At 71.6% G+C, this 41,043-nt stretch carries 40 protein-coding genes and 2 pseudogenes; 22 read left to right on the top strand and 20 right to left on the bottom strand.

All coding sequences use genetic code 11. From position 1 onward, the window contains the following. Positions 1–155: 155 nt before the first annotated feature. Entirely contained in the window at positions 156–1,382 is a 1,227-nt protein-coding gene (locus tag ACWGJM_RS37070) for a 4-hydroxybenzoate 3-monooxygenase (protein WP_453416151.1), read from the top strand. A 213-nt stretch (positions 1,383–1,595) separates the two neighbouring features. Further along, the gene (locus tag ACWGJM_RS37075; RefSeq protein ID WP_453416152.1) at positions 1,596–2,477 is read left to right on the top strand and encodes a Bax inhibitor-1/YccA family protein; all 882 of its coding nucleotides are present in this window, start codon (positions 1,596–1,598) and stop codon (positions 2,475–2,477) included. A gap of 118 nt (positions 2,478–2,595) precedes the next feature. Here ACWGJM_RS37075 and ACWGJM_RS37080 read toward each other — a convergent pair whose 3' ends face one another. Continuing rightward, positions 2,596–2,826: a DUF4287 domain-containing protein gene (locus ACWGJM_RS37080; RefSeq protein WP_355929187.1), complete on the bottom strand. Its 231-nt coding sequence runs from the start codon at positions 2,824–2,826 to the stop codon at positions 2,596–2,598. 105 nt (positions 2,827–2,931) lie between these two features. Here ACWGJM_RS37080 and ACWGJM_RS37085 point away from each other — a divergent pair, with 105 nt between their 5' ends. After that, positions 2,932–3,243 (top strand): hypothetical protein, encoded by a 312-nt coding sequence (locus ACWGJM_RS37085; protein WP_453416153.1) that lies wholly within the window; start codon positions 2,932–2,934, stop codon positions 3,241–3,243. 12 nt (positions 3,244–3,255) lie between these two features. On the opposite strand, the gene ACWGJM_RS37090 is transcribed toward ACWGJM_RS37085, so the two are convergent. The 3 genes from ACWGJM_RS37090 to ACWGJM_RS37100 form a co-directional block, all read right to left on the bottom strand. After that, complete coding sequence (locus ACWGJM_RS37090) at positions 3,256–4,044, bottom strand: hypothetical protein (RefSeq protein WP_453416154.1); 789 nt, start codon at positions 4,042–4,044, stop codon at positions 3,256–3,258. A 274-nt stretch (positions 4,045–4,318) separates the two neighbouring features. Then, positions 4,319–5,539 carry an acetyl-CoA C-acetyltransferase gene (locus tag ACWGJM_RS37095; RefSeq protein WP_453416155.1) on the bottom strand — a complete coding sequence of 407 codons (1,221 nt, stop codon included), beginning with the start codon at positions 5,537–5,539 and terminating at the stop codon, positions 4,319–4,321. Between the two features lie 160 nt (positions 5,540–5,699). Beyond that, positions 5,700–6,761 (bottom strand): SGNH/GDSL hydrolase family protein, encoded by a 1,062-nt coding sequence (locus tag ACWGJM_RS37100; protein ID WP_453416156.1) that lies wholly within the window; start codon positions 6,759–6,761, stop codon positions 5,700–5,702. A 160-nt stretch (positions 6,762–6,921) separates the two neighbouring features. Between ACWGJM_RS37100 and ACWGJM_RS37105 the strand changes: the two genes are divergently transcribed. Further along, positions 6,922–8,313: a cystathionine beta-synthase gene (locus tag ACWGJM_RS37105; protein ID WP_453416157.1), complete on the top strand. Its 1,392-nt coding sequence runs from the start codon at positions 6,922–6,924 to the stop codon at positions 8,311–8,313. Between the two features lie 344 nt (positions 8,314–8,657). Here the strand turns inward: ACWGJM_RS37105 and ACWGJM_RS37110 are convergent, their stop codons facing one another. Next, a complete protein-coding gene (locus ACWGJM_RS37110; RefSeq protein WP_453416158.1) occupies positions 8,658–9,491 on the bottom strand; it encodes a helix-turn-helix transcriptional regulator in 834 nt (277 codons plus the stop codon). Between the two features lie 146 nt (positions 9,492–9,637). Here ACWGJM_RS37110 and ACWGJM_RS37115 point away from each other — a divergent pair, with 146 nt between their 5' ends. Next, on the top strand, positions 9,638–10,399 hold the full coding sequence (locus ACWGJM_RS37115; RefSeq protein ID WP_453416159.1) for an SDR family oxidoreductase: 762 nt from the start codon (positions 9,638–9,640) through the stop codon (positions 10,397–10,399). A 13-nt stretch (positions 10,400–10,412) separates the two neighbouring features. On the opposite strand, the gene ACWGJM_RS37120 is transcribed toward ACWGJM_RS37115, so the two are convergent. From ACWGJM_RS37120 to ACWGJM_RS37140, 5 genes are read right to left on the bottom strand one after another with little or no spacing between them, the layout of a single operon-like run. Then, on the bottom strand, positions 10,413–10,841 hold the full coding sequence (locus ACWGJM_RS37120) for a hypothetical protein (RefSeq protein WP_453416227.1): 429 nt from the start codon (positions 10,839–10,841) through the stop codon (positions 10,413–10,415). Between the two features lie 58 nt (positions 10,842–10,899). After that, complete coding sequence (locus ACWGJM_RS37125; RefSeq protein WP_453416160.1) at positions 10,900–11,832, bottom strand: ABC transporter substrate-binding protein; 933 nt, start codon at positions 11,830–11,832, stop codon at positions 10,900–10,902. Positions 11,833–11,843: 11 nt separating this feature from the next. Next, positions 11,844–12,506: an ABC transporter permease gene (locus ACWGJM_RS37130; protein ID WP_453416161.1), complete on the bottom strand. Its 663-nt coding sequence runs from the start codon at positions 12,504–12,506 to the stop codon at positions 11,844–11,846. A 1-nt stretch (position 12,507) separates the two neighbouring features. After that, positions 12,508–13,149 (bottom strand): ABC transporter permease, encoded by a 642-nt coding sequence (locus ACWGJM_RS37135; RefSeq protein WP_453416162.1) that lies wholly within the window; start codon positions 13,147–13,149, stop codon positions 12,508–12,510. Beyond that, complete coding sequence (locus ACWGJM_RS37140) at positions 13,146–14,183, bottom strand: ABC transporter ATP-binding protein (RefSeq protein ID WP_453416163.1); 1,038 nt, start codon at positions 14,181–14,183, stop codon at positions 13,146–13,148. The genes ACWGJM_RS37135 and ACWGJM_RS37140 overlap by 4 nt, the downstream gene beginning before the upstream one ends. Before the next feature lie 141 nt (positions 14,184–14,324). Between ACWGJM_RS37140 and ACWGJM_RS37145 the strand changes: the two genes are divergently transcribed. From ACWGJM_RS37145 to ACWGJM_RS37155, 3 genes are all read left to right on the top strand, one after another. Next, positions 14,325–15,869, top strand: coding sequence for an aromatic amino acid ammonia-lyase (locus ACWGJM_RS37145; RefSeq protein WP_453416164.1), 1,545 nt, complete (start codon positions 14,325–14,327; stop codon positions 15,867–15,869). Then, a complete protein-coding gene (locus tag ACWGJM_RS37150; RefSeq protein WP_453416165.1) occupies positions 15,866–16,708 on the top strand; it encodes a MurR/RpiR family transcriptional regulator in 843 nt (280 codons plus the stop codon). The genes ACWGJM_RS37145 and ACWGJM_RS37150 overlap by 4 nt, the downstream gene beginning before the upstream one ends. A gap of 169 nt (positions 16,709–16,877) precedes the next feature. Beyond that, on the top strand, positions 16,878–17,462 hold the full coding sequence (locus ACWGJM_RS37155) for a hypothetical protein (RefSeq protein ID WP_453416166.1): 585 nt from the start codon (positions 16,878–16,880) through the stop codon (positions 17,460–17,462). A gap of 29 nt (positions 17,463–17,491) precedes the next feature. Here ACWGJM_RS37155 and ACWGJM_RS37160 read toward each other — a convergent pair whose 3' ends face one another. From ACWGJM_RS37160 to ACWGJM_RS37180, 5 genes are all read right to left on the bottom strand, one after another. Then, positions 17,492–17,866 carry a hypothetical protein gene (locus ACWGJM_RS37160; RefSeq protein WP_453416167.1) on the bottom strand — a complete coding sequence of 125 codons (375 nt, stop codon included), beginning with the start codon at positions 17,864–17,866 and terminating at the stop codon, positions 17,492–17,494. 16 nt (positions 17,867–17,882) lie between these two features. After that, positions 17,883–18,395 carry a roadblock/LC7 domain-containing protein gene (locus ACWGJM_RS37165; protein WP_453416168.1) on the bottom strand — a complete coding sequence of 171 codons (513 nt, stop codon included), beginning with the start codon at positions 18,393–18,395 and terminating at the stop codon, positions 17,883–17,885. Between the two features lie 31 nt (positions 18,396–18,426). Then, complete coding sequence (locus tag ACWGJM_RS37170; protein ID WP_453416169.1) at positions 18,427–19,254, bottom strand: transcriptional regulator; 828 nt, start codon at positions 19,252–19,254, stop codon at positions 18,427–18,429. Continuing rightward, entirely contained in the window at positions 19,251–19,643 is a 393-nt protein-coding gene (locus ACWGJM_RS37175; RefSeq protein WP_453416170.1) for a hypothetical protein, read from the bottom strand. Before ACWGJM_RS37175 ends, ACWGJM_RS37170 begins: the two co-directional genes overlap by 4 nt. 172 nt (positions 19,644–19,815) lie before the next feature. Then, the gene (locus tag ACWGJM_RS37180) at positions 19,816–21,189 is read right to left on the bottom strand and encodes a diaminopimelate decarboxylase (RefSeq protein ID WP_453416171.1); all 1,374 of its coding nucleotides are present in this window, start codon (positions 21,187–21,189) and stop codon (positions 19,816–19,818) included. Positions 21,190–21,341: 152 nt separating this feature from the next. Here ACWGJM_RS37180 and hutU point away from each other — a divergent pair, with 152 nt between their 5' ends. The 5 genes from hutU (at position 21,342) to ACWGJM_RS37205 (ending at position 27,472) form a co-directional block, all read left to right on the top strand. Continuing rightward, positions 21,342–23,006 carry a urocanate hydratase gene (gene hutU / locus ACWGJM_RS37185; RefSeq protein ID WP_453416172.1) on the top strand — a complete coding sequence of 555 codons (1,665 nt, stop codon included), beginning with the start codon at positions 21,342–21,344 and terminating at the stop codon, positions 23,004–23,006. Positions 23,007–23,230: 224 nt separating this feature from the next. Then, positions 23,231–24,433, top strand: a complete 1,203-nt coding sequence (locus ACWGJM_RS37190; RefSeq protein ID WP_453416173.1) for an allantoate amidohydrolase — start codon at positions 23,231–23,233, stop codon at positions 24,431–24,433. Further along, positions 24,430–25,794: a formimidoylglutamate deiminase gene (locus ACWGJM_RS37195; RefSeq protein ID WP_453416174.1), complete on the top strand. Its 1,365-nt coding sequence runs from the start codon at positions 24,430–24,432 to the stop codon at positions 25,792–25,794. The genes ACWGJM_RS37190 and ACWGJM_RS37195 overlap by 4 nt, the downstream gene beginning before the upstream one ends. A 41-nt stretch (positions 25,795–25,835) precedes the next feature. Beyond that, a complete protein-coding gene (gene hutI / locus ACWGJM_RS37200) occupies positions 25,836–27,008 on the top strand; it encodes an imidazolonepropionase (RefSeq protein ID WP_453416175.1) in 1,173 nt (390 codons plus the stop codon). A 251-nt stretch (positions 27,009–27,259) separates the two neighbouring features. After that, the gene (locus tag ACWGJM_RS37205; protein ID WP_453416176.1) at positions 27,260–27,472 is read left to right on the top strand and encodes a DUF4287 domain-containing protein; all 213 of its coding nucleotides are present in this window, start codon (positions 27,260–27,262) and stop codon (positions 27,470–27,472) included. Positions 27,473–27,486: 14 nt separating this feature from the next. On the opposite strand, the gene ACWGJM_RS37210 is transcribed toward ACWGJM_RS37205, so the two are convergent. Together ACWGJM_RS37210 and ACWGJM_RS37215 are read right to left on the bottom strand one after the other, a co-directional pair. Continuing rightward, complete coding sequence (locus ACWGJM_RS37210; protein ID WP_453416177.1) at positions 27,487–27,684, bottom strand: DUF397 domain-containing protein; 198 nt, start codon at positions 27,682–27,684, stop codon at positions 27,487–27,489. 8 nt (positions 27,685–27,692) lie between these two features. Further along, positions 27,693–28,076: pseudogene (locus tag ACWGJM_RS37215) on the bottom strand (Scr1 family TA system antitoxin-like transcriptional regulator); the annotation flags it as partial. On the opposite strand from ACWGJM_RS37215, the pseudogene ACWGJM_RS37220 reads away from it, so the two are divergent. Then, positions 28,072–28,500, top strand: a pseudogene (locus tag ACWGJM_RS37220) (hypothetical protein); the annotation flags it as partial. The pseudogenes ACWGJM_RS37215 and ACWGJM_RS37220 sit on opposite strands and share 5 nt — an antisense overlap. Positions 28,501–28,504: 4 nt before the next feature. Here ACWGJM_RS37220 and ACWGJM_RS37225 read toward each other — a convergent pair. Both ACWGJM_RS37225 and ACWGJM_RS37230 read right to left on the bottom strand, forming a co-directional pair. Continuing rightward, positions 28,505–30,040, bottom strand: coding sequence for a ricin-type beta-trefoil lectin domain protein (locus ACWGJM_RS37225; RefSeq protein ID WP_453416178.1), 1,536 nt, complete (start codon positions 30,038–30,040; stop codon positions 28,505–28,507). 170 nt (positions 30,041–30,210) lie between these two features. Continuing rightward, positions 30,211–31,113, bottom strand: coding sequence for an RNA polymerase sigma factor SigF (locus ACWGJM_RS37230; RefSeq protein ID WP_453416179.1), 903 nt, complete (start codon positions 31,111–31,113; stop codon positions 30,211–30,213). Positions 31,114–31,394: 281 nt separating this feature from the next. On the opposite strand from ACWGJM_RS37230, the gene ACWGJM_RS37235 reads away from it, so the two are divergent. From ACWGJM_RS37235 to ACWGJM_RS37260, 6 genes are all read left to right on the top strand, one after another. Beyond that, positions 31,395–31,772, top strand: a complete 378-nt coding sequence (locus ACWGJM_RS37235) for an STAS domain-containing protein (protein ID WP_453416180.1) — start codon at positions 31,395–31,397, stop codon at positions 31,770–31,772. 371 nt (positions 31,773–32,143) lie between these two features. After that, positions 32,144–32,701 (top strand): ATP-binding protein, encoded by a 558-nt coding sequence (locus tag ACWGJM_RS37240; protein WP_453416181.1) that lies wholly within the window; start codon positions 32,144–32,146, stop codon positions 32,699–32,701. Positions 32,702–32,922: 221 nt separating this feature from the next. After that, on the top strand, positions 32,923–33,648 hold the full coding sequence (locus ACWGJM_RS37245; RefSeq protein WP_453416182.1) for an LPXTG cell wall anchor domain-containing protein: 726 nt from the start codon (positions 32,923–32,925) through the stop codon (positions 33,646–33,648). A gap of 28 nt (positions 33,649–33,676) precedes the next feature. Next, positions 33,677–34,594 (top strand): COG1470 family protein, encoded by a 918-nt coding sequence (locus ACWGJM_RS37250; RefSeq protein WP_453416183.1) that lies wholly within the window; start codon positions 33,677–33,679, stop codon positions 34,592–34,594. Continuing rightward, on the top strand, positions 34,591–35,685 hold the full coding sequence (locus tag ACWGJM_RS37255; protein WP_453416184.1) for a hypothetical protein: 1,095 nt from the start codon (positions 34,591–34,593) through the stop codon (positions 35,683–35,685). The genes ACWGJM_RS37250 and ACWGJM_RS37255 overlap by 4 nt, the downstream gene beginning before the upstream one ends. 71 nt (positions 35,686–35,756) lie before the next feature. Continuing rightward, on the top strand, positions 35,757–36,983 hold the full coding sequence (locus ACWGJM_RS37260; RefSeq protein ID WP_453416228.1) for a hypothetical protein: 1,227 nt from the start codon (positions 35,757–35,759) through the stop codon (positions 36,981–36,983). An 86-nt stretch (positions 36,984–37,069) separates the two neighbouring features. Here ACWGJM_RS37260 and ACWGJM_RS37265 read toward each other — a convergent pair whose 3' ends face one another. Further along, positions 37,070–38,566 carry an oligopeptide:H+ symporter gene (locus ACWGJM_RS37265; RefSeq protein ID WP_453416185.1) on the bottom strand — a complete coding sequence of 499 codons (1,497 nt, stop codon included), beginning with the start codon at positions 38,564–38,566 and terminating at the stop codon, positions 37,070–37,072. A 495-nt stretch (positions 38,567–39,061) separates the two neighbouring features. On the opposite strand from ACWGJM_RS37265, the gene ACWGJM_RS37270 reads away from it, so the two are divergent. Together ACWGJM_RS37270 and ACWGJM_RS37275 are read left to right on the top strand one after the other, a co-directional pair. Beyond that, complete coding sequence (locus ACWGJM_RS37270; RefSeq protein ID WP_235457590.1) at positions 39,062–39,739, top strand: response regulator transcription factor; 678 nt, start codon at positions 39,062–39,064, stop codon at positions 39,737–39,739. Between the two features lie 36 nt (positions 39,740–39,775). After that, a partial coding sequence (locus ACWGJM_RS37275; protein WP_453416186.1) for an ATP-binding protein occupies positions 39,776–41,043 on the top strand: 1,268 nt, incomplete at its 3' end.

Raw genomic sequence — 41,043 nt, forward strand, 5'->3', positions numbered from 1 at the left:
GCGGACGGCTGTGCGGACGGCTGTGCGTACGGCCGTCGACATCACCATTGACATCACCGGTGGGCGAGCGGAGACTCGACCGCGAAAAGTGAAGGAAATTTCACCAGGCGAACTTCAGCACCCGGCGAACATCAGGGAACCGAAGGGAACGACCGATGCGCACCACCGTCGGCATCATCGGAGCCGGCCCCGCCGGACTCCTCCTCGCGCGGCTGCTGCACACCGCGGGTATCGACTCGGTCGTCCTGGAGAGCCGCGACCGTGACTACGTCGAGCACCGGCAGCGCGCCGGGATCCTGGAGCAGGGCACGGTGGACGTGCTCCGGGCGGTCGGCGCCGGGGAGCGCATGGACCGCGAGGGCCTGCGCCACGACGGGATCGAGCTGCGGTTCGCCAAGCAGCGCCATCGCGTGGACTTCCCCGCCCTCACCGGCGGCCGGTCCGTCATGGTCTACGCCCAGACCGAGGTCTGCAAGGACCTCATCGCCCTCCAGTCGAAGGAGGGCGGCCCGCTGCTGTTCGAGGCGGAGGCCCTGGCCGTCGAGGACGCCGATACCGACCGACCCCGCGTCCCCTTCCGGTACGCGGGGCGTGAGGACGTGCTGGAGTGCGAGTACGTCGTCGGCTGCGACGGCTTCTGGGGGGTGTCCAGGAAGGCCGTCCCCGCCGCACTCTCCCAAGTCTTCGAACGGACGTACCCTTTCGGCTGGCTCGGCATCCTCGCCGACGTCGCCCCCTCGCACGACGAGCTGGTCTACGCCCGCCACGACCGAGGCTTCGCCCTGCTGTCCATGCGCCCGCCCGTCACCCGCCACCACCCTTCCAAGGAAGTCGCTTCGCTCCCTGTTGACTCCTTCGTCTCCCGCCTCTATCTCCAGGTGCCCGCGGGCACGGAGGCGGAGCGCTGGGCCGACGGCGAGATCTGGGACGAGCTGGAGCGCCGGGTCGAGACCGCCGACGGCTGGCGGCTGGAACGCGGGCCCGTCACCCAGAAGTCGGTGACCCCGATGCGTTCCTTCGTCCACGAGCCCATGCGGCACGGCTGCCTCTTCCTCGCCGGCGACGCCGCCCACATCGTGCCGCCGACCGGCGCCAAGGGGCTGAACCTCGCCGTCGGGGACGTCGTCACCTTCGCGCGGGCGCTGACCCACCGCCGTGACACCGGTTCGGCGGAACTGCTCGACGCCTACTCCGCGACCTGTCTGCGCCGGGTCTGGCAGGCGGAACGGTTCTCCTACGACATGACGACCCTGCTCCACCGCGCCCCGGACGCCACCCCGTTCGAGGACCGCCTCCAGCTCGCCCGTCTGGCACGGATCGCCTCCTCGCGGGCTGCCGAGACCGACCTGGCCGAGGCGTACACGGGCATCCCCTTCGGCTGAGCGCGCGACGGCGCGCGGCCGTCATCCCTGTCCGGTTCCGGCTGTGTACCAGTTCGGTGAGGAATGGATCGCTCCGTGGCCGGGAATCACGCATCCGCGTAGCGTGTTGGCCAGCACGGACAGGGAAAGATCCTCCTCAAGTATTAGGATCATTCCTTTGCCAATCTATTACTCTTGAGCCAAGGCCACGAAGGGTGGCCATGGAGGAGTGAAATGAGGAGCAGCAACCCGGTCTTCTCGCGACGGGGGTTCAGCCGCGACAACGGCTACGCGGGCTTCAACACCGCGCCGCAGGCCGGGTACGCGCAGGGCAACCCATATGCGCAGCAGGGCAACCCGTATGCGCAGAACCCCTACGCGACCAACCCGTACGCCCAGACGGACCAGCAGTACGGCGCTCCGCCGCAGGCCCCGGTCTCCACCGGCCGGATGACGATGGACGACGTCGTCATGCGCTCGGCCATGACGCTCGGCACCGTCGCCGTCGGCGCGGTCCTCGCCTGGGCCCTGCTTCCCGTCTCGGCCGGCAGCTACGGCCTGGCGGTCGGATCCGCGCTGGTAGCGATGGTCCTGGCGCTCGTCCAGAGCTTCAAGCGCACCCCCTCGCCCGCGCTGATCCTGGGATACGCCGCCTTCGAGGGCGTCTTCCTCGGCGTGATCAGCGAGATGTACAACAGCCGGTGGAGCGGCGCCCCGTTCCAGGCGGTGCTCGGCACGATGGCGGTCTCGGCGGCCACCCTCCTGATCTACAAGGCGGGCTGGATCCGCGTCACCGCCCGGTACGCCCGTATCGGTCTGGCCATTGCCATGGCGTTCATTCTGGTCATGGCGGTCAACCTGCTGCTGGTCGTGTTCGGCGTCGCCGAGGACGGCGGTCTGCGCAGCTTCGGCCCGCTGGGCGCGGCCGTGGGCATTCTGGCGGTGCTCCTCGGCGCGTTCTTCCTGACCCTCGACTTCAAGCAGATCGAGGACGGCATCGCCTACGGCGCCCCGCGCCAGGAGGCCTGGCTGGCCGCGTTCGGCCTCACCCTGACCCTGGTGTGGATCTACGTGGAGATGCTGCGGCTCGCGGCCATCTTCAGCAGCAGCGACTAGCCACCGCCCGGCGGTAGCGAGAAGGGCCCTGGGTGCTCCCCGGGGCCCTTCGTCGTGTGCGGGCTAGTCGTATGCGGTTCGTCGTGTGGGTGCGCGGCCAGGGCCCGGCCGAGTACACCTAGCGCAGCTTGCGCGCGGCCCTCCTCAGGTCGTACTCGTGGACGATCGCCTTGGCGTGGCCGTACGCGAGGTTGTGCTCGTGCCGGAGCCAGCTGACTTTTTCCTCGAAGCGGAAGAGAGCGGGTCCGTCTTCGACGGTGCGCAACCAGTCGGAGACTTCACGACCGGTGCACTGGGGGATGCGGGCGAGCAGGTTGCGGTGGGTCTCCTCGGAGAAGAGTTGGGACATCGGCACCTCCGAACGCAAAGGGGATGTAAGCCGGTCCTTCAGGTCACCGTGCCCTAGCGTTGGCGTGTTGGCAACAGTCCCGCTGAGACGCGTTACGCTCACGGCGTGGTTGATACGACGCCCCTGACCCGTGCCGTGGATCACTTCGCCGATCGTTTGCGGGCGGCGCCGCAGTCCCGACTCCAACGGGGCGCTGCCGCTGAGGCTCTGCGGCTGGGCCGGGAGTTGGCCGTGTGGGCCCAGCGGCTCGAGGACCCTTCGGGGGAACCCCGACAGATGCCGGACGCGGGAATGTTCGCGGCGGCCGACCAAATCACCGTGGCCGGGCATGACTTGGCGATCGTGCTGTCGAGTGACGCCGAGGTCGACGAAGCGGTGAGGCTGGTGGCGGAGGCGCAGAAGAGGGCGGGGGTCTGAGGACCCGGTGCCTCAGAGCGAGGCGATGACCCTGTCCGCCAGGATGTAGACGCTCTCCTCGCCGCACGCGAACGTCAGCGTGTACGCGCCCGAGATGCCGGAGCCGCCCAGCAGGTGCGGCTTCTCGCCGGTGCGCAGGGCCGCTGCCAGGCGTTCGGCGGTCTCGCGGTGGCCGGGGGTCATGCACAGGGTCGTGCCGTCGGCGAAGACGTAGACGTCGAGGGTGCCGAGGGGGCCGGGGCGCACGTCGGTCAGTTCCGTGCGGGACTCGGCGAGCCCTTCGAGGACGGTGACCGTGCGCTCGTGGTCGCCCACGACCGGCGACTGGACCGGAACGAAGTCGGGGTGGGAGGGGTGGCGGCGGCGGGCCGCGGCCAGCTCCGGGGACTCCCCGGCGAACTCGTCGTTGTCCGGGCCGGGCTCCGTCACCGGCTCCAGGCCGGCGAAGTCGGCCGTGCGGGGCAGGAACAGCTCGCTGTCGGGGAGGCCGAGCAGGGTGGGCGTGTCGGAGGTCTCGCGGGCCTCCTGGGCGGCCCAGAACGCCCGCGCCTCGGCCAGCTCCCGCTCCCGCTCCTCGGCGAGTGCCTCGGCCACGGCCGCGCGTATCTCTTCGGCCTCGGCGGTCCGGGCGGCGGGCAGCAGGGCGCGCGTCGCGGCGCCGTTGCTCTCGGCGTTCTCGGCGAGCTGCGTGCGCAGGGCCGCGAGCTGCCGACGCAAGCCCAGAAGGGTGCGCAGGACGGCGGCGCCCACGGCGCCGGTGGCGGCCGTGGTGACCAGCAGGGCGATCGGCATGGCGCTCACTGACGTACTCCCGGTTAAAAGTCGACCCCCCGACTTCCTACATCAGCTTGAAGGGCGGACTAACCAGCTGTCAGTGCGTAACGTCACGAAACGGACAGATCTCTGTCTTGGGCTTCCTGCGTACAGCCGCTCTGACCTGCCTTGACATCTCCCGGGCGGGAGATAGGTCACATCCTGGGGGAGATTGGATCACAAACCGGCCCGGCGTTCGAGTTTTTCTCGAAGGCCGGGCCGGAGCGTCACTTTGGGTCCAGTGACCGCTACTTTACGGCGCTCAGCTGAGGCGCTCGATGACCATCGCCATGCCCTGGCCGCCGCCGACGCACATCGTCTCCAGGCCGAACTGCTTGTCGTGGAACTGGAGCGAGTTGATGAGCGTGCCGGTGATGCGGGCACCGGTCATGCCGAACGGGTGGCCGACGGCGATGGCGCCGCCGTTGACGTTCAGCTTGTCGAGGTCGATGCCGAGGTCGCGGTAGGAGGGGATCACCTGGGCGGCGAAGGCCTCGTTGATCTCGACCAGGTCGATGTCGTCGATGGTCAGGCCGGCGCGCCGGAGGGCCTGCTTGCTGGCCTCGACCGGGCCGAGGCCCATGATCTCGGGGGACAGGCCGGAGACGCCGGTCGACACGATGCGGGCGAGCGGGGTCAGGCCCAGCTCGCGGGCCTTGGTGTCGGACATGATGACGAGCGCGGCGGCGCCGTCGTTGAGCGGGCAGCAGTTGGCGGCGGTGACCATGCCGTCCGGGCGGAAGACCGGCTTGAGGCCCTGGACGCCCTCCAGGGTGACGCCGGCGCGCGGGCCGTCGTCCTTGCTGACGACCGTGCCGTCGGGGAGGGTGACCGGGGTGATCTCGCGCTCCCAGAAGCCGTTCTTGATGGCTTCCTCGGCGAGGTTCTGGGAGCGGACGCCGAACTCGTCCATGTCCTGGCGGGTGATGCCCTTCAGGCGGGCGAGGTTCTCCGCGGTCTGGCCCATCGCGATGTAGGCGTCCGGGACCAGGCCGTCCTCGCGGGGGTCGTGCCAGGTCGTGCCCTCCTGCTCCGCGACGGCGGCGGTACGGGCCTCGGCCTCGGCGAAGAAGGGGTTGTGCGTGTCCGGCACGCTGTCGGAGTTGCCCTTGACGAACCGGGAGACCGTCTCGACGCCGGCCGAGATGAAGACGTCGCCCTCGCCGGCCTTGATGGCGTGCAGGGCCATGCGGCTGGTCTGGAGCGAGGAGGAACAGTAACGGGTGATCGTGCAGCCCGGCAGGTGGTCCATGCCCATCTGCACGGCGACGATCCGGCCGAGGTTGTTGCCCTGCTCGCCGCCCGGGAGACCGCAGCCGAGCATCAGGTCGTCGATGTCCTTGGGGTCCAGCTCGGGGACCTTGGCCAGGGCGGCCTGGATGATCGTGGCGGTGAGGTCGTCCGGGCGCAGGTCCTTGAGAGAGCCCTTGAAGGCGCGGCCGATCGGCGAGCGGGCGGTCGAGACGATGACGGCTTCGGGCATCACGGCTCCAGTTCAAAAAGGGCAGCGCGTAGCGCTTCGATGAGGGGTGGCGGTCGGGCGGCGGGTGGGCGTACGGGGAGTTGGCTGGGGGCTTCCTGTGAAGTTACCCGTACGTATGGCCGAGGTCACGTGTGTCACGGTGTGACCCTGACCGCAGTTTCTAAGCGCTTGCTTTCCCTCCGGACCCCGCACGCGGCACGGAGGGCGCGGGCTCGGGAGCCGGCTCCGGTTCCAGCACCTGGCGCCTGCGACGCCGCTTGAGGAGGGCCCAGGGGCCGCGGGGGCCGGTCGGCATCGCCGCCGTGACCTCCGTGCCGGCCTCGTCCGCGGCTTCGGCGGCCGCACGGGCCACCGGGAGGAAGCCCTCGCGGCGGCTGACGTCCGGGCGGTCCTCCTCCGCCGGCCAGAGGCCGAGAGCGGCGCAGACGGTCGGGAGGACCGCCATCGCCGCCGTGGCGTAGCCCTCGGCAGAGGGGTGGTAGTTGTCGGGGCCGAACAGCTCACGCGGGTTCGCGGCGAACTCGGGGCCCAGCAGGTCGCCCAGCGACACCGTGCGGCCGCCCTGCCCGACCACCCCGATCGTCTGGGCCGCCGCCAGCTGCCGGGAGGCGCGGCGGGCCAGCCAGCGCAGTGGCTGCTGCACCGGCTCGATGGTGCCCAGATCAGGGCACGTGCCGACCACCACCTCGGCACCGGCCGTGCGCAGCCGCCGTACCGCCGTCGCCAGATGACGGACCGAGCGGGTCGGGGGCATCCGGTGCGTGACGTCGTTCGCACCGATCATGATCACGCAGATGTCGGGGACGGGGGAGGGATCGGAGAGGACCAGTCCCACCTGGCGGTCCAGGTCGTCCGACTGGGCGCCGGGCTGGGCGACGTTGCGCAGCTCCACCGAGCGTTCCGCCACCGCCGACAGTCCCGAGGCCAGCAGCGCGCCCGGTGTCTGGCCCGCCCGGTGCACCCCCTGGCCCGCGGCCGTGGAGTCGCCCAGCATGGTCAGGCGCAGGGGCGGTTCGCCGGGGATGTCGTACTCGGCGCCGTACACGCCGTCCGCCACCGGTAACCGGCCTTTCGAGCCGTTGCCCACGTGCCGCTTGGCCAGCCGCAGCTCCGCCAGCACCACACCGACGGTGGCCGCGCCGACCAGCCCGACCCCGCCACCGCCGTACGCCGCACCGGCCGCGATCCGCCGGGCCACTCTCGCCCTCGACATGCTCGTCATGCCTCGCCGCCACCTCCTGGAAGCCGTACACCCACTCCTTGCCCCGTACAGCCCGTGCGCCAATCTCAACGCCGAGTGAAGGCCTTCGCGGTGCCGTCGAGGGCCGTAGGCTGGCGGGACCAATCACGACCATCACTTTTTGCAGCAACCGGAGACAACGGTGCGATTCCACGACTCGATGATCAGCCTCGTCGGCAACACCCCGCTGGTGAGGCTCAACAGTGTGACCAAGGGGATCCAGGCGACCGTCCTGGCCAAGGTGGAGTACTTCAACCCGGGCGGTTCCGTGAAGGACCGCATCGCCCTGCGCATGATCGAGGCCGCCGAGCAGAGCGGAGAGCTCAAGCCGGGCGGCACCATCGTCGAGCCGACCAGCGGAAACACCGGCGTGGGCCTGGCCATCGTGGCCCAGCAGAAGGGGTACAAGTGCATCTTCGTGTGCCCCGACAAGGTGAGCACCGACAAGATCAACGTGCTGCGGGCGTACGGCGCCGAGGTGGTCGTGTGCCCGACCGCCGTGGATCCGGAGCACCCGGACTCGTACTACAACGTCTCCGACCGGCTGGTGCGCGAGACGCCCGGCGCCTGGAAGCCCGACCAGTACTCCAACCCCAACAACCCGCTCTCGCACTATCACTCGACCGGCCCCGAGCTGTGGGAGCAGACCGAGGGGAAGATCACCCACTTCGTGGCGGGCGTCGGCACCGGCGGCACCATCTCCGGCACCGGCCGCTACCTGAAGGACGCCAGCGACGGCAAGGTCCAGGTCGTCGGCGCCGACCCCGAGGGCTCGGTGTACTCCGGCGGCTCCGGACGGCCGTACCTCGTCGAGGGCGTCGGTGAGGACTTCTGGCCGACCGCCTACGACCGGACGGTGGCGGACGAGATCGTCGCCGTGTCCGACAAGGACTCCTTCCAGATGACCCGGCGGCTGGCGAAGGAGGAGGGGCTGCTGGTCGGCGGGTCCTGCGGCATGGCCGTCGTGGCCGCGCTGCGCGTCGCCGAGCGCCTCGGCCCGGACGACGTCGTCGTGGTCCTGCTCCCCGACAGCGGCCGCGGCTACCTCAGCAAGATCTTCAACGACGAGTGGATGGCCGACTACGGCTTCCTCGAGGACGAGGGCCCCAGCGCCCGGGTCGCGGACGTCCTCCAGGACAAGGTGGCCGGCTCCATCCCGTCCCTGGTCCACATGCACCCGGACGAGACCGTCGGCCAGGCCATCGAGGTGCTGCGCGAGTACGGCGTCTCGCAGATGCCGGTGGTCAAGCCGGGCGCCGGTCACCCGGACGTGATGGCCGCCGAGGTCGTCGGGTCGGTCGTGGAGCGGGAGTTGCTCGACGCGCTGTTCAACAAGCGGGCCTCGCTGGAGGATCCGCTGGAGAAGCACATGGGCGCCCCGCTGCCCCAGGTCGGCTCCGGCGAACCGGTCGGGGACCTGATGACGGTGCTCGGTTCGGCGGACGCCGCGATCGTCCTCGTCGAGGGCAAGCCGACCGGCGTGGTCAGCCGGCAGGACCTGCTGTCCTTCCTCGCCAAGGGCGGAAAGCAGTAGCGAACGTCCGGTGGACCACCGGTGTCCCAGCGGAACTTGCGGTGTCCTACCGAAGTGGTGGACTTCGCGGAAGTGGTACGAGCGCGTCACGTGCACGCAGCACCCGCTTAACACGGGTCCGGCACATTAGTGGGTGTCGGCAGGGCGGGAGCGGCTCCCCGCCCCGGCCGGCACCGAACGGCGCCAAGGACCTCCGGAGCGGCTCCCGGACCTCCACGGACGCCACGGACGCGCAAGCCCGGCCCTGACCCGGCCCGCGTCCCTCGCGGGGACCGCCGTCGTCCCGCCCCCCGGCAACGGGGGTGCGGCGGTCCCCGCGTATATCTCTTCCCCGCACAGCTCTTTCAGCGGGCGGGACTCGACTCCCAACTGCCCAGCAGCGCCAGCCGTTCCGCCGTCTCCGAGCCCGGCTCCGGGGTGTACGCCACGATCGTCTGCTCCTGGTCCCCCGGGACGGTCAGCGTCTCGTACGGGAGGGTCAGCACGCCCACCACCGGGTGCCGGATCTTCTTCACGCCGTACGCGCACTCCGCGACCTGGTGGTCGGCCCACAGACGGCGGAAGTCCTCGCTCCTGAGGGAGAGTTCACCGACCAGGGTGCACAGCTCGGGGTCGTCGGCGTGCAGGCCCGCGTTCAGGCGCAGGTAGGCCACCGTCTGGGCGGCCACCGCGGACCACTCCGGGTAGAGGTCCCGGCCCGCGGGGTCCAGGAAGACGTGGCGGGGGATGTTCCGGTCGCTCGGGGCCATGCGGCTGAAGCCGTTCACCGCGTCCCCGAGGGCGTTCCAGGCCAGTACGTCCATGCGGCGGCCCAGCACGAAGGCCGGGCTGCGCTCCATGCCGTCCAGCAGCAGCTGCACGCCGGGGCGCACGCGGGGCGCGGGCGGGCGCTTGCTCTGCTTCTGCCGCGCCGGACGCGCCACCGTCCGCAGGTACTCCTGCTCCGTCTCGTCAAGCCGCAGCACCCGGGCGACCGCGTCCAGCACCGCGTCCGAGACGCTCTGCCCCCGCCCCTGCTCCAGCCGGATGTAGTAGTCGACGCTCACCCCCGCCAGCTGCGCCACCTCCTCGCGGCGCAGTCCGGGCACGCGGCGCCGACCGTACGAGGTCAGCCCCACCTCCTCGGGCTGGATGCGGGCGCGGCGTGAGCGCAGGAAGTCTCCGAGGTCCCCGTCCATGGGTTCGATCGTAGGGGAGAGGCCGGCCGCGAACCTGGTACTGGCAGACCCAGGAAAAGCGCATCCCTGGGTACGGACGGGATGGCGGCGCAGGGTGGTGAGTGCCGCCGGGGAGACGCCCCGGCCGCGAACCGAGGGAGCCACCCATGTCGTACGAGAACCTTTCCGGCCGCACCGCCGTCGTCACGGGCGCCGCCAGCGGGATCGGCGAGTCCGTCGCCGTGCTGCTCGCGGCCCAGGGCGCGCGGGTCGCGCTGCTCGCCCGGCGCGGGGAGCGACTGGAGGAGATCGCCGCGAAGATCCGGTCCGACGGCGGGCAGGCGCTGGCGGTCGTCGCCGACGTCACCGACGACGCGTCCGTGCAGGCCGCCAAGGAACGGATCCAGGAGGCGTACGGGTCAGTCGACCTGGTCGTCAACAACGCCGGCGTCATGCTGCCCCACCCGGTCGACGACGGCCGCCTCGACGAGTGGCAGCGGATGCTCGACACCAACGTGACCGGGGTGCTGCGGATGATCCGGGCCTTCACCGCGGACCTGGTGGGGGCCGCCGCCGAGGGCCGTACCGCGGACCTGGTGAACATCTCCTCGGTCGGTGCCCACATCACGTTCCCCCACTACGCGGTGTACGGGGCGACCAAGGCCGCCGTCACCTATCTCTCCCAGTCGCTGCGCACCGAGTTCGGGCCACGCGACGTGCGGGTCACCAACATCGAGCCGGGGCTGACGCAGTCCGAACTCGGGACGCACGTGGCCAGCGCGGAGCTGGCCGGGGAGCTCGACCGCATGTTCGAGGGGCTCGGTGGGCTGGCCTCCGAGGAGGTCGCGGACGTCATCGCCTACGCGACGAGCCGCCCCCGGCACGTGAACCTGCGGCAGATCATGGTGCTGCCGACCCGGCAGGCGTGAGGGGGCACTCCTGTCACTCCTCCCAGTCGGAGTCCTGGGAGGAGGCGCGGCGCCGCCGGTCGAACAGGCCCGGGTTGGCGCGGACCGCCTGGACCGCGTTGACGCCCACGATGCCCGCCCAGGCGGTCAGCAGGCCGGGCAGGTGCGCGATGCCGCCGCCGATCGCCGACAGCGGGATCGCCAGTACCAGCGAGACGATGCCGAAGCCGAAGCGCTCACCCCAGGAGTCGCCGTTCCTCGGCTCCCGGCTGCCCCGGGCGACCTGGAGCTGCTGCTCGGCCAGCTGCCGGCGCACCCGGCGCTCCACCGCGCCGTCGATGCGCTGCTCGACCTTCTCCAGGAAAGAGTCCACCAGTGCGGACTCGTACTCCTCACCCAGTTCCCTGCGTGCTTGCAGGGTGGCGTCGAGTTCCTTCTTCAGATCGGCGTCCCGCGCCTCCATAGCGGTCATGAGCACACGGTAGGGAGCGGGGACGCCCGCCGCACTGGGGTTAGCCCCCCTACTTGGTGAGGCCGTACTGCTTCGCGTAGGCGTTCGCCACGTCCTCCGGATCCTTCTTGTCCTTGTCCACCTGGCGGTTGAGCTCGGTGAGCTGGGCGGTGGTGAGGATGTTGCCGAGGCGGGCGAGGGCCTTGCGGACGGTGGAGTCGGCCTTGCGGTCGGCGATCAGCGGGACGATGTGCTGGCTGGGGATCAGGTTCTTCGGGTCGGCCAGCACCACCCAGCCGTTGGCCGCGATGTCGGTGTCGGTGGTGAAGAGGTTCGCCACGTCCACGTCGCCCTTCTTCAGAGCGCCCTTGACCAGCGGACCGTCCGAGTCCAGCGACTTGAACTCCTTGAACTCGACGCCGTAGACGTCCTTCAGCCCGACCGCGCCCACCCGGCGCTTCTTCACCTCGGGAGCGGCGCCGATGACCAGCCTGCCGTTCTGCTTCGCCAGGTCGGCGAGGGAGGCCAGGCCGTACTTCCGGGCGGTCGCCCGGGTGACGACGAAGCAGTCGGAGTCGGCCGCCTGCCCGTACGGCAGCACCTGCAGGCCGGCGGGCAGCGCCAGGGTGAGCGCGTTCTGCATGGTGCCCGGCTCCGCAGAGGCGTCCTTCGGGGCGAGGTAGTTCAGCAGGGCGCCCTGGTACTCGGGGAGCAGGTCGATGTCGCCGGCCTTGAGCGCGGGGATCACGATCTCCCGGGTGCCGAGGTTGGGGCGGACCTTCACCTTCACACCGGCCGCCGACAGGACGGCCGCGTAGAGGTAGCCGAGCACCTGGTTCTCGGTGAAGTTGGCGGTGCCGATGGTGACACCGCCCTTGCTGGAGCCGCCGTCGGCGGTCGAACCCCCCTGACCGTCGAGGGAGGTGACACCGCCGGCGCAGGAGGAGAGGGCGGGGGCGGAGGCCGCTGCGAAGAGGCCGCCGAGGAGAGTACGTCGGTTCATCGATGGGGTCCCTAGGCAGTGCGGTGGCGGAAGGCGAAGCGCTGGAAGGTGCTGAGCAGCAGATCGAGGACGACGGCCACGACCGCGACCAGCACCGCGCCGCCCAGCACCTGGACGAGGTCGCGCTGGGCGAGTCCGTCGAAGACGTAGCGGCCGAGGCCGCCGAAGGAGACGTACGCGGCGATGGTGGCCGTGGCGACGACCTGGATGAGCGCGAGCCGCAGACCGGTCATGATCAGGGGGAGGGCCAGCGGCAGCTCCACCTGGAACAGCACCTGGCGGCCACGCATGCCCTGGCCGCGCGCGGCGTCGCGGACGTCCGGGTCGACGGCCGTCATCCCGGCGTAGGTGTTGGTGACGATCGCGGGGACGGCCAGGGCGACCAGCGCGACGTACACCGGCAGCATCGACAGCCCGCCGGCCAGGAAGACCAGCACGACCAGGCCGACGGTCGGCAGGGCGCGGCCGAAGGACGCCAGGTTGATGGCGAGGAACGCGCCCTTGCCGGTGTGGCCGATCAGCAGGCCGAGGGGGAGGCCGATCGCGGCGGCGATGAGGGTGGCGAGGAGCGAGTACTGGAGGTGCTCGGCGAGGCGGTGGGCGATGCCGTCCGGGCCGGCCCACTGGGAGCCGCTGGTCAGCCACTTGGCGAGGTTCTTGAACAGCTCGTACATCTCAGGCCCGCCTCCTGCGCCACGGGGTCAGCACGTACTGGAGGGCCACCAGCAGGGCGTCCGCGACCACCGCGAGCAGGATCGTGAGGATCACGCCCACGATCACCGGGGTCGGGAAGTCGCGCTGGAAGCCGTCGGTGAAGAGCTGGCCGAGGCCGCCGTCGCCGATGTAGGTGGCGACCGAGACCAGGGAGATGGACATGACGGTGGCGATACGGACGCCCGCCATGATCACTGGGAGGGCCAGCGGGAGCTCGACGGTGAGGAGCGTGCGCAGCGGGCGGGTGCCCATCGCCTTCGCCGCCTCCTTCGTCTTCGCGGGGACCGAGTCCAGCCCCTCGACCGTGTTCCGCAGCAGCACGACCAGTGTGTAGACGGTGAGGCCGATGACCGTGGTGGTGCGGGTCAGGCCGCTGACGGGGAGAAGCAGTACGAAGATCGCGATCGAGGGGATCGTGAACAGGATGTTGGAGACGCCGAGCAGGAAGCCGCGCAGGGGGCGGACCCGGTGGGCGACCACCGCGAGGGGCAGGGAGATCAGCAGGCCGAAGAACACGGCGGTCAGGGCGGCCTGGAGGTGGGAGAGGGTCAGGCTGGTCAGGTCGTCGGTGTGGTCGCCTATCCACGACCAGTCGACGGTCACGCGGCCACGTCCACTTCGGCGTGCGCCCGGCCCGCGTGCTCGTGGATGTCGTCGCGGGACGAGACGCCGGTGAGCGTGCCGGCCGCGTCGACGCGGGCGATCAGGCCGATGGGGGAGGAGATCGACTCGTTGAGCGCGGAGAGCAGGGAGTCGGAGTCCCTCAGCGGCCGTACGGGAAGCTCGGCCCCTTCCGTCGATCCCCAGTGCAGAGGCTTGCGCGTCTCGTCCAGGACGAGCGACCAGGTGCCGCCCTCGGGTGCCGGGCCCTGCGGGACGTCGGCGAGGGTCTTCAGGGACAGCAGCTTCAGGCCGCGCTCGGCGCCGAGGAAGTCGGCCACGAAGTCGTCGGCGGGGCGGGCGAGCAGTTCGGCGGGCGGGGCGCACTGGACCAGGTGGCCGCCGGTGCGGAAGATCGCGATGCGGTCGCCCAGCCGTACGGCCTCGTCGATGTCGTGGGTGACGAAGACGATGGTCTTGCTCAGCTCCTTCTGAAGGCGGAGGAGCTCGTCCTGGAGCTGGGTGCGCACGACCGGGTCCACCGCGCCGAACGGCTCGTCCATGAGCAGTACCGGCGGGTCGGCGGCCAGGGCGCGGGCGACGCCGACGCGCTGCTGCTGGCCGCCGGAGAGCTGGTGCGGGTAGCGCTTGCCGGCGTCGGAGGCGAGGCCGACGGTCTGAAGGAGCTCGGCCGCCCGGGCGCGCGCCTTCCTGCGGTTCCAGCCGAGCAGGAGCGGGACGGTGGCGATGTTGTCGAGCACCGTGCGGTGGGGGAAGAGTCCCGCCTGCTGGATGACGTACCCGATGGAGCGGCGCAGCTCGGCGGCGTCCTGCTCGGTGACGTCCCGACCGCCGACGCGGATGGTGCCGGAGGTCGGCTCCACCATTCGGTTGATCATCCGCAGGGTGGTCGTCTTGCCGCAACCGGAAGATCCGACCAGGACGGTCACGCCGCCCTCGGGCATCTCCAGGGAGAGGTCGTGGACTGCTGTCGTGCCGTTGGGGAAGCGCTTGTGGACCGCATCGAACTGGATCATGAGATGTCCCTTGCCCGGCTGTATAACGTCATGCAGAGTTCTTGGTGTCTGAATAGGTTGTCAATGCTCCCGCGTTAATCCGGGGTAACCGATGGTCGTCAGGCGAGATCGAATGTCCGGGTGGAGGGGATTTTGGGCTTTATGTCGTCTCGAATCGTGGACATGCCGGGAGCTGTGACCCCCGAGCACCGCGGACTTGTCGTCCTCGACGGGGTCGGTCTCGGCGTGGCGGACGTCGTGCGGCTCGCCGACGGCGCGGCGCGGCCGGTGCCGGGCACCGACGCCATGAAGCGGGCGGCGGAGTCCTGGGACGCGGCCCGGCAGATCGCCGCGACCGGGCGGGTCTACGGCCGCTCCACCGGCGTGGGCGCCAACCGGAACGAGGATGTGCCCACCGAGGCCGCCGCCGGACACGGCTTGCGTCTGCTGCGCAGCCACGCCGGCGCCATCGGCGCGGAACTGCCGGCCCGTCAGGTACGGGCGATGCTCGCGGTCCGCGCCAACCAGCTCCTGGCCGGAGGCGCCGGTCTGCGCCCCAGCGTCGTCACCGCCCTGTGCGAGGCACTGGAGACGGGCGCGTACCCGGTCGTCAACGAGTTCGGCTCCGTCGGTACCGGGGACATCGCGGCCCTGGCACAGGTCGGGCTGGCGTTGGCGGGCGAGCATCCGTGGCGGGGGCCGGACGGGCCGCTCTCACCGCCCGCCGTCCGCGCGCCCGAGCCGCAGCCTCTCGACAACAACGACGCCCTCGCCCTGATCAGCAGCAACGCGCTCACCCTCGGCCAGTCCGCCCTGGCCCTGCACGAGCTGCGCGGGCTCATCGCGGCCACCCAGGTCGTCGCGGCCCTCTCCCTGCTGGCCGTGGACGGCTCGCACGAGGCCTACGCCGCTCCCGTGCACGCGGCCCGCCCGCACCGGGGCAGCGCGGAAGTGGCGCGCCGGATGCGGGAGCTGATCGGCGCCGCCGACCGGCCCACGCCGCCGCTCGGCCGTATCCAGGACCCCTACGGCTTCCGCTGCCTGCCCCAGGTCCACGGCCCCGCGCACGACGCGGCGGACCTGCTGGAGGAGGTGCTCACGACAGAGATCAACGCGGCCGCCGAGAACCCCCTCATCTGCCCCGAGGACATGGCCGCCTACCACCACGGCGGCTTCTACCAGGCCCAACTGGCTCTCGCACTGGACCACTTCAGGCTGGCGGTCACCCAGGTGGCCCGGCTGTCCACGTCCCGGCTGTCCACCCTCAACGAGCCCGCCTACACCCGCCTGCGCCCCTTCCTCGCCGACCACGAGGCAGCCTCCTCCGGAGTGATGATCCTGGAGTACGCAGCCGAAGCCGCCCTCGGCGAGCTGCGGGCGTTCTCGGCTCCCGCGTCGCTCGGTCACGCTGTACTCTCCCGGGGCGTCGAGGAACAGGCCAGCTTCGCCTCGCTGGCCGCCCGTCAAACGCTGCGTGCCTGTGGTGCGTACCGTCTGGTGGTCGGCTGCGAACTCGTCGCCGCCGTGCGCGCGCTGCGCCAGCGCGACCTCAGGCCGGACCCGGAACTCCCGGCCGGACGCGCGCTGGCACTGGCGGAGTCGGTGCTCGACGACGACCAGGCCGACCGGCCGCTCACGGACGACGTGTCGGCGGCGGCCGCACTGCTCGACCGGTTCACGGACATCTGGAGGGGGAGCACGTCATGAGCGTGACCGACAGTCCTGCCGCCCGCTTGCAGGCGCTCTTCGAAGGGCACCGGCTCACGCCGACCCAGCGGCGCATCGCGCACAGCATGGTGCGGCGGGCCGGCGACGTGCCCTTCCTGTCCAGCGTGGAGCTGGCCGAGCTGGCCGGGGTCAGCCAGCCCTCCGTGACCCGTTTCGCGGTCGCGCTCGGTTTCGACGGCTACCCGGCCCTGCGCAAGCACCTGCGCGAGGTCGTGCCCGCCGAACCGGCGCTGGGCTCGGCGCCGTACAACGAGTACCAGCAGGCCGTGGAGTCCGAGATCGAGAACCTGCGGCACCTCGCGGAGGTGCTGGCCGACCCGCGACCGGTGCAGCGGGCCGGCCGGCTCCTCGCCGCCTCCCGGCCGCTGCCGGTGCTCGGACTGCGGGCCGCCGCCTCCCAGGCGTACGGCTTCGCGTACTTCGCCGCCAAGGTCCACCCGGACGTCCGGCTGCTCAACGAGGGCGGCACGATGATCCACGACCGCGTCGACGCGGCCGTCCGGGCCGGTGCCACCACCCTGCTGTGCTTCGCGCTGCCCCGGCATCCCCGCGAGGTCGTCGACACCCTCTCCTACGCCAAGGAGGCGGGCCTGACCGTGGTCACCGTCGCCGACTCGGCGTTCGCGCCGGTCGCCAAGGTGTCCGACCTGCTGTTGCCGGCCGCCGTCGGCACCGGGCTCGCCTTCGACACCGCGTGCGCGCCGATGCTGCTCGGGCGGGTGCTGCTGGAGGCCATGTGCGACGACCTGCCGGACGCCCAGGCGCGGCTGGAGGAGTTCGACGTGCGGGCGGCGACGCGGGGGCTGTTCGTGGAATGACCCGGCGTTCCAGGCTCTGTTCCAGGACAGGACTCTGTTCCGAGACAGGACTCTGTTCCAGGACAGGACTCTGTTCCAGGACAAGACTCTGTTCTAAGACTCGTCTCACCTTCGCTCGTTAGCGTCCCGGCATACGGACTGGGCCGGGAGCGGCGAGGAGGCTGCGGACATGGCGCGTGGAGGACAGGGACTGGCGCGGGTGGCCGTCGTCGTACGGGCGGGGGCCGCGCCGCTGTGGTGGCTCGGGGTGTTCGCGGCGGGCATCGGGGTGCTGCCGCCCGGGGTGACCGGGCGCCGGATCGGGGTTCTCGCGGGGGCCGCGCTGTTCCTCGTCGCCGCCGCCGTGGTGGCCCTGGTGCGCCGTGGGCGGTACGCGGGCCTCGCCCGCGGGGTGGCCCGCGCGGGCAAGCACGACGTGCTCCAGGACCGCGCGGTGACCGTGCGCAACTGGCGCCGGGGTCACCGCTGGTGGCTGCTGCTGGCCTTCCTCGTCGCGCTGGGCAGTGCCTTTGTGGTGCCCTCGGCGGGCGGGCTGCTGCTGGCCGGGACAGGCACCGGGCTCAGGCTCAAGGCGGCCTGGCTCGGGCGGCGCGAGCGGGCCCTGGACGAGCTGTTGTGGGTGCGTGTCGACTGGCTCGGCAAGCGCGGCGGCCGTCCCGCGGGCAAGGCCGTCAAGGCCTTCCGCGGTACGGGCATCGCGGCCGGCGACGCGGCCCCGGGCGGGACCCGCCGCCGCACCGCGGCGCTCGTCTGACCGCCGCCGGGGCCGCGCTGAGACCTCCCTCAGACCTCCAGTTCCTCCTCGATCTTCCTCAGCTGGTGCCGGGCCATCGCCAGGTTGGACCGGCCGGCGTCCAGCACCAGGTAGAGGAACAGGCCGTTGCCACCGCGTCCCTTGAGCAGCCGGATCAGGTGGTACTGGTTCGAGAGGGTGATCAGGATGTCCTCGATCTCGCCCTTCAGGCCGAGGTGCTCCATGGTGCGCATCTTGGCCCGGATGACGTCGGTGTTCCCGGCGGCGGCCACGTTGAGGTCGAAGCTCTTGCTGCCGCCCATCGTGCCCAGCGCCATCCCGCTGGTGTAGTCGACGAGCGCGACGCCGGTGGCACCCTCGATGGAGGCGAGGCATTCCTTCAGTGCGGTCTCGGTGTTGGCCATGGTGTGTCGTGTCCTTTCAACTGTCGGTTGCGGTGCGCGCGTCGGTGGCCGCGGCACGTGGCGTACGAGTGGGTCTGAGGGTTCGTGCGGTGGTGGCCCGGCCGGGCGGCCGGGCGGGCTGGGCGGGCTGGGCGGCCTTGGCGGCCGCCTCCGCCGCGTCGACCAGCTCGCCGATCCGGGCGCCTGCGCGGCGGCCCTCCAGGTGCAGCCGGCCGACGTTGACGCGGTCCTGGGCGAGCAGGGTCAGGACGGCGGTGCGGCCGGCCGCGTAGGTGGCGACGTATCCGTGCTCGCCGCGGACCAGCAGTTCCCGGAAGTCGCCCTGACCGGTGGCGTCGGCGACCCGTACGGCGACGCCGAGCGCCGCCGCGGTGAGCGCCGCCAGGCCCTCCGGGTCGACGCCGGGAGTGTCCTGGGCGACGACGAGGCCGTCGACGCCGGCTGCCAGGGCGCCGGTGAGCTGGGGGACGCGGCTGCGTAGTCGCCGTAGTTCGTCCAGGATCGCGTGGATCTCTGGCTCGGCCACCATCAGATGTCTCCTCTCGGCGGGTCGGTGCCGTTCAAAGGGCCTCCAGCGCATCCCTGAGCCTCTTCAGCAGCGCGATGTCGGGGTCGGTGACCGGGGGCGGGGGCGGGGGTGGTGGGTGAGCAGGTGGGGCCGACACCGCCGGGTCCGGTGCGATCAGGCCCGCCGCCGCCAGCCGCCGTACGTCCATCAGGGTGTGGAAGGCGGGCCGGCCCAGCTCCAGCGCGATGCCCGCCGCCGTACGGCTGCCGTTCACCCGGGTCAGCACCGCCCGCTGGCGGGGTGTGACCTGCGGGGCCGAGAGCGGGTCGGCGCGGATCAGCGGGGCGCTGTCGGTCGCCGGGTCCGGCCAGACGCGGTGCAGCAGCAGGCGGCGGCGCAGGGTCTCCCGCTCCAGCACGGTGACCGGGATGGGGTGCAGGGCGGCCGGGGCGGTCACCGGCCCGTACCGGAAGTGGCCGGGGGTGCTGCTCGGCGCCAGGGCGAAGTACCCGGCGTCGAACACCGCGCCCAGGTGGCACAGCTCCAGCGCGCCCGCCGTCAGCCGTCCGGCGCCGAGCAGCAGACGGGCGGCGCCGGGCGCGTCGCCGGCCCGTTCCGCGGCCTGCCGCCAGGTGGCCGGCTCCAGGGTGCCGTGGGCCGTGAGGAGCAGGCCGAGACCCGGGGCGAGGGGGCTCTCGGCGTGCACCACCCGGCCCTCGGAGAGGTGCAGCGTGCCGTGCTCGCGGGCGAGGACACCGGTGGCCCGTTCCTCGGCGAGCCGGGTCAGCATCGGCGAGAGGGCGGCACGGCCCCACTCCCCTTCGGCTCTTCTGTCCCGCACGGGCAGGGGCGGCGGCGGAGGCGTTCTGACCATGGTCATCCCAGCACCAGCCCGGCGGCCATCTCCCCGAGCCGGATCCGCGCGAGGGCCAGATTGCCGTCCCCGCGGGCCAGCCACAGGTGCAGCAGCACGGTGCTGTCGAACGACGTGTCCACGAACCGCAGCAGGTGGTAGCTGTCCCGGTTGCTGATGATCAGATCCTCGACCGGCGGGTGTTCGTCCTCGGCGTCCCCGGCGGCGGCGAACGCCCCGTGCTCGGCGGCCAGCCGGGCCAGTTCGGCCGCCTCGGCCGCGGTCGTCTCGTGGTCACCGCCGGGGGAGTCCCCGACGGTGCCCAGGGCCAGCCCGCTCGTCCAGTCCACCAGAGCCGCGCCTCGGGCACCGGGCAGACGCATCGCTTCCAGAAGGCACTCGTCGATTCCGGGCATCGTTGGGCTCCCCTCCCGCCTGGGACTCCGGCTGAGTGACGCAGACACTACGCAACGTGTGCGTGGCAGGTGAGGCTTCTGGCATTTTCCAGTGGAACATGCGTCCGGGGGACTAGTGTGGGTCAACTTGCCCTGATGTCGGCCCACTTGATCGAGTGAACGTGGGGGTGCGTCAACGGCGCCCGGATGCGCCGAGGGTGGTGAGGGCTGTGACGTGCGCCCCTCCGGACTCGGCCACGATCTCGTCGGGCGTCTGCGGTTCGCGCACCGTCGCGAACGCAACGCCTCCCGCCCCGTCCGGGACGAAGCCGTAAACGCCGGGTCGCAAAAGGGAGTTGTAGGTGTAGTGGTGCGCGAAGTAGTAGGCGCCGGTGTCCAGGGCCGCCGCGTGGTCGCCCTGCTCCAGCAGCGGCAGGGCGCGCCCCTGAGCGAGCAGGTCGCCCGAGAAGCAGGCCGGCCCCGCCACGTCCTGCACCACCTCGGGCCCCGTCTTCGGCCGCCCCTTCGCGTCGTACGCGGCGATCCTGAGGGGCCACGTCCCCGGCACGTACACCGTCCGCGCCGCCACCTGAACGCCCGCGTGCGTCACCGCCACCCGCCGTCCGCCCGCGCTCTTGGCGTACTCCACCCGGGCCACCACCGTCCCGTGCTTGGCCAGCAGGGACCGCCCGAACTCCGTCACCAGCCCGTACCGCCCGTCGAACAGCCCCGGCACCACCTCGCTCAGCATCCGGGCGTACTGCGCGTACGTCGGTGTCGTCGCATCGGAGCCGAAGTTCACCGGCAGCCCGCCGCCGATGTCGAGCGTGTCCACCTGCCGCCGCCCCGCGCGCGCGTTGATCTCCTCGGCGAGCCCGTACGCCTCCGCCGCCCCCCGCGCCATCAGCGACAGCGGGATGCCCTGTGAGCCGGTGTGCGCGTGCAGCCGGGTCAGCCACGGCCGGTCCAGATACGCCCGCACGACCCACTCCCGGGCCCCCTCGTCGCGCAGCGCCACCCCGAACTTCGAGGTCTCCGTCGCCGTCGAGGTCGCCTCGATCGACCCCCCGCCGATCTGCGGATTGACCCGGATCCCGAGCGGGGAACGGCTGGGCGCGGCCCCCACCAGGGCGTCGATGCGCGCCAGCTCCTGCGGGTTGTCCGCGTTGACCGCGATCCCGTGCGCCAGCGCCTCCCGCAGTTCCTCGGGCGTCTTGGCGGGCGAGTCCAGCACGATCCGCTCCGGCGGCAGCCCGGCCGCCCGCGCCAGGGCCAGCTCGCCCGGGCTCGCCACCTCCGCGCCGACCCCCGCCTCGTCCAGCAGCCGCAGCACCGGCACCAGCGGGGTCGCCTTCACCGCGAAGGCGTGCAGCACGGGCGTATCCGGCGCCAGCACCTCCTCGAACGCCGCGCGCAGCTCGGCCGCCGACTCCCGGATACCGGTGACGTCCAGCAGCCCCACCACGGGCGCCCCGGGGCCGAGCAGCCCCTGCTCCACGACGGCCCGCACCGCCTCGTCACGCCGGGCCGCGCGGCCTTCCCCCGTGCTGTCGGCACCCTGCTGCATGGTTTCCCCCGCTTTCGTCGGTGTGCGTACCTGTTCCTCCGGTACTTCCAGCCATACACCTTTGCGACACCGACTTGGCGCACCGATGTATTGACTAGCTCTATTCAGGCGTCCATGATTTGAATAGACGTAGTAACAGGAGGAGGCAGACGATGTCGGGACCCCGCCCCGTACGAGCCCCGCGCGGTACGGAACTGAGCGCCCTGGGCTGGCAGCAGGAAGCCGCCCTGCGGATGCTCCAGAACAACCTCGACCCCGAGGTCGCCGAGCACCCCGACAGGCTCGTCGTCTACGGCGGCACCGGCAAGGCGGCCCGCGACTGGCGCTCCTTCGACGCCATGGTCCGCACGCTGCGCACCCTGAAGCAGGACGAGACCATGCTCGTCCAGTCCGGCCGCCCGGTCGGCGTGATGCAGACCCACGAGTGGGCCCCGCGCGTCCTCATCGCCAACTCCAACCTGGTCGGCGACTGGGCCAACTGGGAGGAGTTCCGCCGTCTGGAGGCCCTCGGCCTGACCATGTACGGCCAGATGACCGCCGGCTCCTGGATCTACATCGGGACCCAGGGCATCCTCCAGGGCACCTACGAGACCTTCGCCGCCGTCGCCGCCAAGAAGTTCGGCGGCACCCTCGCCGGGACCATCACCCTCACCGCCGGCCTCGGCGGCATGGGCGGCGCCCAGCCCCTCGCGGTGACCATGAACGACGGCGTGGCGATCTGCGTCGACTGCGACCCCCGCGCCATCGAGCGCCGCATCGAGCACCGCTACCTCGACGTGAAGGCCGACTCCCTCGACCACGCCCTCCAGCTGGCCACCGAGGCCCGCGACGCCCGCCGCCCGCTGTCCATCGGCGTGCTCGGCAACGCGGCGGAGCTGGTCCCGCAGCTGCTGGCGATGAACGCCCCGATCGACATCGTCACCGACCAGACCTCGGCCCACGACCCGCTGTCCTACCTGCCGCTCGGCGTCGCCTTCGAGGACATGGCCGACGCCGCCGCCAAGGACCCGGCCGGCTTCACCACCCGCGCGCGCGAGTCGATGGCCAAGCACGTCGAGGCAATGGTCGGCTTCCAGGACGCCGGCGCCGAGGTCTTCGACTACGGCAACTCCATCCGTGGCGAGGCCCAACTCGCCGGATACGACCGCGCCTTCGCCTTCCCGGGCTTCGTCCCCGCCTACATCCGCCCCCTCTTCTGCGAGGGCAAGGGCCCCTTCCGCTGGGCCGCCCTGTCCGGCGACCCCTCCGACATCGCCAAGACCGACAAGGCGATCCTCGACCTCTTCCCCGAGAACGAGTCCCTGGCCCGCTGGATCAAGATGGCCCGCGAACGCGTCCACTTCCAGGGCCTGCCCGCCCGCATCTGCTGGCTCGGCTACGGCGAGCGCGACAAGGCCGGCGAGCGCTTCAACGACATGGTGGCCTCCGGTGAGCTGGCGGCCCCGCTGGCCATCGGCCGCGACCACCTCGACTGCGGTTCCGTCGCCTCCCCCTACCGCGAGACCGAGGCCATGCTCGACGGCTCCGACGCGATCGCCGACTGGCCGCTGCTGAACGCCATGGTCAACGTGGCCTCCGGGGCGTCCTGGGTGTCCATCCACCACGGTGGCGGGGTCGGCATGGGGCGCTCCATCCACGCCGGGCAGGTGACCGTCGCCGACGGTACGAAGCTCGGTGGCGAGAAGATCCGGCGTGTTCTCACCAACGACCCCGGTATGGGCGTGATCCGGCACGTGGACGCGGGGTACGACATCGCGGAGTCGGTGGCGGAGGAGCGGGGCGTGCGGGTGCCTATGCGCGAGGGTGACGAGGCGTGACGCGGAGCGAAAGCAGGCACGGCGACTCTCCGGCGGGGGCTGAGGTCTCGTCGCCGCCCGCGGGTCAGGCTGTGCCCACCCTCCCCCAGTCTCGGCTGCGCTCGACCGGGGGGACCCCCATCGCCCTGCGGGACGACTGCCCACAGCCTGTACCGCCTGAGGGTTCGGACGGCGGTGCCCCACAGCCTGTACCGCCTGTCGGTGCCGGCAGCTCTTTCCACGAGATGTGGCGCGAGCTGTTGCCCATCGGCCGGCACACCGACTCCGGCGGCTACCGGCGCTACGCCTGGACCGGAGCCGACGCCGACTGCCGGGCCTGGTTCAAGGAGCAGGCCGAGGCGCGCGGGCTGGCGTACGAGGTCGACCGGAACGGCAACCAGTGGGCGTGGCTGGGGGACCCGGAGGCCGGGGACGCCGTGGTCACCGGGTCGCATCTGGACTCCGTGCCCGACGGAGGGGCCTTCGACGGGCCCCTCGGGGTCGTGTCCTCCTTCGCCGCCCTCGACGAGCTGCGCGGGAGGGGAGCGCGGCTCGGGAAGCCCCTGGCCATCGTCAACTTCGGCGACGAGGAGGGCGCCCGGTTCGGGCTCGCCTGTGTCGGGTCGCGGCTCACCTCCGGGCAGCTCACCGTCGAACAGGCGCACCGGCTGACCGACGGCGACGGCATCACGCTGCCGCGGGCCATGGAGACCGCCGGGTACGACCCCGACACCATCGGACCGGACCCGGAGCGGCTCGCCCGGATCGGCGCCTTCGTCGAACTGCACGTCGAACAGGGCCGCGCGCTGGACCTGTCCGGCGACCGGGTCGGCATCGCCAGCGCCATCTGGCCGCACGGCCGCTGGCGCTTCGACTTCCGGGGCGAGGCCAACCACGCCGGCACCACCCGGCTGGTGGACCGCCGCGACCCGATGCTGTCGTACGCCGAGACCGTGCTCGCCGCCCGCCGGGAGGCCGAACTCGCCGGTGCCGTCGCCACCTTCGGCAAGATCACGGTGGAGCCGAACGGGGTCAACGCCATCCCCTCCCTGGTGCGCGGCTGGCTCGACTCCCGCGCCGCCGACCAGGAGACCCTCGACACGGTGGTCACCGGCGTGGAGAAGGCCGCGCGCGACTACGCCGTCGCGCACGGCGTCGACCTCGACGTCGTCCGTGAGTCCTTCACGCCGGTCGTCGAGTTCGACCACGCCCTGCGGGACGAACTCGCCCGCATCCTGGGCCGGGACACCGACCTGAGGGTGCCCGTGCTGGGCACCGGCGCCGGACACGACGCCGGAATCCTCTCAGGGAGCATCCCGACCGCCATGCTGTTCGTACGCAACCCCACCGGCGTCTCGCACTCCCCGGCCGAGTTCGCCGCCGAGGACGACTGTGTGGCCGGGGTGACCGCGCTCGCCGACGTACTGGAAGGGCTGGCCCGCAGGTGACGACGACTGAGCCGACGCGGACGTACTGGCTGGAGCACGCCTGGCTCGACACCTATGTCGAGCCGGGGGTGCTGCTGGAGGTGGCCGACGGCCGGATCACGGCCGTCCGCACGGACACCCCCGCCCCGCCGCCGGGCGCCGAGACCCTCCGGGGCCTGACCCTGCCGGGCCTGGCCAACGCCCACAGCCACGCCTTCCACCGCGCCCTGCGCGGCACCGTCCAGGTCGGCTCGGGCACCTTCTGGACCTGGCGCGAGGTGATGTACTCCTTCGCGGACCGGCTGACGCCGGAGACGTACCACGCCCTGGCCCGCGCCGTGTACGCCGAGATGGCGCTGGCGGGTGTCACGGCGGTCGGCGAGTTCCACTACGTGCACCACGCCCCCGGCGGCACCCGTTACGCCGAGCCCAACGCCATGGGCGAAGCCCTGATCGCGGCCGCCGCCGAAGCCGGTATCCGCATCACCCTCCTCGACACCGCCTACCTCTCCTCCGCCATCTCGGGCAAGCACGGTGGCGAGCCCCCCAACACCCACCAGCTCCGCTTCTCCGACGGGACCGCCGAGGCCTGGGCCGAACGCTGTTCAGTTCTCAAGGAGCGGGATCACGCGCGGATCGGGGCGGCGATTCACTCCGTACGGGCCGTGCCCGCAGGCCAGTTGGCGACGGTGGCGCGGTGGGCGGAGGAGCGGCGGGCCCCGCTCCACGTGCACCTGTCGGAGCAGCCCGCCGAGAACGACGCCTGCCTGGCCGCGCACGGGTGCACGCCCACCCGGCTGCTCGCCGACCACGGCGTCCTCGGCCCGCGCACCACCGGTGTGCACAACACCCACCTCACCGACGAGGACATCGCCCTGATCGGCGGCTCGGGCACCGGAACCTGCATGTGCCCGACGACGGAACGCGACCTCGCGGACGGCATCGGCCCCGCCATGGCCCTCCAGCGCGCCGGCTCCCCGCTCTCCCTCGGCTCCGACAGCCACGCCGTCATCGACCTGCTCGAGGAGGCGCGCGCGATGGAGCTGAACGAGCGGCTGCGCACCCGCGTGCGGGGCCACTGGACGGCCGCGGCCCTGTTGCGCGCGGCTTCGGCGGACGGTCACGCGGCGCTGGGCTGGGACGACGCGGGCACCATCGAGGCCGGGGCGCTCGCCGACCTCACCACGATCGCCCTCGACTCGGTCAGGACAGCGGGGCCGCTGCCCAGGCTGGGCGCCGAGACGGCCGTATTCGCCGCGACGGCAGCGGACGTACGGCACACGATCGTCGCGGGGCGGCATGTCGTACGGGACGGCGTCCACGCACTCGTACCGGACGTGCCGTCGGCGCTGGCGGACGCGATCGAAGCCCTGCGCGGCTGAGACCGAGCAGACGCCGACCCCCCACCACCCACGAGGACGCCATGAGCAGCACCGCCATCACCAACATCGCCACGCTGGTCACCAACGACCCCTCCCTCGGTGACAGTTCTCCCCTCGGTCTGATCCAGGACGCGGCCGTCGTCATCGACGGCGACCGCGTCGCGTGGACCGGTGAATCCAGGAAAGCACCCGCCACTGACAATCGGGTCGACGCCGGCGGCCGGGCGGTCCTCCCGGGCTTCGTCGACTCCCACTCCCACCTGGTCTTCGCGGGCGACCGCACGGCGGAGTTCAACGCCCGCATGTCCGGCCGGGCCTACCGCGCGGGCGGCATCCGCACGACCGTCGCGGCGACGCGGGCGGCGACGGACGAGGAGCTGGAGGCCAACCTCACCCGCTACCTCGCCGAGGCCCTGCGCCAGGGCACGACCACGTTCGAGACCAAGTCGGGCTACGGCCTGACGGTCGAGGACGAGTCCCGCGCCCTGCGCATCGCGTCCGCGCACACCGACGAGGTCACCTACCTCGGTGCCCACATCGTCTCCCCCGACTACGCCGACGACCCGGCCGCCTACGTGGCCCTAGTCACGGGCGAGATGCTCGACGCCTGCGCCCCGCACGCCCGCTGGATCGACGTCTTCTGCGAGAAGGGCGCCTTCGACGGCGACCAGGCCCGCGCGATCCTCACGGCCGGCAAGGCCAAGGGCCTCCACCCCCGCATCCACGCCAACCAGCTCTCGTACGGCCCCGGCGTCCAACTGGCGGTCGAGCTGGACGCGGCCAGCGCCGACCACTGCACTCACCTCACGGACGCGGACGTCGACGCCCTGGTGAACGGCCGTACGGTGGCGACGCTGTTGCCCGGCGCCGAGTTCTCCACCCGGGCGGAATGGCCGAACGCCCGCCGCCTCCTGGACGCGGGCGTGACGGTGGCCCTGTCGACCGACTGCAACCCCGGCTCGTCCTTCACCTCCTCCGTCCCCTTCTGCATCGCCCTGGCGGTCCGGGACATGGGGATGACCCCGGACGAGGCGGTGTGGTCGGCGACGGCGGGCGGGGCGGCGGCCCTCCGCCGCTCCGACATCGGCCGCCTCAGCCCCGGCGCGTACGCCGACCTGACCCTGCTGGACGCGCCGAGCCATGTACACCTGGCGTACCGGCCGGGCGTTCCGCTGGTGAGCGGGGTGTGGCGGAGGGGCGTGCGGGTGGTCTGACCCGCGCGGAGGAGGCGGGCCACGATCGGCAGACATGGGTGTGGTGACTGATGGGGCCGACGAGCCCTTGGGGGATGGGTCAGCCTGTGTGCTGGACCGGCACGACTTCAGGCCGCGTACGAGGTGCCGCTGGTGCGCGAGGTCCGGCGGAGGGGTGTGACGCAGGACACCGTAAGCGGCCGATGAGGTGAGTCGCGCCCGCCGGTCATACGAGCGACAACACTGCCTCGGACAGACGGGACACCGCCGACATGACTGACGCCGTCAAGGGCCCTGCCAGCTACTTCCCTTCCATCGAGAAGAAGTACGGTCGCCCGATCGCGGAGTGGAAGGACCTCATCCGTACCTCGCCGCTGACCAAGCACATGGAGCTGGTGAACTGGCTCAAGGCCGACCACGGTCTGGGCCACGGCCACGCCAACGCCCTCGTCGCACACACCCTCGCGGAGGCCGGCGGCAAGTAGCGGCGGGGCTCACCTCAGCTCGTTGCGAACCGGCCCGACTTCAGGCTGCTTATGAGGTGGGCCAGCGGGGCGCTGCCGGTGGTGAGTTGGGTGGCGGGGTCGTCGCTTTCGCGGAGGTGGAGGGTGGTGGGGGCGGCGGCCAGTTCTACGCAGGTGTCTCCTTCGCCGCCGCCGGAGAACGTGGACTTCTGCCAGTGCAGGGCGTGGTTCATGGCCTGTCTCACAGCTCCTTCGTCAAGCGGTGGATGAAGTCCCGTGACGCCGTGGGGTCCAGCGACGCTTCCTCCACCCTACGGAAGAGCGTTCGAAGCTGTTTCAGCTGAGCATCCGCGTCAATGAACATGACGCCAGTGGGACCGTCGCGAAGCCCGGTGTCCAGCTGGGGCACTGGCCCGCCCAGGTACATCATCGAGGCCGCGGCACCGGCGAATCCGTCCTGGTCGGTGGGGATGACGCGTACGGTGGCGTGACCCTGCTCGATCTCGTTCAGGATCCGCCGGAGTTGAGCGAGGGAGGTCTGACGGTCGGCCACTCGGACCCGCAGGGCGAACTCGTGGACGATCGTCTCGTACGGAGTCGGGTTGTCGCCCTCGATGACTGCGCGGCTATCGGCGATGACACACGGGCGGGGGCCACATGCCGGAGCCATACTGGAATCCCTGGCAGCCGCCCTGCGGAACATTGACGCGGACAGTGCCGCGGCCTTCGTGCAGTTCGTCGACTCATGCCTGGCCGACCCCCAGGCGCAGCAGATGTGGAGGGACCTGATGACGGCGATGCAGTACTTCTGGCGCCACCCGCTGGCCGAGCAGGTACGCCAAGAGGGCCGAGACGAGGGCATCGAACTGGGCGTCGAGCAGGAGCGCGCGTCGATGGTTCTCCGGATCCTTCAGTGGCGCGGCATCGACGTGCCCGAGTCAATCCGGGAGAGGGTCACCTCCTGCACCGATCTGGACCGTCTTGAGTTGTGGGCCCAGCGGGCCGTCCATGCCTCGGCCGCGGCGGACCTCTTCATAGACGAATCCTGACGCGTCACCTCGCCCCCGCCCGCCACCGCTGACCCGAACCCCCCGTCAGCGGCTCCAGCGACAACTCCCCGCCGCTGCCCTCGGTAAGCGCCGTCTCGATCGCTATCGCCGGGCGGATCGCCCCGTCGGCGTCCACCGTGAAGCGCAGGTTGTCGCCGTGGTCGCCGTCGACCGAGTCGCAGTCCCAGACGCCGACGCCCTTGTCGACCGAGCCGCGGCTGTCGAGGCAGAAGTCGGGGTCGGCGGACGACTGTACGACGCCGCGGGCGGTGTCTACCCGCCAACGCTGGCTCGGCGATGAGGTGCAGGGGACGGTGACGACGTCCGTGCCGTTGTCGAAGTCACCGGCGACCTCCAGGCAGCGGCCCGAGGCGGTGTTCACGATCTGGGCGTAGGTGCCGTTCGGGGCGTGGGCCGTGGGGGTGGGGGTCGGGCTGGGGGAGCGCTTGGTCGGGCTTGGGGTGGGGCTCCTCGTGGGCGACGGGGGTCTCGTCGTCGCGGACGGGGACGGGGACGGGGATGAGGGTGGGGGCGCCGGGACCGTCGCCGTCACCGTGACCTGTGGCGCGGGCGTGGGGGTGGCCGCCGCGCCTGCCGGTTCGTCGTGCGGGTCGCCGTCCGAGGGCAGCAGGAGGAGCACGAGCGGGACCAGGGCGATGCCCAGGGCGGCGGAGGCGAGCAGGTAGCGGCGGGGGGAGGGGCGCCGGGTTACCGGAGCAGGGGCGGTACCGGGCCGCTCCCCGTCCCGTCGCGTCGGGTACGCCGTACCGGCCCACGGCAGCAGGCCCTCCGCCAGGGCCGTGCGAGGGGTGTCGCGCAGGGCGGTCAGGTCCTCATGGGCGGCCGTGCAGTGCGGGCACTGGGCCATGTGGGTGTGCAGGTCGGCGCTGCGGCGGGGGGTGTCCGGCCGGGTCGACTCCTCGATCAGGCGGCGGAAGTCGCCGCAGCGCGGGTCGTCGGAGGCGGCCAGCCGGGAGCGGAGGCAGGCCCGGGCCATGGACTGGAGCGCCTGTGGGGTGTCGTACGTCACGTCCTGCGGGGTGAGGCCGAGGAGCGCGGCCGTGCGGTCGGGGGGTTCGCGGTCCACGACGGCGTACCAGAGCAGGCCCTGGGTGCGGGCGGGCAGGGTGTGGAAGGCCGGGAGGAGGGGCGGCAGGGGTCCCTCGGGGGCTCCCGTGGTGTTCAGGACCAGGAGCAGGGCGGGGTCCAGGCCCGTGGACCGGTCGTCCCGGGCCCAGGCGGCGGCCAGGCGGGCGGTCAGCAGGAGGAGGTGATGGCGGAGAGGGACGAGGGGTTCGACTCCACGTGCCGTCTCCCGGGCCACCGTCGTGAAGGTCTGCGCGGTCAGCTGCCCGGCGGCCGACTCGCTCGCGGCACAGAGCCGGGCGTAGCCGAGGACCGACGGGCGGTGACGGCGGCGCAGCTCGTGCAGCGCCGCGTAGGCGGTGGCGGTGTCGGCACGCAGCAGTTCGGTGAGCCGTGCGTCCGGCACCTCGGAACAGGGGCCCGCCTCCCCGGCTGGGTCCGCGCCCTCACCCATCCCCGCGCCTCCTCGCACTCCGTGCGGCCGTCCGCGACTGCCCTGACAGTGCTGACGTACCGGCCAGTTTGGAGTGACCAGAGTGGCTGAGGAGAGCGCTTGGGGAAAGAGGTAGGTCAGGAAGAGTGCGGCGAGGTTTCTCCGGGGGCGTCGGAGAAACCTCGCGGACCTCACTCGTCCACGGTCAGCCCCTTGCGCAGCTTCACCAGCGTGCGCGACAGCAGCCGCGACACGTGCATCTGCGAGATGCCGAGTTCGTCGCCGATCTCCGACTGGGTCATGTTGGCCACGAACCGGAGGGAGAGGATCTTCCGGTCCCGGGCCGGGAGTTCGGCGATGAGCGGCTTCAACGACTCGACGTACTCGATGCCTTCGAGTCCGTGGTCCTCGTAGCCGATGCGGTCCGCGAGGGCGCCCTCGGAATCGTCCTCCTCGGGCTGCGCGTCCAGCGAGGAGGCGGTGTACGCGTTCGAGGCGGCCATGCCCTCGACGACCTCGTCGGTGGAGATGCCCAGCCGTTCGGCGAGTTCGACCGGCGTCGGCGCGCGGTCGAGCTTCTGCGCCAGCTCGTCACCGGCCTTGGCCAGGTCGAGCCGGAGCTCCTGAAGCCGGCGCGGAACGCGCACGGACCACGAGGTGTCACGGAAGAAGCGCTTGATCTCGCCGATGATGGTTGGCATCGCGAACGTGGGGAACTCCACGCCACGGGAGAGCTCGAAGCGGTCGATCGCCTTGATCAGGCCGATGGTGCCGACCTGGATGATGTCCTCCAGCGGCTCGCTGCGGGAGCGGAAGCGCGAGGCGGCGAACTTGACCAGGGCGAGGTTGAGTTCGACGAGGGTGTTGCGGACGTACGAGTACTCGTACGTCCCTTCCTCCAGCGACTCCAGTCGCTCGAAGAGCGTCTTGGAGAGGGCGCGTGCGTCGAGAGGGGCGATCTCGTCGTACGGGGGGATCTCCGGGAGTCCCTCGATGGGATCGATGGGATCCACGGGATCGATGGGATCCAGTTTTTCCGGTGGGGGTGTCGACGTCGCCGTCCGGGTATGCGATGCGTCGAGCCGGGGTGACATGGGTGTCCTCCATCGTTCTCGGCATAGGCTGCCGAAGCCGTGCGTGCACTGCGGTGTGCGGCGCCTCCAAAGCCGGCCGTGTCGGTTACGTGTCTTACTAGCCCTACCCGTTTCGGTAGGGCTGCCGCAAGTGCGTTCTGGTGCGATATGTCCGTTTGTGTGGGGTTGTTCGGGTGTCGGAGTGCGTATGGAAGGCGTAGTGTTCGAGTGCATCAACCTGGCTTCGGCCGGGCGTCAGCAGGGCAACAGGCAGCAGCCACGACCTCGGGAGTAGAGACGGCATGGACCGCGGGACGGTCGGCAGCGCACAGTCGGGCCGGCTTCTGGTGGAGGTGCGGGAAGAGGGTCCCAGCGCTGTAGTGACACCGGCGGGTGAGCTCGATCACCACACCGCCGACCTATTGCGCGAACCCCTCGACGACCTCCTTGACAAGGGATTCTCGCGACTCGTCGTGGACTGCTCGCGGCTGGAGTTCTGCGACTCGACGGGTCTGAACGTGCTGCTCGGCGCACGGTTGCGGGCGGAGGCCGCCGGTGGTGGCGTGCACCTGGCCGGCATGCTGCCGGTTGTTGCACGCGTGTTCGAAATCACGGGGGCGGAGGCGGTCTTCACCGTCCATGACTCCGTCGAGGGGGCGCTGGCGGACGAGTCCGGCTGAGCCGCCGCCGTCCGCACCGCCGAACAGGGGGGTGTCGCCCCGGTTCGCCCGGGCAGGAGACATCCTGAACCTGTCGGCCCCGGGGTGCGGGAACACCGTGGAACCGGCGAACGGCCCGGGTGCGACGTACGTACCCAAGGGCACCGGCGGACACGGTGGGCCGCCGGGCGGGCCGAGCGGACAGGAGCCGAACGGAACCGACCGGAACCTGTCGGTGTCTTCCGGTACTGATCGGTTCGGTCGGTATCGGTCGGCCTCGATGGGTGACCCGTTGGTGAGGGTGACCGATTGGCAGGGATCGAGATCGGCAGCAAGATCGAGACTGAACGACTTATGAATCGTGAATGGTGAATCGGTGAGGTGAAGCGCTGATGAGCACCACCCGGCCTTACTCGCCGGGCGACCGCGGCCCGGAGCCCAGCGGCGCTTCCGGGGCGTCCGAGGGGGGTGCGCCGGAGGCCGGCGCGTCCGCGGGGGCAGCGGCCGTGCCGTGCGGGCCGTCGGAGGGGGGCCGCCGGCCCCGCCAGGAACGGCGGCTGCGCCTCGACGGCGAGAGCGGTGTCGTCCCGCTCGCCCGCGACTTCACCCGCCAGGCGCTGTACGCGTGGGGCTGGCTGCCAGCCGCGTCCGCCGACCAGCGGGCCGCCGCCGAGGATGTGCTGCTGGTCGTCTCCGAGCTGGTCACGAACGCCTGCCTGCACGCGGAGGGTCCCGATGAGCTGGTCCTCACCTGCGACAACAAGGTGATCCGCGTGGAGGTCACCGACCGTGGCAGCGGCCAGCCCGCACCCCGCACCCCGCACCGCGCCGGGCGTCCCGGCGGCCACGGCATGTTCATCGTCCAGCGGCTCTGCCTGGACTGGGGCGTCGTCCGCGCCCAGGGCGCGTCGGGCAAGACGGTCTGGGCGGAACTGGGCGCCCCGGCGTAGCTCTCGACGCGGGCCGCCGTCAGCCGTCGGCTCGCTCCGCCCGCCCCGCCCCACCATCGGTTACCCAGGGTCACCCCCTCCATTCGACCCTTCCACCCGACCCCCGCCATGCGCACGCGGGATCGCCACAACTCCGGTGTGCGCCGTGTCTTCCTTCCTCACGACCCCGGGCGTACCTTGACGGCCCGATCTGATGTGCCGTCAGGAAACGAGGTGGGGCCGTGTACTCGAAACGAACCGCCGCGCTCGCGTCGGCCGCGGCCCTGGCCGGCTCCGCCCTGCTGCTGGCCGCCCCCGTGGCTCACGCCGAGGTCGTGGACGTCAACTACCAGTGCAAGACGCCGATCGGTGACAAGAGCGCCGTCTCGCCCATCGACATCAAGGGCGTCAAGAGCGGCAGCGGCTACAAGCTCACCATGAGCTGGCAGAAGGGCGTCTCCTCCAGCCCGGTCGAGCTCGGCAAAGGCGCGATGAACCCGAGCGCCACCGTCAAACTGGGCGGCGCCGACAGCGGCACCGTCACCGTGACGGGCTCGGCCAACCAGGCGGCGATCCCCGCCAACACGCCGATCAAAATCAACGACTTGAGCGGCACCTACACCCCGAAGAAGACCGGCAAGGTCACCTTCACGGCGGGCGTGCTCACCATCAAGGCGCTCGGTACGACGACCACCTGCACGCCGACCAACAGCCCCAAGCCGTCCCTGACTCTGGATGTCACGGCCGCGAGCGGCGGCTCCTCGTCGTCGCAGAGCGGCAGTGGCAGCGGTAGCGGCAGCAGCAGTGGCAGTGGCAGTGGCAGCGGTACCGACTCCGGCGGCCAACTCCCCCGGACCGGGCCCGAGGACTCCGCGATAGCCCTGGGCACGCTCGGCGGCACCGTCCTCCTCACCGGCGCGGCCGGCGCGTTGTGGCTCACCCGCCGGAACCAGGCCGCACGCCGCTGAACACCGGGTACGAGCGCTGGAGCCGCCCATGCCGTCCGCCACCCGCGTCCGCCGCCCGGCCCTGCCGGCGGTGTCCCTCCTGAGCCTGCTCGCCGTCGCCACGCCCGCCTCGGCCGCCGACGGCTGGACCCTCGCACCCCTGGGCGGCGACCGCCCGTCCGTCTACGCCGAGGGCGCACCCGGCGCCGTCCTGCGGGACACGGTGTCCGTGACCAACCGCGGCCACAAGCCGCTCGCGGTACGGCTGACCGGCACCGGCACCGGCGTCCAGGTCGCTTTCGCCCGGACCCGTGTCCGCGTACCCGCCCGCACCCGCGCCGACGTGCCCTTCACGGTGACCGTCCCGGCCGGCACCGCACCCGGCGAGCGCGCCGGCACGATCGTCGCGCGGGACGGCGACGGCCGTACGGCGGCCGTGGACGTGCGTCTGCGGACCGTCGGACCGGCGCTGTCCGCGCTGACGGTCGAGCACGTCGCGGTCCGCGGTGACCGCATCTCGTACGAGCTGGTCAACCGCGGTACCACGGCCCTCGTGCCGATGCTCGCGGTGCGCGCCGACGGCCTCTTCGGCCGCCGCGTACTGGACCGCGCCCCGCGCTCCCTGCCCGTCCGGCTGTCACCGGGCGAGCGGCTGCGGCTGGACGAGCCGTGGCCCGGGCGGCCCGCGCTGGACGCGGTCGAGGTACGGCTGACGGTGACGGCGTCGGGCGGGGCGCACGCCACGGCGGGCACGTCGGCGAGGTTCGTGCCGTGGGGCGCGTTGGCGGGGACGGCGGGGGCGGTGGCCGCCGGGGCGGTCGCCGTCGTCGTACGGCGGCGCGGGCGTCGTACACCAGAGGCCGAGCCCCTGGCCGAGCCCCTGGCCGAATCCCTGGCCGAACCCTCGGTCGGACTCCCGATCGAACCCCCGGTCGGACAGGCTCGGTCGACGGGAGCGGTGCGGTGAGCGGCAAGGGGCGGATCCCGGCGCTGGTGGCGGTCCTCGCGCTGCTCCTGCTGCCCCTGGCGGGCAACGCGTCGGCGGCGTCCGGGCCGAGCGTCGCACTGTCCAAGTCCCAGGCGGGCACCGGTGGTTCGCTCACCGTCAGCGGCAGCGGCTGGCGCCCGCACGCGCTGCTGATGGTGCTGATCTGCGGGCAGGCAACCCCGTCGCGGGGCGTGATCGGCGGCACCAACTCCTGCGCCAACGCGGACGGCCGGGCCGTCACCACGGACGCGAAGGGCGGCTTCAGCAAGAAGCTGCCGGTCGCCGAGCCGCCGGTGCCCTGCCCGTGCGTGGTGCACGTGGCCACCGTCACCGGGGCGAAGGCGGACGCCGACGCGACGCTCAAGGTCGCCGGGCACCCGGTTCAGCCGCTGCCCGCCGAGCCCTCCGGGGGCATGCTGTCCGTCCTCAGCGACACCCGGCTGGCGGGGTCCGGTGGGCTGCTGACCTGGTTCGGGGCGCCACCGTCCCGCACCCTGGTCTTCACCGTCGGCAACGTCGGCACCTCCGACATCAAGGACCCCGTCTTCCAGGTCGGCACCGCGCACGGCGTGTTCGCCCCCCAGTGGGACGAGCAGCAGTGGCGCGGCACCCTCGCACCCGGGAAGAAGGCGCAGATCAAGCTGACGGTCGAGCTCGCCGCCGGGGCGCACGGCGACTACACCGTCTCCCTGAAGTACGGCGGCAAGGTGCTCGCCGAGCAGCCCTGGGGCGTGGGCCGCCCCTGGGGCGTGACGCTGTTCTGGCTGCTGCTCTGCGTGGTCGTGCCGGCCGCGCTGTTCCGCGCCGGAATGGCGGTGGTGGACCGGGTCCGGCCGCGCCGGGCGGGTGGCGGACGGCGGCGCAGGGCCCGCCGGGCCGCACCGGCCCTGCGGCTGCCGAGGTCCCGACCCGTTCAGGAGCAGCCCGCTCCCACCTCGACCCTGCCGTGGTTCACCCCGGACTCCCATCCGGGCGAGGCCGGCCGGCTCTCCGCACCGCACGACGACAGCCCCACGAGTCCTACGACTCCCACGAGTCCTACGACTCCCACATGGAAGGGAACCACGTGAGCAAGCGAAGGAGAGTGACGGCGACCGGCGGGCCCGGCGTGCGGCGAGCGGGCGCGGCGGCCGCCGCGCTGGTGCTCTGTTCGGCGGGCGTGCTGCTCGGCGTGAGCGCCGGGTCCGCCGAGGCCGCCGAGGTCTCGTACGCCACCCACTGCGTACCGCCCGCGGGCATCGACCCCGTCGACGGCACCACGAAGGTCGAGATCACCGCGCCGGCCACGGCGAAGGTGGGTGACACGGTGGACGTGGTGTGGAAGTTCACCCAGGCCGCGTCGAAGAACCCGAACATCATCGACCTGCCGGCGAACTCGGTCCAGCCGTCCGGCACCCTCAAGGCGTCCGGGGCGCAGACCGCGGACATCGCGATGCAGGGGCCGCGCGAGAACCCGGCGATCCCCAAGGGCGGCGACATGGTGCTGTCCGACATGAAGGGCACGCTGAAGCTGACCACGGCCGGTGAGGTGAAGCTGACACCCGACGCGTACACGGTGAACGCCATGTCGACGGACACCAAGTGCACGCCGACCGAGACGGTGCAGCCCTCGGCGACCATTCAGGTGACGGCGGGCACGGGCACCGGCACCGGCACGCCGACGGGCACGGCCACCCCCACCAAGTCCTCGACCCCCACCCCCACCGCCACCGCGAGCGCCAGCGACGGCACCGGCCAGACCGACTTCACCGGCAAGGAGGTGCAGATCCCCTACGCCTGCAAGACGCCCATCGGCAACAAGAACGCGACCTCCCCGGTGCAGATCAACGCCAAGAAGGACGGCGGGAACTTCGATCTCACCGTGCAGTTCAAGAAGTCGGTGATGGACAGCCCGGCCCCCATCCCCAAGGGCTCCGTGAAGCCCTCGATGGAGGTGGTGCTGGGCGGCGCGGACAAGGGCACGGTGCACGTCGAGGGCCCGACGAACTCGGCCGACATCAAGACCGGCGACCCGATCGCGATCCCGGACCTCACCGGCACCTACAAGCCGGGCGCGAGCGGGAAGTCGACCCTGTCCCCGGGCGTACTGACGGTCAAGGCGCTCGGTACGACGACGACCTGCACGCCGACCAAGACCGAGGTCTCCCTCACCCTCGACACCAGCGAGCAGGCCAACGGCGCGTCGGGTGGCTCCTCGACCTCCGGAGGCAGCAGCTCCACCTCCGGCGGCAGCAGTGGCAGCGGCGGCCTGGCCGAGACGGGGGCGAGCGACCACGGCGCCCTCAAGGCCCTCGGCCTGGTCGCGGGCACGGCGATCCTGCTGGGCGCGGCGGTGTTCACGTTCATGCCGGGACGGCGGACCCGCTGACCCGATGACCCGCTGAAACGACGCGAGGGCCACCGCATCCCGGCCGGGACGCGGTGGCCCTCCCGCAGAAGAGCCTCGGGCGTGCGTCAGTGCACGTCGCCCATGAGCTCCTTGACCTTCTTGCGGTACATCCACACCGCCGCACCGGCGAGCACGGCGAGGACGGCCTCCAGGGTCACGATGCCCGTCTTGTTGAGGTCGACGCCGGCGATGGAGAGCAGACCGGTCGTGGCGTCACCGGCGGTGACGGCCAGGAACCAGACGCCCATCATCTGGGAGGCGTACTTCGCGGGCGCCATCTTCGTGGTGACCGACAGGCCGACCGGGGAGAGCAGCAGCTCGCCGACGGTCTGCACGAAGTAGACGCCGACCAGCCACATCGCGGCCGCCTTGTGACCGCCGTCGGCGATCCCCAGCGGGGCGAGGAACAGGAAGAAGGACGCGCCGATCAGGACCAGGCCCATCGCGAACTTCACCGCGGTGCTCGGCTCCTTGCCGCGGCGGGCGAGCGCCAGCCAGGCCCAGGCGAACAGCGGCGCGAACGCCATGATCATGACCGGGTTGACCGACTGGTACCAGGAGACCGGGAACTCCCAGCCGAAAACGGTGTTCTTCGCGGAGGCCTCGGCGAACAGGGACACCGTCGAGCCACCCTGGTCGTAGATCATCCAGAAGACGGCGGCGGCGACGAAGAACCAGATGTACGCGGTCATCTTCGACTGCTCGGGGCGGTCGAGCTCCTTGTCCCGCTTGATGCGGGCGATGACCAGCACGGGGATGACCAGACCGGCGATCGTGATCGGGACCAGCAGCCAGTTCAGCGTGTAGACGCCGGAGAAGCCGACGATCGCGTAGAACACGACCGCGACGCCCGCCCATACGGCGGACTTGGTCAGGGTGGCCTTCTTCTCCTGGGCCGACAGCGGGGTCGGGACGATGTCCGAGCGCGAGCTCAGGTGGCGGGTGCCCAGCAGGAACTGGGCGAGGCCGAGCGCCATGCCGAGCGCGGCCAGCGCGAAGCCCAGGTGCCAGTTGTAGTTCTCACCGACGGTGCCGATGACCAGCGGCGCGGCGAAGGCGCCCAGGTTGATGCCGATGTAGAAGAGCGTGAAGCCACCGTCGCGGCGCGGGTCGTCCGGGCCGTCGTACAGGTGCCCGACCATCGTGGAGATGTTGGCCTTCAGCAGACCGGAGCCGATGGCGACCAGGCCCAGACCGGCGAAGAAGGTGCCGGAGCTCGGCAGGGCCAGCGTGAGGTGGCCCAGCATGATGACCGCACCGGCCACGGCGACCGTCTTGCGGGGACCGAGGACACGGTCGGCGAACCAGCCGCCCGGCAGAGCGAGCAGGTACACCAGGGACAGGTACACCGAGTAGATCGCGGTCGCGGTGGCCGCGTTCATGTGCAGGCCGCCCGGTGCCACCAGGTACAGCGGGAGCAGGGCCTTCATGCCGTAGTAGGAGAAACGCTCCCACATCTCGGTCATGAAGAGGGTGGCCAGTCCGCGGGGGTGGCCGAAGAAGGTCTTCTCGGAACCGGGGGTGCCCGGGCGGACCGAGTCCTTCGTCAGGCTGGACGCCATGGTCGTTCCTTGCTGGTCGGGACGCGCTCGCAGGAGCGTCGCGCGCCCGGTGGGGGAGTCGGCCGGCACCGGCGGGGTCGGTCGTCCGCCCCCACGCCCGAGGGGAGTCCGCCCCGGATCACGGAGCGGTGGACGGCGACCACCGGGATCCACGCCCCCGACGCGACGATGCGTCCGGAGCCCGGCCAGAGGTGGTTCCTTTCAAGGCCGGCGTAGGGGCCGGCCCGCACGCAAAAGAGACCTTCAGCGTCAAGTGCTCGCGAAGGTCCCCTGTGTGCTACAGGCGTTCCAAGTCACTGTACGTCACGACACCGCCTGGTATGGAAGGACTTGAGACACGGATCACAGGTGTCGGCGGAACCACGGCAGCGATTTCGAAGGTCCCTCCTACGATCGCACCTTTCGGCCATAGGTTCGTACCACTGTGCCCCAAGGTAAGAATCCCTGCTTGCGATCACACCCCAGCGCAACGCGCAACCGGACTACCATCAGCTCATGACCCGTGTACTGCTCGCCGAGGACGACGCGTCCATCTCGGAGCCGCTGGCCCGCGCCCTGCGCCGGGAAGGTTACGAGGTCGAGGTGCGCGAGGACGGACCCACCGCGCTCGACGCCGGAATGCAGGGCGGCGTGGACCTGGTCGTGCTGGACCTGGGCCTGCCCGGCATGGACGGCCTCGAGGTCGCCCGCCGGCTGCGTGCCGAGGGGCACACCGTGCCGATCCTCATCCTGACCGCGCGTGCCGACGAGGTGGACACCGTCGTCGGCCTGGACGCGGGCGCCGACGACTACGTCACCAAGCCCTTCCGGCTCGCCGAACTGCTCGCCCGGGTCCGGGCCCTGCTCCGGCGCGGCGCCGCCGAGCCGCAGCAGCCGCCCGCGACGCACGGGGTGCGCATCGACGTCGAGTCGCACCGGGCGTGGATGGGCGAGGAGGAGCTCCAGCTCACCGCGAAGGAGTTCGACCTGCTGCGGGTGCTCGTGCGGGACGCGGGCCGGGTTGTCACGCGGGACCAGCTGATGCGCGAGGTGTGGGACACGACGTGGTGGTCGTCGACCAAGACGCTGGACATGCACATCTCGTGGCTGCGGAAGAAACTCGGCGATGACGCCGCGAATCCCCGGTACATCGCTACCGTTCGGGGCGTCGGCTTCCGGTTCGAGAAGAGCTGAGCGGGGCTGTTGTAGAGCCACCGCCCGGAGGGCCCTGTGCGTCGTCGTCTCATTCAGTCCACCCTTGCCGTCGTTCTGGTCGTGATCGCCGTCTTCGGTGTGTCGCTCGTCATCGTCGAGACCCGGACGATCAGCAACAGCGCCCAGGAACGGGTGGACTCGGAGGCGGTCCGGCTGGCCAGCATCGTGGACAGCCGGATCCTAGGCGCGCAGGACGTCACCGCCGCGCTCCTGCGCAAGCAGGTCACCCAGGACCAGTACGCGGTCATCCGCATGCCCGGCCATCCGCCGATCGAGGTCGGTACCAAGCCGCAGGGCGACGTGATCCACTCGACCGAGGACGGTGAGGAGGGCGAGACGGTCACCGTCCAGGAGCCCCGCTCGACAGTGACCCGGGAGGTCGGCCGCACGCTGCTGATCATCGGGCTGGTGGCGCTGCTCGCGGTGGTCGCCGCCGTACTGCTCGCCGTGCGTCAGGCCAACCGGCTCGCGTCCCCGCTGACCGACCTGGCGGAGACCGCCGAACGCCTCGGCTCCGGCGACCCGCGCCCCCGGCACAAGCGGTACGGGGTCCCCGAGCTGGACCGGGTCGCCGATGTGCTGGACTCCTCCGCCGAGCGCATCGCCCGGATGCTCACCGCCGAGCGCCGGCTCGCCGCCGACGCCTCCCACCAGCTGCGCACACCGCTGACCGCGCTGTCGATGCGGCTGGAGGAGATCACCCTCACCGACGACCCGGACACGGTGAAGGAAGAGGCGAACGTCGCGCTGACCCAGGTGGAACGCCTGACGGACGTGGTGCAGCGGCTGCTGACGAACTCCCGCGACCCGCGCACCGGCTCCGCCGTCACGTTCGACCTCGACGAGGTCATCCAGCAGCAGCTCGCCGAGTGGCGCCCCGCCTACCGCAGTGTGGGCCGGGCGATCGTCAGCTCGGGCAAGCGGCACCTCCAGGCGGTCGGCACCCCGGGGGCGGTGGCCCAGATGCTGGCGGCGCTGATCGAGAACTCCCTGATGCACGGCGGCGGCACGGTCGCCCTGCGCACCCGCGTCACCGGCAACCAGGCCGTCGTGGAGGTCACCGACGAGGGCCCCGGCGTCCCGGCCGACCTGGGCGCCCGCATCTTCGAGCGCACGATCAGCGGGCGGAACTCGACGGGGATCGGCCTGGCCGTGGCCCGTGACCTGGCGGAGGCCGACGGCGGCCGCCTCGAGTTGTTGCAGGCGCACCCACCGGTCTTCGGCCTGTTCCTGTCCCGGACCCCCCCGTCCCGGAAACCGGCCGAGGACAACCCGACGGTCCG

The sequence above is a fragment of the Streptomyces sp. NPDC054834 genome (genome assembly GCF_053611185.1).

Coding starts and splice junctions, on each gene's coding strand:
- ACWGJM_RS37070 (WP_453416151.1), top strand. CDS start 156: ATGCGCACCACCGTCGGCATCATCGGAGCCGGCCCCGCCGGACTCCTC.
- ACWGJM_RS37075 (WP_453416152.1), top strand. CDS start 1,596: ATGAGGAGCAGCAACCCGGTCTTCTCGCGACGGGGGTTCAGCCGCGAC.
- ACWGJM_RS37080 (WP_355929187.1), bottom strand. CDS start 2,826: ATGTCCCAACTCTTCTCCGAGGAGACCCACCGCAACCTGCTCGCCCGC.
- ACWGJM_RS37095 (WP_453416155.1), bottom strand. CDS start 5,539: ATGCCCGAAGCCGTCATCGTCTCGACCGCCCGCTCGCCGATCGGCCGC.
- ACWGJM_RS37100 (WP_453416156.1), bottom strand. CDS start 6,761: ATGACGAGCATGTCGAGGGCGAGAGTGGCCCGGCGGATCGCGGCCGGT.
- ACWGJM_RS37110 (WP_453416158.1), bottom strand. CDS start 9,491: ATGGACGGGGACCTCGGAGACTTCCTGCGCTCACGCCGCGCCCGCATC.
- ACWGJM_RS37115 (WP_453416159.1), top strand. CDS start 9,638: ATGTCGTACGAGAACCTTTCCGGCCGCACCGCCGTCGTCACGGGCGCC.
- ACWGJM_RS37120 (WP_453416227.1), bottom strand. CDS start 10,841: ATGGAGGCGCGGGACGCCGATCTGAAGAAGGAACTCGACGCCACCCTG.
- ACWGJM_RS37125 (WP_453416160.1), bottom strand. CDS start 11,832: ATGAACCGACGTACTCTCCTCGGCGGCCTCTTCGCAGCGGCCTCCGCC.
- ACWGJM_RS37130 (WP_453416161.1), bottom strand. CDS start 12,506: ATGTACGAGCTGTTCAAGAACCTCGCCAAGTGGCTGACCAGCGGCTCC.
- ACWGJM_RS37140 (WP_453416163.1), bottom strand. CDS start 14,183: ATGATCCAGTTCGATGCGGTCCACAAGCGCTTCCCCAACGGCACGACA.
- ACWGJM_RS37145 (WP_453416164.1), top strand. CDS start 14,325: ATGTCGTCTCGAATCGTGGACATGCCGGGAGCTGTGACCCCCGAGCAC.
- ACWGJM_RS37150 (WP_453416165.1), top strand. CDS start 15,866: ATGAGCGTGACCGACAGTCCTGCCGCCCGCTTGCAGGCGCTCTTCGAA.
- ACWGJM_RS37155 (WP_453416166.1), top strand. CDS start 16,878: ATGGCGCGTGGAGGACAGGGACTGGCGCGGGTGGCCGTCGTCGTACGG.
- ACWGJM_RS37160 (WP_453416167.1), bottom strand. CDS start 17,866: ATGGCCAACACCGAGACCGCACTGAAGGAATGCCTCGCCTCCATCGAG.
- ACWGJM_RS37165 (WP_453416168.1), bottom strand. CDS start 18,395: ATGGTGGCCGAGCCAGAGATCCACGCGATCCTGGACGAACTACGGCGA.
- ACWGJM_RS37170 (WP_453416169.1), bottom strand. CDS start 19,254: ATGACCATGGTCAGAACGCCTCCGCCGCCGCCCCTGCCCGTGCGGGAC.
- ACWGJM_RS37175 (WP_453416170.1), bottom strand. CDS start 19,643: ATGCCCGGAATCGACGAGTGCCTTCTGGAAGCGATGCGTCTGCCCGGT.
- ACWGJM_RS37180 (WP_453416171.1), bottom strand. CDS start 21,189: ATGCAGCAGGGTGCCGACAGCACGGGGGAAGGCCGCGCGGCCCGGCGT.
- hutU (WP_453416172.1), top strand. CDS start 21,342: ATGTCGGGACCCCGCCCCGTACGAGCCCCGCGCGGTACGGAACTGAGC.
- ACWGJM_RS37190 (WP_453416173.1), top strand. CDS start 23,231: ATGTGGCGCGAGCTGTTGCCCATCGGCCGGCACACCGACTCCGGCGGC.
- hutI (WP_453416175.1), top strand. CDS start 25,836: ATGAGCAGCACCGCCATCACCAACATCGCCACGCTGGTCACCAACGAC.
- ACWGJM_RS37205 (WP_453416176.1), top strand. CDS start 27,260: ATGACTGACGCCGTCAAGGGCCCTGCCAGCTACTTCCCTTCCATCGAG.
- ACWGJM_RS37210 (WP_453416177.1), bottom strand. CDS start 27,684: ATGAACCACGCCCTGCACTGGCAGAAGTCCACGTTCTCCGGCGGCGGC.
- ACWGJM_RS37225 (WP_453416178.1), bottom strand. CDS start 30,040: ATGGGTGAGGGCGCGGACCCAGCCGGGGAGGCGGGCCCCTGTTCCGAG.
- ACWGJM_RS37230 (WP_453416179.1), bottom strand. CDS start 31,113: ATGTCACCCCGGCTCGACGCATCGCATACCCGGACGGCGACGTCGACA.
- ACWGJM_RS37235 (WP_453416180.1), top strand. CDS start 31,395: ATGGACCGCGGGACGGTCGGCAGCGCACAGTCGGGCCGGCTTCTGGTG.
- ACWGJM_RS37240 (WP_453416181.1), top strand. CDS start 32,144: ATGAGCACCACCCGGCCTTACTCGCCGGGCGACCGCGGCCCGGAGCCC.
- ACWGJM_RS37250 (WP_453416183.1), top strand. CDS start 33,677: ATGCCGTCCGCCACCCGCGTCCGCCGCCCGGCCCTGCCGGCGGTGTCC.
- ACWGJM_RS37265 (WP_453416185.1), bottom strand. CDS start 38,566: ATGGCGTCCAGCCTGACGAAGGACTCGGTCCGCCCGGGCACCCCCGGT.
- ACWGJM_RS37270 (WP_235457590.1), top strand. CDS start 39,062: ATGACCCGTGTACTGCTCGCCGAGGACGACGCGTCCATCTCGGAGCCG.